This is a genomic window from Tessaracoccus pujii (assembly GCF_054483895.1).
In genome coordinates this window covers 2,999,625-3,056,831 of sequence record NZ_CM137012.1, presented here as the reverse complement: position 1 = coordinate 3,056,831, position 57,207 = coordinate 2,999,625, and the positions used below count along the sequence as shown (strand labels likewise).

The following is a 57,207-nucleotide window of genomic DNA, read 5'->3' as shown; positions in this document are numbered from 1 at the left end:
AACGCGTTGAAGGCGGCGTCTCTCCCCGGCGGAACGCCGATCCGCACCTCATGGAGCACCCTGAGCAACCGCCGATGGACGACGGCGAGTGCCTCGGCGTCACGGGGTGCGCACTGGCTGATCGGGTTTCTCATGCTGATGGCCCTTACCGAACCGTCGCCGTGAGGACTCTGGCTCGGGAGCGACAGCTACGTTGCGGGAAGACGATGACCTGGGGGGTCCTCCTCGTGGTGGGTGGTTACCTGCCACGTACCCACAAACCGTCGGCCCAAACACGGGGCCCCTCGCGTGGACCCCGGCGGGGCTCAGTACAGCAGCGCCAGCGCGGGTTCCTGCAGGATCGACGCCACGTCGTGCAGGAACCGCGATCCCTGCTCGCCGTCGATGACCCGATGGTCGAACGCCACCGCGAGCGTGCTCACCCATCGGGGCTCGACGCGCTCGTCGGCGCCCTCGCCGACCACCCACGGGCGGCGCTGGATGGCACCCATGCAGAAGATGGCCGACTCGTCGCCGTTGATGATGGGGGTGCCCGCGTCGATGCCGAAGACGCCGACGTTGGTGATGGTGAACGTCCCCTTCGCGTAGTCACCGGGCTGAAGCTTTCCGTCCTTGGCCACCTGCACCAGCTGGTTGACCGCCTGGCACAGCTGCAGCAGGCTCAACCGTTGCGCGGACTTGATGTTGGGCACCATGAGCCCGCGGGGCGTGGCCGCGGCGATGCCGAGGTTCACCTCGCCGTAGTAGACGATCTCGTGGCTCTCCTCGTCCCACGACGAGTTGAGCTCCGGGTTGCGGCCGAGCGCCAGGCAGATCGCCTTGGCGTAGACCAGCAGCGGCGACACCCTCAGCCCCGTGAACTCGCGGCGGCCCTTGAGCGTCTCGACGAAGTCCATCATGCCCGTGACGTCCACGGTGATCCACTCGGTGACGTGCACATGCGTCTGGATGGAACGCACCATGTTCTCGGCGGTCACCTTGCGCACACCCTTGATCGGGACGCGACGCTCGGAGCGGCCCTGGTGGGGGTCGAAACCGCCGAGACCCTCCGTCGGCCCGAAACCGCCGCCGAACGTGGAGCCGCTGAAGGCCGTGCCTGCGTGGGCCTGCCCACCCGCCGGCTGAGCGGAGCCGAAGGCCGGCCCGGCACCGGCGAACGACGCGGATTGGAACGACGCGGACTCGTTGAGGATCCGCCCCTGCTTGGGCTGCTCGTCGAGGTAGCGGAAGGCCGCGGCGGCCTCGACGTCGCGCCGGGTGATGGTGCCGTCGGGCCCGGTGCCGATCACCGAGCCGAGATCCACGCCGAGGTCCTTGGCGTACTTGCGCACCGGCGGCTTGGCCTTCGCCGACCCGGGATCCGAGGCGAGCACCAGCTGGGACTCGGCCGGCGCCTGTCCCGGCGTGGGCAGGGGATCGCCCTGCGCCCGGGCGTGCACGGCGCCCGCCGGCTGCACCTCGTCGGCGCGGCGGCCGGGCGCGTGCTGTTCGTAGGCTGCCGACATCGCCTCCGCGACCGACCCCCTGTCGGCATCCTGCCCGCGACGGCGGCGTCGCGTCGGACCGGAGTCTGAGGACCCGTAGCCCACCAGGTTGGGGCCGCCTTCAGCGGCCGGCGCCGACGGCTGCTCCTCGCCGGCCACGCCGTCGTCGATCTCGACGATGGGGCTGCCCACCTCCACCGTCGTCCCCTCGGCGACGAGCAGCGCGGCCACCGTGCCCGCATAAGGCGACGGCAGCTCGACGAGCGACTTGGCCGTCTCGATCTCCACGAGCACGTCGTTGACCTCGATCACGTCCCCCGCCGCGACCCTCCAGGCCACGATCTCCGCCTCGAGCAGGCCCTCACCCGGATCCGGCAGCAGGAATTGGTGCTTCATCTCTGGCTCCTAGTAGGCGAGCGAACGGTCGACGGTGTCCAGGATTCGGTCCACACCGGGAAGGTACTCCTCTTCCACGCGGGCGGGCGGATACGGCATGTCGTAGCCTGCCACCCGCTGGACGGGCGCCTCCATCACGTAGAACAGATCCTCGTGCAGCCGGGCCGCGATCTCCGCGCCCAGGCCCAGCGTCTTCGGCGCCTCATGGACGACGACGGCGCGCTTCGTCCGCCGCACCGACGCCTCGATGGTGACCCAGTCGATGGGGCTGAGCGTGCGCAGGTCCACCACCTCCAGCGACGTGCCCTCCTCCGCCGCCACGGTCGCGGCGTCCTGGCAGGTCTTCACCATGGGCCCGTAGGCGAGCAGTGTCGCGTCCGTGCCGTAGCGCACGATCTGCGCCTGATGCATCGGCACCGGGCGGGCGGTGAAATTGACGGCACCTTTGACGTGGTAGCGCCGCTTGGGCTCGAAGAAGACCACCGGGTCATCGGACTTGATGGCCTGCTGGATCATCCAGTACGCGTCGTTGGCGTTGGAGCAGGTCACCACCTTGAGGCCGGGGGTGTGGGCGAAGTACGCCTCCGGCGACTCGGAGTGGTGCTCGATGGCCCCGATGCCGCCGCCGTACGGGATCCGGATCACCATGGGCATCCTGGTGTGCCCGCCGGTGCGCATGTGGAGCTTGGCCACCTGGGTGACGATCTGCGAGAAGCCGGGGAAGACGAAGCCGTCGAACTGGATCTCCACCACCGGGCGGTAACCGCGCATGCACAGGCCGACGGCGGTGCCGATGATGCCGGACTCGGCCAGGGGCGAGTCCACCACGCGGTTCTCGCCGAACTCGTCCTGCAACCCCTCGGTGATGCGGAACACCCCGCCGAGCTTGCCGATGTCCTCACCCGCCAGCAGCACCTTCGGATCAGCCTGCAGTGCGCGGCGCAGCCCCCGGTTGAGGGCCTTGGCCATGGTCAGCGTCTCGCTCATGCGTCCTCCCCGAACGTCGCGGCGTACTCGGCGTACTCGCGGCGCTGTGCCTCCAGCGCGACGGTGGGCTCTGCGTAGACCGTGGCGAACAGAGCGTCCATGGTGGTGTTCTCCATGAGCGGGATCGACGCGCGGGCATCGGCACCCAGTTGTCTGGCCTCCTCCTCGACTGCCGAGAACCATGCGTCGTCGACGGCGCCCAGCCCCCGGAGGTAGGTGGTGAGGCGAGCGATGGGGTCTCGGCCCCGCCACTCATCCTCGTCGGCGCGCTCGCGGTACTTGGTGGGGTCGTCGGAGGTGGTGTGGGCCCCCATCCGGTAGGTGAACGCCTCGATGAACGAGGGCCCCTCGCCGGCGCGGGCCCGCGCCATGGCCCAGTCGGTGACGGCCTTGACGGCCAGGACGTCGTTGCCGTCCACCTGCACGCCGGGGAAGCCGAAGCCCTTCGCGCGCTGGAACAACGGGATCCGCGACTGCAGCGCGATGGGCTCCGAGATGGCCCACTGGTTGTTCTGGCAGAAGAACACCACCGGCGCGTTGTAGGAGGCGGCGAACACGTAGGCCTCGTTGACGTCGCCCTGGCTGGCCGCGCCGTCGCCGTGGTAGACGATGACGCCGGCATTCTTCTCATCGTCGTGGTTGCCGACAGCGCCGTCGAGCTGGAGACCCATGGCGTAGCCGGTGGCGTGCAGCGCCTGGCAGCCGATCACGATCTGGTAGTTCTTGAAGGTGTCCAGCTTCTCCCAGTAGCCGCCGTTGGTACCGCGGAAGAGGGACAGCATGTTGGTCAGCGGCACGCCCAGGACCATCGCGACGGCGTGCTCGCGGTAGGAGGGAAACACCACGTCCACGGACCGCAACGCGTGGGCCGAGCCCACCTGCGCCGCCTCCTGGCCGATCAGCGGGGTCCACAGTCCCAGTTCGCCGTGCCGCTGGAGTGCGGTGGCCTCCGCGTCGAAGCGTCTGGCGAGGATCATGTCCCGCAGGTACTCGACGAGGTCCTCCGTGGTGCCTGTGAAGTGGAACTCCTCGTGCTCCACGCGCTGACCGTCGGGGGTCAGCAGCTGCACCATGTCCTGGCTCTGGCCGCGCACTCGCGCTCCTCTCAGCTAACTTACGTATCCGTAGCTTACGCGAGCGTAGCTTACGGCTTTCCGCCTGTCCCGGCACATTGTCGCGGGTCCGGGGGATGTTCCGCCCGAGCCCCGCACACCACAGTGGACCACGTGCCGGGCGGGCGCCACGCCCAATTGGTCGGATCCGATGACCGTCGGGTGACGGCACGGTGAACGACACGAGAAGGGCTTGACGCGGGCGCCGAGCCCCTTCAGAGTGGGGCGTGAATCATTTTGTTTCGCGGTGACCGCCCCCGCCGCCTCACGCATCGGAGAGACATGATCAACCTGACCAGGAGGGCCACGGCGACGATTGCCGCGACGGCCCTGGTGGCGAGCGGCCTCGCCGCCACCACGTTCACCCCCCAGGCCCACGCCGCCATCGGCGAGTGTGTCGCGGGCAGCCCCACAGAGACCGTCACCATCTTCGCGTTCAACGACTTCCACGGCCGGATCATCGACGATTCGAAGTCCCTCACCGACCCCTCCGCCTACCTGGCCGGCCGCCTCTTCACGCCGGTCGAGCAGGCCCGCGCAGCGCGGGGCGACGACAACGTCGCGCTGATCTCCTCTGGCGACAACATCGGCGCCTCCACGTTCGTGTCGATGATCGCCGACGACGCCCCCACGCTCGACGTACTCAACGCGGCCGGCCTCGAGGCCTCCACCGTCGGCAACCACGAGTTCGACAAGGGCTGGAACGACCTGGCCGGGCGCGTCGTGCCCGCGGCTCAGGGCTTCGAGTACCTGGGCGCCAACGTCTACACCAAGGGCACCACGACCGTCGCCGCGCCGATGGAGGAGTACACCGTCCTCGAGAAGGCCGGCATCCGGATCGCGGTGGTGGGCGCGGTGACCAGCGACCTGCCGTCGCTCGTGTCCCCCGCCGGGATCGCGGACCTCACCATCGGCAACCCGGTCGAGGCCATCAACCGCGTGACGGACGACCTGCTCGACGGCGACGAGGCCAACGGCGAGGCCGACGTGGTGCTCGCGTCGCTCCACGAGGGCGCCGCCCTGGCCACCCAGAGCGCGGCGACCAACGCCGACAACAGCGCCGCGTTCGACGAGATCTACCGCGACATCGACCCGCGCGTCGCCGCCATCTTCAACGGTCACACCCACCAGCGCTACACGTTCGACAGCGCCGACGGCCGGCCGATCGTCCAGGCCGGCTCCTACGCCGAGCGGCTCGGGAAGCTGGACCTCGTCGTCGACACCTCGGGCAAGGGCGTGTGTTCGGCCACCGACTCGCTGGTGACCCCGCCCGGAACCTCCGACGAGACGCTGCCCGCGATCCAGGCGATCAACGACATCGCGCGGGCCGCCTACGGCGTCGCGATGGTCCACGGCGCAGAGGTGGTGGGCGAGACCTCCGCCGCCATCTCCACCGCCGGCACGGGCAACGCCGACACCCGCAACACCGAGTCCCCGATGTCCAACCTGGTGGCGGAGATGTTCCACGAGGTGCTGGGCGGCGGCGACGCCGAGTTCATCGGCATCCAGAACCCCGGCGGCACCCGCGACTCGTTCGACGCGGGAGACGTGACGCTGCGGGAGGCCGCGCTCACCCTGCCGTTCGCGAACTCGCTCTTCACCACGCAGGTGACCGGGGCACAGTTCACGAAGGTGCTGGAGCAGCAGTGGCAGCGCAACGCTGCCGGGTCGGTCCCGTCGCGGCCGTTCTTGCAGTTGGGCCTGTCGAAGAACGTCACCTACACCTACGACGAGTCACTCCCCGAGGGATCGCGGATCACGTCGGTCAGCATCAACGGTGCACCGATCGACCCCGCCGGGCTGTACACCGTCGGTGGCGGCTCGTTCCTCATCACCGGCGGCGACAACTTCCACGAACTCGGCAAGGGCGTCAACACCCGCGATACCGGCAAGACCGACCTCGCGTCCTGGACGACGTGGATCGGCGAGCAGGGCGTGCTATCGCCTGACTACTCCAAGCGCGGCGTGTCGGCCAAGCTCGCGGCCGGCCCACTCGTCGCCGGCCCAACCCCGCTCACCTTCACCTTCGGTCAGCCCCTGGCCGACGGCGTCGCCCCGCAGACCCTCGACATGTTCCTTCTCGGGGGCGACAAGGTCTCCCCCCAGCTGGCCAACACGTCGATCACGGCGTTCATCGGCGACGTCCAGGTGGGCAGCGCGCCCGTGACCGACGGCGTGGCGACCGTCGAGGTGTCGCTGAAGAAGGGCAGCCGCTTCCCCATCACGACGGGGGCGTACACGCTCCGGTTCGAGGTAGCGGAGTCCGGCACCCAGATCTACGTCCCCATCGACGTCGAGTCGAAGCGGCCCGAGAAGAAGCCGCACCCCCTCGGGAAGTGACCCGGCGCTGAGCAGATGGAAGGGGGGCCCGTATTCGTCGGGCCCCCCTTATTCGTCACTCCTGGCACTCCCGAGGTCCGTGCGCCGACGGGCTTCGCGGATTCTGTTCCTCCAGCGCGACCTCCGGGCCCTCTGGGCCGCATCAGCACCGCCTGGAGGAACTCCTGCCGCATGACGGCCGACGCATCAGCCGGCCAGCGTGGAGACCAGCACCGCCTTGATGGTGTGCATCCGGTTCTCGGCCTGGTCGAACACCACGCTGGCCTCCGACTCGAACACCTCGTCGGTCACCTCCACGCCCTCGATGCCGAACGCGTCCCTCAGTTCTCGCCCCACCGTCGTGTTGAGGTCGTGGAAGGCGGGCAGGCAGTGCATGAACTTCACGTCCGGTTTGCCGGTGGCGCGCATCAGTTCGGCGTTGACCTGGTACGGCCGCAACAGTTCGATCCGCTCGGCCCACACCTGCTTCGGCTCGCCGAGCGACACCCACACGTCGGTGTAGACGAAGTCCACACCCGCCACCCCGGCGGCGACGTCGTCGGTGACGGTGATCCTGGCCCCCGTGGTTTCGGCGAGGCGGCGGGCCTCCGCGACGATCCCGTCGGCGTTCTGCTGGGATGCGGGGGCCACCATCCGCACGTCCATGCCCATGAGTGCGCCGCTGATGAGCAGCGAGTTGCCCACGTTGTTGCGGGCATCGCCGAGGAACGCGAACGCGATCTCCTCGAGGGGCTTGCCGCTGTGCTCGATCATGGTGAGCTGGTCCGCGAGCATCTGAGTGGGGTGCCACTCGTCGGTCAGCCCGTTGTAGACGGGGACGCCCGCATGCGCCGCGAGCGTCTCGACGACCTCCTGCCCGGCTCCCCGGTATTCGATGCCGTCGTACCACCGCCCCAGGACCCGGGCGGTATCGGCGGCGGACTCCTTGTGCCCGATCTGCGACCCGGCGGGATCCAGATAGGTCGTCATACCCCCCTGCTCGGCCACGGCCACCTCGAACGCGCACCGGGTGCGGGTGGAGGTCTTCTCGAAGAGCAGGGCCACCTTCCTGCCGGCGAGGCGCTGCTCCTCGCGACCCTCGCGCCGCTGCAGCTTGAGTTCCGCGGACAGGTCGAGCAGGCTGCGCCACTCGTCCGGTGTGAAGTCCAACTCCTTGAGGAAGCTGCGTCCGGTCAGGCTCATCGTCGTGGCCTCTCGCTCGTGGTTCAAGAGACCACAGGGTACCCGGGGCGCACGGGTCAGCGTCGGGCGACCGCCATCAGCACGCCGTCGACGGCGGCCTCGATGTCGGCCAGTGTCCGTTCGAAGCCCTCCTCGGGGCCGTACCACGGGTCACCCAACGGCTCCCCCTTCGGCTTGTCCACGTTGAAGTCGTTGAGGAGAGCGATGTTGGAGGCCCCCGGGGCGATCCGCTGCAGCCTCGCCACGTGCAGGGGCTCGGCAGCCACCACCAGGGTGGCGCCCTTCACGTCGGCCGCCCCGATCTTGCGCGCACGATGACCGGCGGCGTCGTATCCCGCCCGCTCCAGGGTGCGGGCGGCGCGACGGTCGATGGGGTTGCCCTCCTCCTCGCTGGACACCCCGAAGCTCTCGATGCGGACATCGAGCCCGCGCTCCTCAGCCTTGGCGCGCGCGACGCGCTCAGCCATGGGGGAGCGGCAGATGTTGCCCCAGCACACGAAAAGAAGCGTAGCCATGTGCCTCACCATACCCACGCGGGTCGGGAACGCCGAGCCGTGCCGGGGTGGGTAGGATGAAGCCCTGTAGCAGGGCGAGTGACGGGGGACGACGGTGCAGATCCTGGTGGTTGACGACGATCAAGCGGTGCGCGATTCGCTCGCCCGCTCGCTCACCTACTCCGGCGACGAGGTGCAGACCGCTGCGGACGGCGTCGAGGCCCTCGCCAAGCTGGTCAGCTACACCCCAGACGCGATCATCATGGACGTGATGATGCCGCGCCTGGACGGGCTGGAAACCACCAAGATGCTCCGCGACGGCGGCAACGACACCCCCATCCTCATCCTCACCGCGCGCGACGCTGTAGGTGACCGCGTGGACGGCCTCGACGCCGGCGCGGACGACTACATGGTCAAGCCGTTCGCCCTCGACGAGCTCCTGGCGCGGCTGCGCGCCCTCACCCGTCGCTCGAAGGCGGCTCCCGAGGCGGAATCGCGGGTCCTCACCTTCCAGGACGTCACCCTCGACACGCAGCACCGTGAGGTCACCCGTGGCGGCCAGCACATCTCGCTGACCCGCACGGAGTTCGCGCTGCTGCAGGTGTTCATGGAGAACCCGCGCCGGGTCATGGAGCGCAACACCCTGCTCAACGAGGTGTGGGGCTTCGAGTTCCCGACGACGGCGAACTCGCTCGAGGTCTATATCGGCTACCTGCGCCGCAAGACGGAGACCGGTGGCCGCCCCCGGCTGATCCACACCGTCCGGGGCATCGGCTACGTCCTGCGTGAAACGCCCCCGTGATCGGGAGCTGGTGGATCCGGCTCAGACGCGGCATCGGCCGCCTTGTCAGTGGACAATCTCTGCAGTGGCGGCTGGCCCTTCTGACCGGGGTCAGCGTGGCGTTGTCGGTGCTGGTCGTCGGCGCCACGTCCTACGGGGTCACCAGATGGTCGATCCTCGAGCAGCTCGACCGCGAGCTCATCGGAGTGGCCCAGACGGCCTCCGGGACCATCGCCTCCAATCTGTTCGACCTGTCCGTCCTCTCGGCGGATCTGCTCGGCTCGTCGAACGGCATCCTCGCGCTCGTCTCCGCTGACGGGGCGCTCAGCCAGGTGCCCGGTCAGACCGTCGTGGTCCCCGCGAGCGCAGAGGAGATCGCGGTGGCGCGGATCCAATCGGGATCCTCGGCACGCACCATCGATGTGGAGGGCACCTCGTACCGGCTGGTGTCCGTGCCGATGTCAACGGGAGGCAACTTCTACGCGGTGATGTACGGCCGGCCGACAGAATCGCTGGAGTCGACGCTGGGGTCGCTGTGGCTGGCGCTGCTGCTGGCGGGCGCCGCGGGAGTCCTGACCACGACGGTCGCGGCATTGTGGGCGGCACAGGCCGTGCTGGCCCCGGTCCGACGGCTGTCGCAGGCCGTGAAGTCCGTCACCCAGACCGACCAGCTCAACCCCATCCGCATCTACGGCCGCGATGACCTGGGCGAGCTCACCAAGTCCTTCAACCTGATGCTGCGATCCCTGCAGACCTCTCGGGAACAGCAGCGCCAACTGATCGCCGACGCCGGGCACGAGCTCCGCACCCCGCTCACGTCCATGCGCACCAACATCGAGCTGCTGCTCGCCGACGACACCTCAGGGATGCTGCCGGAGGGTGCCCGCTCCGTCATCCTGGGTGACGTGGCCGCGCAGCTCGGCGAGTTCTCCGCCCTCGTCGGGGACCTCGTGGCCCTGACCCGCGACGACCACCTTCAGCGTCCTCACGAGCCCCTCGACATGGCGGAGGTCACGGAGTCCGCCATCGAGCGCGCCCGCCGTCGCGGGCCGACCATCCGGTTCGACGTGACGCTGGAGCCCACCCCGGTGATGGGCGACCCGTCGACGCTGGAGCGGGCCATCACCAACCTGCTGGACAATGCCGTCAAGTTCTCCCCCGCCAACGGCACCATCAGCGTCACCCTGGAGGACGGCACGCTCACCATCGTCGACGAGGGCCCGGGCATCGCCGACGAGGACCTCCCGCTCATCTTCGACCGGTTCTACCGCTCGGACCGCGCCCGGAACACGCCCGGCACCGGGCTGGGCCTCTCCATCGTCGACCACACGGTACGCGTGCACGGTGGGTCCGTCCGCGCCGCCAACGACCCCGAACGCGGAGCGAAGTTCGTCATGCGTCTGCCGATGATCGCCGAGCCGAACGAGGTGCTCCAGTGAGGCTCGCGGCGTGAGGACGGGGTTGACCCCCGCGCAGAGGCGCGGGGTTTCGGTCGGCGTGGCGACAGGGCTGTACGGCCTCTCCTTCGGCGCCCTCGCCGTGGCAGCCGGACTGTCAGTACCGCAGGCCAGCGCGGTGAGCCTGCTCATGTTCACCGGCGGGTCGCAGTTCGCGTTCATCGGGGTGGTCGCGGGCGGGGGCGCGCTGGCATCCGCCACCGCGGCGGCGTCGTTGCTGGGGGTCCGCAACGCCATCTATGGCGTCACCGCCAACGCCCTGCTCAGGCCGCACGGGTGGCGCCGGTTCCTGGCGGCCCACCTCACCATCGACGAGTCCATCGCGACGGCATCCGCGGCGGAGGATCCGGACGAGGAGCGTCGCGGGTTCTGGGCCGCTGGTGTCGCGGTGTTCGTGCTGTGGAATCTCTTCACGCTGGTGGGTGCGGTCGTGGGCAACGCGCTGGGCGATCCGGCGGCCTGGGGACTCGACGGCGCGGCCGTCGCCGCCTTCCTCGGCCTACTGTGGCCGCGGCTGAAGGGGCGCGACCCGATCGCGATCGCGGTGGTGGCCGCCGTCGTCACCGTTGCCGTGGCACCCCTGGTCCCGGCCGGGATCCCGATCATCGTGGCCGCGGGCGTCGCGGTGGGGCTGACCGTGGTTCAGCAGCGGCGCCGGACCTCCCACTCGCCTGCTGCGCGGGGAGGACACCGATGACGCTCTGGCTGTGGATCCTCGCCGCGTGCGCCATCGCGTACGCCACCAAGCTGATCGGTTACCTCGTTCCCGAGCGCTGGCTGGAGAACCCCTGGGTGTCCACCCTCTCGCACGGTGTCACAGTCGGACTCCTCGCCTCGCTGGTTGCGCTCAACACGTTCGTGTCCGGGACGGCCATCACCCTCGATGCCCGCATCGTCGCGCTGGCGGCCGCGGCCGTCGCACTCGTGTTCAAGGCGCCGTACCTCCTGGTGGTGATCGTCGGCGCGGCCGCCGCCGCCCTGGCGCGCCTGGGCGGGCTTGCGTGAACCAGCCCCTTGTCGAGGCACGGTCTGCAGGGAGGGCAAATGGCGGCCGGTGGAGCGGTTCCGCTGGGGTGGAGTCGTCGCTGTCGGCGTAGAGGGTGCCCGCGGAAGCGGGACGCGAGTGCGAAGGTCCACGCTCAGCGCGTGGACCAAAGGGTGCCACTGCGGGCATGTTTCCGCGCCGCGTGGTTCGGCACCTGAAGGTGGCAGGGGCCCGATGCGCGGGAACGTGCCGGCAGTGGCGGTGGCCTATGGCCGCGTTTGAGCGTGGGGCGGCACTGGGGGCCCGTCTCCGCGGTGGAGGGTGGGGTTCACCACCTCACAGTTCAGCAAGCAAGCAGTTCGTTCTGCTCGCAGTTCGTCTCCGGCTGAGAATTACACCCGAGTAACTTGTTCACACCTGTGGATAACACTGTGGACGCGAGTGATGGCAGGGCTCGATGACCCCTGCGAGTTCTTGACCTCCGGGAGTCCCCCGCTGTGAGAGAGGGAGTTGACAGCTGCCCATCTGGCACAGTGGTCGAATGGCGCTACCTCCCCTGCCCCACCCGCACCTCATCACGCTCCGCACCCTGGCCACCCTCGTGCTCAGCTGCCTGATCGGCCAGGCCGGATGGGCATCGGCCTTCCTGGGGGGCCAGAGCGGCTACCGGACCCATCACGAAGTCGGCGCCCTTGTCACGCTCGTGGTCACCGTCGTGGCTGCCGTCGTCTACGTCGTGCTGCGCCGTTCCGCAGGCGTGGTGAATGTGGTGCTCGCCGTGGCGATGGCACTCCTGGTCAGCATCCAGTACCTGCTGGGCAGCGCAGGCACCACCTCGGCCCACATCTTCGTGGGGGTTCTGTCGGTCATGCTCGCCACGGCTCTGACCTCGTGGACGTATCGGCACGCCATGCCACGTGCCTCCTCCTGACCGGGGCCGGAACCGCCGCCCGGCTCCAACCGGAATGCCCGGGGACGCCTGCGTTCGGCGCTGCGGCGGTACGCTGCAGATGTCCAACGAAGGACGCAGTACACCAGTCGAGGAGCTGAATGATGGCATCCGTCGAGAACGATCTCGCCCGGATCAAGGGAATCGGCCCCAAGTACGCCGAACTGCTCAAGAGCATCGGGGTGGACTCGGTCAAGGAACTGAGGCATCGCAACCCTGAGCATCTCAAGGAGATGATCGAGACCCGGCACGGTCCCGTCATCGGGCTGTCGGTGGCCGAGTGCACGGACTGGGTCACCCAGGCAAAGGCGCTCGACGTCTGAGGCTCCCCAGGCGGCGGGTCACGGCAGCCGCGGAGCGCGGCCCGGGAGCGTCAGCGTCGCACTGAGGCCGCCGAGTTCGGAGTCACCCAGGACGACGTCGCCGCCGTGATCACGCGCGATCTCGCGGGCGATGGCGAGCCCGAGTCCGCTGCCCCCCGCCTCGCGCTCGCGGGCCTCATCCAGGCGGACGAACCGCTCGAACACCCGCTCGCGGTCCCCTGCCGCGACCCCCGCGCCGTCATCCTCGACCACCACGCTCCCCTCCGTGACCGTGACCCGGACCGCGCTCTGCGCGTGCCGCACGGCGTTGTCCACCAGGTTGCGAACCACGCGACCCACGGCTGCCGCATCCACGCGCGCCGCACCGCTGCCGCGGATTTCGACGGCCACATCCGGGCGAGCCACGCCGACGGCATCGGCGGCGATGCCCGCCAGGTCCTCCTCGGAACGCCGCGCAGGCGCGGCACCGACCCGTGCCAGCAGGAGCAGGTCATCCACCAGTGCCTGCATCCGCAGCACCTCGGGCCCCAGGTCCGCCGCCAGCTCCGCACTGGAGATGGCCTCAGGATGCGACCGCGCCACCTCGACGCTGGCCCGCAGCGACGAGATGGGCGACCTCAGCTCGTGCGCCGCGTCCTCGACGAAGGCGCGCTGCCTGGCCGACGCCCGTTCGAGCCGGTCCAGCATCTCGTTCAGCGTCCGGGCGAGCGCGCCCAACTCGTCGTCGGCCGACGGCACGGGCAGGGCCCCTGGCCCACCCTCGCGTGCGACGCGGGCCGCCGCGCTCCGCAGCTCCTCGACCGGCCGCAGCGCCCGCCCCAGCGCCAACCAGATCACGCCGGCCAGCAGCAGGGTCAGCGTCGGCACCACGCCGACCAGCGACACCCGCAGCGCGTTCAGCACGCCCTCGACGTCGCGCAGCGGCAGCGCCACCACCACCGAGACGGGCTCACCCCTCCAGGTGGCCGGGAGGACGGCCAGCCGCGCCCGCTCGTCGTAGGCCGTCCGCAGGGTGCCGCGGCCCTGACCCAGGAGCCGTTCCAGATCGCCGGCGCCGATCACCGGGAGAGTCCGGCTCGCGGAGGCCGAACTCGCCACCACCAGACCCGATCCGTCGAGCACCTGCGCGATCTCCCCCGCCTCGGTCACCGGCAGCGGATCAGGCAGCCTGTCGTCGAGGGCGAGCCGCGCGACCGTCTCCGCCCGGGCCATGGCCACGTCGTCGAGAGCCGCGACCCTGCTCGCCGAGACCACCCCCGACAGGACGACGGCGCCCAACGCCAACCCCACGCCCAGCAGGCCCGCCGTGACGAGCGTGAGCCGGAGCCGCAGGGACAGCCCGCCCCACCGTCGGCCGGCCACAGTCACCCCGCCACGCGATAGCCCGCGCCCCGCACGGTCACGACAGCGTCGCGCCCCAGCTTCCGGCGCAGGTAGCCGACGTAGACCTCGACGACGTTGAGGTCCTCACCCGTCCCGTCCCAGACGTGATCACGCAGCTCGACCTTCCCGACGACGCGATCCCCGTGCCGCATGAGGTACTCCAGCAGCGCGAGCTCCCGGGTGGTGAGGTCGACGGGCTCCCCGCCCAGCCGCACCGCCCGCGCCGCGGGATCCAGCTCCAGGGAGCCGATGCTGAGCACAGCGGGCCGCGCTTCGGCGGGCCGCCGGACAAGTGCCCGCAGCCGCGCCACGAGCACCACGAAAGAGAAGGGCTTGGTGAGGTAGTCGTCGGCACCGAGGTCGAGGGCGTCCGCGACGTCGTGCTCGCCGTCCTTGGCGCTCAGCATGAGCACGGGCGTCCACACCTTCCGCTCCCGGAGGGCGGCCACCACCGCGTAGCCGTTGCGCCGCGGAAGCATCACGTCGAGGACGATGGCGTCGTAGTCGCCGTGCGTGGCCAGCGACAGGCCCGTGTCGCCGTCGTGGGCCGTGTCGACGGCGAACCCCTCTGCCGCCAGGCCGCGCTGGAGCGTGCGCGTGAGTCCGCGCTCGTCGTCGACCACCAGTACCCGCACTCCCCCATCCTGCCACCGGCCCCCACAACCCCGACGACGCTCTCAGCGTCCTCTCAGCGGGGCTCGTCTACCGTGGACGCATGACCGAACGACGCTCCCTTCTCCGCTCCCCGTGGGTCGCCCCGATCGCGGTGACCTCCGCGGTCGCCGTGGGCATCCTGGCGCAACCGCTGTTCGCCGCCGGCGAAGCCAGCGACCTGCCCGAGTTGTCCGCCGAGGAGCTCGTGGCCCGGGTCCTGGAGTCCGAGCCGCAGGCCATGTCCGGCACCGTCGTGCACACGGCGCGGCTGGGGCTCCCGGACCTCCTCTTCACCGAGGCCAGCGGCGCGGACCCCATGAGCCTGCTGGGCGGAAGCTCCACCCTCCGGCTCTGGACGGACGGAGAGCAGCGCTCGCGCGTCGCCCTCCTCGGCACCATGTCCGAGTGGTCCGTCGTCACCGACGGCCCAGAGGTATGGACCTATTCGAGCACCGACGACGAGGTCGTCCACTACAGCGTCAGCGACGCGGACCGCGCGCGCCTCGAAGCGATGAGTGAGCAGGCCCGCGAGGAGGCGCTCGCCCGCAAGGCCGAGCTGCCCACCCCCCAGGAGGCGGCCGCTGAGGCGCTGGCCAAGATCGACGAGTCCTCCAGCGTGCGCGTCGACGCTCAGACCACCATCGCCGGGCGCGACGCCTACCAGCTCATCGTGACCCCGGACACCGACGGCACCCTCGTGGACCGCGTCGTGCTCGCCGTCGACGGCGAGACCGTGACGCCGCTGCGCGTGCAGACCTGGAGCACCCTGGACGAAACCGCCCCCGCCCTCGAGGTGTCCTTCACCGACATCGACTTCACCGCACCCAACGATTCGGTCTTCGCCTTCTCACCGCCCGCGGGTGCCACCACGCGCGACGTCGTCGTACCCATCCCCGCCGAGGGAACGGGGATGCCCGCCCACGAGATGGCAGAGGGCGCGCACGAGAAGCCCACGGTGCACGGCACCGGCTGGGAGACCGTCATCGAGCTCACCGGCGTCGACATGGCCGCCCTGCTCGCCGAGGACCCCACGGCCGTCAGCGGCCTGCCGGAGGACTTCACCGGCTCCGAGGAGGCGAAGGACCTCATGGAGGAGTTCAAGCCCGAGCACGGCGGCGGCATGGATCTGGACACCGGTGCGCTCTTCGAGCAGCTCACCACCGAGGTTCCCGAGGGTCGCCTGCTCAGCTCCACGCTGCTCAGCGTCCTGGTGACCGACGACGGGCGCGTCCTCGTGGGCGCCGTTCCCGCCGAGACCCTGCGCGCGATGGCGTGAGCGCCCCTGCGATCCGCACCGAGGGACTGACGAAGCGGTTCCGGTCCGGGCAGGTCGCGGTCGACGGGATCGACCTCGTCGTGCCCACCGGGTCCGTCTACGGTTTCCTCGGCCCCAACGGTTCCGGGAAGACCACCACCATTCGCATGCTGCTCGGGCTGGTGCGGCCCACCGCCGGCGCGGCCTGGCTCCTGGACCAGCCCATGCCCGATGCCGGCGGCACCGTCCTCCCGCAGGTCGGTGCACTGGTCGAGGGCCCGGCCTTCCACCCCTATCTCAGCGGCAGGGCCAACCTGGTGCGGCTGGACGCCTGCGACGCGACGGCGGATCCCGCCACATCCCGGGCCCGCATCGACACGGCCCTGGACCGCGTCGGCCTCACCAATGCCTCCCGCAAGCTCTACCGGCAGTACTCCCTGGGGATGAAGCAGCGGCTCGGGCTCGCCGCCGCCCTGCTTCGCCCGCGCAGGCTCCTGGTCCTCGACGAGCCCACCAACGGCCTCGACCCCCAGGGCACCCGCGAGGTGCGCCACCTCATCCGGGAACTCGCCGGGGAGGGTGCCACGGTGCTGGTCTCCTCTCACCTTCTGGCGGAGATCGAGCAGGTGTGCACCCACATCGGCATCATGGGCCAGGGCAGGCTGCTGGCCCAGGCCGAACGCAGCGAGCTCGCCGCCGACGACGACTCCCGCCTCGTCGTCACCACCACGGCGGACAGCATGACCGCTGCAGCTGAGGTGCTGGCATCGCTCGGCCTCGAGGAGGTCCGGGCCGACGGCGTGGAGGTGCGGGCCCGCCTGGGAGCCGTACCCCCGGGGCGCGTCTCGGCGGCCCTCGTGCACGCCGGCATCGACCTGGTGGGCCTCGAGGTCCGCCGTCGCAGCCTGGAACAGCTGTTCGTTGAACTGACCGGGGAGGGCTTCGATGTCGCGCGCTGAGGGCTCCTTCGGCCGGCTGCTGCGCAGCGAGCTCCGCCTCCTCTTCGGCAGACGGCGCACGCTGGCCCTCCTCGCCGGGCTCGGCGCAGTACCACTACTGCTCTCCGTCGTCCTGTTCATCGCCCAGGGATCGGGCCTGGAGGGACAGGGGCCCGGCTTCATCGGCCGCGTGACCGGCAACGGGCTGTTCCTCGTCATCGCGGCACTGTTCATGTGCCTGCCGTTCCTGCTCCCCCTCACCATCGGGATCACCGCCGGCGACTCGATCGCCGGCGAGGCTCAGGCCGGCACACTGCGCTACCTGCTGACCCTTCCCGTGGCACGGACCCGCCTCCTGGTGGCGAAGGCGCTCGTGGCACTGGCCTTCGCGCTGGCGGCGGTGCTGGTGATCGCCGTCATGGCGCTCGCGGCAGGCGGGGCCTTCTTCGGGCTGACCGAGATGACGCTCCTGTCCGGCTCCACCGTCTCGCTCGGTGATGGGATGGCGCGGATGCTGGGTGTCGCGGCGTACGTGGCGTTGTCGCTGACGGGGCTGGTGGCGGTGGGGGTGTTCTTCTCCACGCTCACCGAGGTCCCCGTCGGGGCGATGGCGGCCACGACCGTGGTGGCCGTGGTGTCCACGGTGCTGGACTCCCTGCCCCAGCTCGCGGCCATCCACCCGTACCTGTTGACCCATCACTGGTTCGACTTCGCGGAGTTCCTCCGGATCGAAGTGGACTGGGGCGTCCTCAGGTCTGGACTCCTCGTGCAGCTGGGCTGGGTTGCGGTGTTCGCGTCGCTGGCGTGGGCACGGTTCCGGTCCGCCGACGTGACCTCGTGACCTCGTTCTGCGGTGATCGTTCCTCCAGGCTGACTCTCGGGCCCTCATCGCCCCTGAGCCCCTGACTGGAGGAACATTGTCCGCAGGGTGCGGTCCGGGCCATCGCATAAGGTCTAGGTGTCCGCTCGCAAGGAGGCCCCATGGCGCACGTTCCCCTCACTGCCGTGACCCTCGGCGCCTCGCGCCTCGGTGAGCGCCCCGACGGCCAGTCGCTGGCCGACGCACTGCTCTCGTCCCCGCTGGGCAACGTCGACACCAGTAACAACTACGCCGGCGGCCGCAGCGAGCAGATACTCGGCGCCGCCATCCAGCGCGCCGGAGGGCTCCCCGAGGGCAAGCTCGTGTTCTCCAAGGCGGACCGTCACCCCGACACCGGGGTGTTCGATGCCGACCGCGTGCGCCGCTCGCTGGAGGAGTCGCTGACGCGGCTCGGGCTGGACCGGCTGCCGCTCTACCAGTTCCACGATCCGTTCACGGTCACCGTCGACGAGGCGCTCGCCGCGGACGGACCCGTCGAGGCGCTGGTGCAATTGCGGCACGAGGGCGTGATCGGGGCGATCGGCGTCGCCTACGGTCCGCTGGCCGAGACACGGGCCTACGTCGAGACCGGCCTGTTCGACGTGGTGCTCAACCACAACCGCTACACGCTCGTCGACCGCTCGGCCGAGCCGGTGTTCGAACGGGCGCGGGAGTTGGGCATGCAGGTGTTCAACGCAGCGCCGTTCGGCGGCGGGACGCTGGCCAACGGCGAGCGCACCTACGGTTACCGCACCATGCCTGGCGATTTCGCCGCTCACATCGACCGGGTCCGCGGCCTGGCCCAGGGCGCGGGCGTTGACCTCGCGGCGGCCGCGCTGCAGTTCTCGCTTCGAAGCCGGCTGGTGGACACGACGGTGGTGGGCATCCCGTCCCTCGAGCGCCTCGACGCGTTGGCGGGCCTCATCGCGGCAGAGGTGCCGGAGGAGTTCTTCGCCGCCGTCGAGGCGCTCGGTCCGCCGCCCGCGAGCGGCCAGGACTGAGGGCTCGGGTCAGGCGGCCAGATCAGAGGCGTCGACGGCGCCGGCCAGCTCGTCGGACAGGCTCAGGAGTTCCGCGATCTTCTCGGCGCCGGCGGTCACTTCACCGGACATCGTGAGGTCCGTGTTGAACACCAGGCCGGTGGTACCGACCACGTTGGCCTTGAGGTTCTGCATCAGCTGGGTCAGCGCGGTCGTGGCGCGCTGACCGCCGCCGAAGCCGTAACCGACGAGCGCCATCGGCTTGGCCTCCCACTCGGCGAAAAGGTAGTCGACGGCGTTCTTCAGCGGGGCGGGGAAGAAGCCGTTGTATTCGGGCGTGACGACGACGATCGCGTCGGCGGCGTCGACGGCGGCCTTCCATGCCAGCGTGTGCGGCTGGGTGTAGACGCCGGAGCCCGCGGGGGCATCCTCGTCGATGAAGGGCAGGTTGATCTCGGCGAGGTCGAGGGTGGTGACGGACCAGTCTGAGCTGAGGGCTTCTGCCACCCATGAGCTGACGTGCCCACCGATGCGCTGCGGACGGGTGGACGAGACGATGATCGAGAGATTCTTCACGGTTCAACTATGACATATTTAACTTGACGTTTCAACTACATGCCGGGCGCGAGATTCAACCGCCCGGCTGACGGAGCACCCGAGCAGGCTCCCCAGATCCAGGCCGTCGGCACTCTTCACGACGCGCTCGCTCGTCAATGCCCAGCAAGCTCCGCCATCAGATCTGAAACCGTCGGCTCGCCCATCACGGCCCTGCCTGTTCTTCCGATTTGCGCCAGCCTACGCACCCCCGCGACACGACGGTGGGACGGACACCGCAGTGCCCGCCCCACCTGTCCTGAGGGACTACCGCACGATCACGGCACCGGGGTGCCGTCGACCGTCAGGGTCCAGTTCTGGTCGAAGAAGTCGACTGGGTCGATCGTGCCCTTGTCGACCGCCCAGTCGATCAGCAGCTGGCGGATCTCTCGCATCTCGTTGTACACCACCGGCGCCGTCGCGATGTGCGGGAAGTTGCCGCCACCGCTGCGTCGGTAGTTGTTCACCGCCACGACGAATTGCTCGTCCGGGGCCACAGGCGTGCCGTCGGCATGGGTGAGGTTCTCGATCCGCGAGCCGACGGGCTGGCTGAGGTCGATCTCGTAGTCGACTCCGGCGATGATGTCGTAGTTGTAGTCCCACACCTGCTGGCCGTTGTGGACCACCGAGGTGTGTTCGTCGGCGTCGAATGTCGCGCCGGGGGCGACGGTGCCGAAGTACTTCGCCGAGTACTCGAGGAAGTCCCTCACCTGGGCTCCGGTCATCACGACCGCCTCGAGCGTGTTGTCGTAGATGTAGAGGCCCGCCATGTCGCGGATGGTCACGTCGCCTTCGGGGAACACTGCCGTGCGGCTGAAGGGGGCGGCGATGGACAGCACCGGGAGATCCGCATACGCGCCGCCTGCCAAGGCTCCTTGGACGGTCTCGGTCTGCACCATCTGGATGTAGTCGATGATGGCGGTGTCGCGGTAGCGGGACTCGGTGGCGGGCAACTCCGTCACCGACTGGGCGATGACGGTGTTGACGTAGCCGACGGTCGTCTCGTGCGCGTCGGAGACGGCCTCGACGACGACAGGGTCCTCGCCGACGGAGCGGCTGAGGATCGCCTCGGCCTCGGCACCCACCACGTCCCACTGGCCGCGGACCTTCTGCAGGTCGATGGTGACGTCGGAGACGCTCTGACCCCAGAACATGGGCTGGGTCAGGAGCACTCGCTCGCCGGTCACCTCGTTGGTGACGAACTTCTCGGCGGCATCGACGCGGTGGGTGTGGCCGACCACCATGACGTCGATGCCGGGCACCTGCTGGGCGATCTGGTCGGAGGGGTTCTCCTCCCCCAGGCCGGTGGAGGTGTCGTAGCTGGACTGTCCGATGCCCGCGTGGCTGAGCACCACCACGACGTCGGCGCCGGCGGCCTTGACCTCCGGAACCCACTTCTCAGCGGAGGTGACCATGTCCTCGATGGTCACCCTGCCCTCAAGGTGTCCCTTGTTCCAGATCATGGAGCCGGGGGTGGTGAGGCCGAGGATGCCGACCTTGACGGGCTTGTTCCCCAGCTTCTTCGTGATGATGGTGTAGGGCTGCAGCAGCGGCTCGCCGGTGGCCGTGTCGATGACGTTGGCGGCCAGAACGGGGAACTCGGCGTCGTCGACGTAGGCGTCGAGCAGGTCCAGGCCGTAGTCGAACTCGTGGTTTCCTGGCACCTGGGCGTCGTAGCCGATGGCGTTGTAAGCGGTCGCCATGGGGTGCTCGGCGCCCGTCTCTGTCACCGGCTCCTGCTTGGCGAAGTAGGTGGTGAGCGGGGTGCCCTGCAGCGCGTCGCCGTTGTCGACGACGATGACGGTCTCGCTGCCACGCTCGTCGCGCACGTCGCCGACGATGGTGCTGACGGCACTCAGCCCGACCTTGCCCCCCTGGGCGTCCCTGTACGGCGCGTCGGTGAAGTAGTCCCAGTTCTGGACCCGGCCGTGCATGTCCGTGGTGGCCAGCAGCGTGAGCTGGGCGGTCTGCTCGCTGCGCCGGCCGGGTGCCGCGTCCGCGGGCACCGTGGTGACGAGAAGTCCGCCGGCCAGCGCCAGAGAGGCAGCCGCGGCCACCGCGCTCCGGAGGGGATGGTTTCGCATGATCACTCCTTGTGGATGTGGGTTCACAAGGACGCTAGCCCGCGATGGTTACGAGCGGGTGACCTGGGGATGACCTGCGGGTGGCGCGCAGGCAGCCGCCGTGGGTCAGGGGGTGCCGCCGCGGAGGCCGCTGAGCAGCTCGGCCCAGGAGGCCGCGAGGTCGCCGTCGGGGGTCCACGCGCCCTCGTAGACCCAGGAGCCCGCCGCGATCCGGATCCGCAGGTCCTGGTCGACGGGGTAGGTGACGGGATCTCCGTACTGGTTGTACAGCACCAGGTAGGGGGACCCTTCCGGGATGGACCATGAATCCTCCGGCACGGCGGTGGCCTGCGAGAGGGCAAGCACCAGATCACCGGGAAGTTCGCGCTGGATCCACCCGTCACCGTCCGCCGCGTCCGACGGTAGTCCGCAGACGAAGCCCCGGTAGAGGGAGCCGCGCTCGACGGTGGCGACGGAGTTGAGACCGACGACGGCGGCCGCATCGGTGCAGAGGTCGACGTCGTCGGTGAACGGCATGGGCTTCTCGTCGCGCTGGGCCGTCCACATGGGCAACAGGTCCTGCAGCAGCTGGGCGCCGCCCGTGCGGGATCCCCATCCGCCGACCCATTCACAGTTGACCGTCTCGGCCGACACGACGCGCCTGGTGCCGTCGGGGTAGTCGAGCGCCAAGTGGAAGGTGAGCCCGCCCATCTCGGTGCAGGCGTCGAAGTTGGCGGCGGGGAGGCTGTTGACGGCCTCGACGACCCGGTCCGGCTCCGTGGTCAGAGGTTCGATGGGGCCCACCCCGCCGAACGTCTCCCACTTGTCACCGCACAGCCAGACGCGGGCAACGCCGTCGGGAAGATCCTCGGTGGCGGGCAGGTCCTGCGGCGTGAGGTCCCCGGACTGGATGGCGTCGCAGACCGTGGACACGAGGCCCTCGCCGCGTTCGTCGGGCAGGGGCGCGACGGGGCTGGGCGTGGTGGGGGTGGGGCCGCCGTCGGGGCCCTGCGCCTCGACGATCCTGGCCTCCAGGGCGGGGGCCAGCGGACCCCAGAACCGACGCTGGGTGCCGTCGTCCCACCAGTAGAGGCCGGCTCCCCGGCCGGCGTCGCGGTGCAGCGAGACGGGGTCTCCGCCAGGAGTGAGCAGGACGAGGTCCGGAAGCGGGATCTCGCCGCGCTCGTCTGTGCCGGACAGCCCGCTGCCGCCGCGGATCGCGTCCAGGAGATCAGCCGTCAGGTCGGCGTCGAGGTCGACGACGGTCCCATCGGCCCGGCACGTGACCGCGCGGGTGAGGTCGGCCGGATCGAGCGGCCGATACACCGATGCGGGCGCGGTGCTGCATAGCGAATCGGTGCCGGTATAGGTGAAGCTGGTCTGCTCGCGCTCGGCCTTCCACAGCTCGCGTAGCTGCGCCAGGTAGCCGGCACCGTCCCCCCGGAAGGTCTCGAACATGTTCGTGGTGTCACGCAGGTCCCCGCAGCCGGCGATCCGGATGGACCGGTGGGCGCCGTCGGGATACTCGACGACGACGGTGTAGTCCAAGGGATTGGGCATGCAGTCCAGGACCCCCTCGGACTTGTCCAGGGCGTTGAACGCGGCCACCGCCTCAGCGGCGTGCGCGACGAGGGGGTCCGGCGCGCCGACGAGGACCTGGGACGCGCCGGTGTCCGAGCGTCCGCACAGCCAGAGGCTGGTGGCGCCGTCGGGGAGGTCGCCGTCGACGAGCGGGAGTGCGCCGGTGAGGGGGTCGTCACACGCGTCGGGAACGAGCGGGACCGCGACCGAGGGCTGCGGGCTGGGCGTGGCGAGGACCACCGAGGGCGGCGAGATGAATTGGAGCGCCAGCGGTGCGGCGAGGGCGGCGACCGCAACGACGGCGGCCGCCGCGACCCCCGCGCGGCGCGTCCGCGCACGGCTCCGCGCGGTGGCGGCCCACCCGCGGGTGCTGGGCCGGGGTGGCACTGCGGCGCGCAGGGCGTCGGGCAGCTCGTTCTCGTTCATGACAGGTCCTCCGGATCGAGGTAGGGAGAGGTGCGCAGGGCGGCGAGCCCGCGGCTGACGTGGGAGGTGACGGTGCCCTCGGGGATGCCCAGCAACTCCGCCACCTCACGGGTGGGCCGGTCCTCGAAATACCGCAGCACCAGGACGGTGCGCTGGAGTCGCGGGAGGCGGGCCAGGGCGCGGCGGAGGTCGGCGGCCGGGGCAGGGTCGCGAAGGGGCGACGGCGTGTCGGGCGGGCTGTCCGACGGCACCTCGGAGCGCCACTGCAGGCGGCGCCACCACGACACGAAGGTGCGGTACATCGTCGTGCGGACGTAGGCCTCGAAGTGGTGGTCGTTGTCGAAGGAGTCGTAGCGCCCGTAGGTCTTCGACAGCGCCGTCTGGACGAGGTCCTCCGCGTGTTGAGCGTCGCCGGTGAGCAGCCAGGCGGCTGCCCAGAGCTCACCGCCGCGGGCCGCGACATACCTGTCGAAGCCGCCGGCCGTCACCTCGACCGCGTGGTCCATCACTGCCTCCATGCTCTGTAGACGCGGTGGGGGGTGGGTTTCACTGCATCTGGGATCAGGGAACCAGACCTCACCGGTCACCGGGCTGAATCACGCCCGAAGTGCCCCGTCCACTGTCCCGCCGGCGGACCGGCGGATGGTTGAGCCGGACACGGCTCTCGAGGGACGGCGACGAGCCGGACACGGCTCTCGACGAACTGCCACGAGCCGGATCTGAGCCTCGACACCGAAACAGCCCAGTTTGAACGATCCCTTGCTCTGCGAGACCCAGATCCGGCTCAACGCATCAGCGGGCCGCGAGGCGGTCCCGGACCTGCTTGCGCAGCACCTTCCCCAACATGGACTTGGGCAACTCGCCGACCACCACGACCTCGCGCGGCACCTTGTACGCCGCCAGGCGGTCGCGACACCAGGTCCGCACCGCCTCCGGGTCGACGGTGGCGCCGGGCCGCGCGACGACCTCCGCCACCACGCGTTCACCCCCACCCGCCAACGCCAGGCCGATGACGGCGGCGTCGTCGATGTCCTCGTGCGATCGCAGCACCGCCTCCACCTCCGTCGGCGACACGTTGAACCCGCCGGTGATGATCAACTCCTTGACCCGGTCCACGATGGTGGTGAAGCCGTCCGCGTCGACCGTGACGAGGTCGCCTGTGCGCAGCCAGCCGCCGGGGAGGAGCACCGCGTCGGTCTCCTCCGGCGCGTTCCAGTAGCCCTGGAACACCTGCGGGCCGGCTAGCAGCAACTCGCCGCGCTCGCCGGGTGCGACCTCGCGGGTCGGGTCCTCCGGTTCCACCACGCGCATCAGCGTGCTCGGGAACGGGACACCGATCGTGCCGGTGCGGCGCGACGGGTGGAACGGGTTGCCCAGCGCCACCGGCGCGGTCTCGGTCAGGCCGTACCCCTCGACGAGGAGGCCGCCGGCCACGCCCTCCCAGAGGTCGACGATGTCGTCGGTCAGGTTCATCGCTCCGGAGATGCAGAACCTGGCCGACTTCAGGCTGACGCCGCGTTCGAGCGCCCGCCGCGCCGTCTTCTCGTAGATCGGCGGGACGGCGCAGTACACTGTCGGCGGTGTGCTGCGGGCGGCGTCGAGCACCATGTCCGCGTCGAAGGTGGGAAACAGCACGATCCGGGCACACTTGAGGATGCCGAAGGTCAGGTACAGCGTCATGCCGAACGCGTGGAACATGGGCAGGACGGCGTAGATGACCTCGCGGCCGTCGACGGCGTCATGCATCCACGCGGCCCCCTGGAGCGCGTTGGCGTACAGGTTGCGGTGGGTGAGAACGGCACCCTTGGCCCGGCCCGTGGTGCCGCTCGTGTACTGGATGACGGCCACGTCGTCGAGGGTCGGTCTGGGGTGGTCGCGGGAGATCGGTGTCGCGGCGAGGAGGTCCTCCCAGGGCGTGGTCCCGGGCGCGCGCTGGTGGAGCCTGTCGCGCGTGGCGCGCAGCTTCGGCACCGGCAACTGCAGGGCAATCCGCTTGACGAGGGGAAACGCGCGCAGCAGGTTGACCGCGACGATGTGCTCCACCTCGATGTCTGCCGGCTGCTCCTGGATCTTCGCCACTGCCGCGTCCCACGCGATGACGACGCGGGCACCGTGGTCCTCGAAGAGGTGCCTGAGCTCACGAGCGGTGTACAGCGGATTGTGTTCGACGACGATCGCGCCCAACCGGAGCACCGCGTAGAACGCGACGACGTGCTGCGGGCAGTTGGGCAGGATGAGAGCCACCCTGTCTCCTGCCCGCACGCCGAGCCGGCGCAGGCCCTCCGCGGCGCGGCGGATCTGCTCTCCCAACGCCCGGTAAGTGGTCTCGCGCCCGAAGAACTGCAGCGCCACGTCGTCGCCGCCGCGCTCCACCGCGTCCTCGCACATCTCCACCAGCGAGGTGGCCGGAAGGTCGATGGAGGCCGGGACCCCCGGCTGGTAATGCTTCACCCAGGGGCGTTCGTCGGTCATGGCCTCATCCTGTCACTGCCCGCGACAGGTCCACCGCCGCCCCCCGGCCGGCGGTTCAGCCAGGCCCGGCTCAGGCGGTGTGGCCGTCCAGGCGGAACCCGATCTTCAGTCCCACCTGGTAGTGGGCCACCTTGCCGTCGGCGATGTGTCCGCGGATCTCGGTGACTTCGAACCAGTCGAGGTGCTTGAGCGTCTCGGACGCTCGCGAAACGGCGCCGTCGATGGCCTGCTGCAGGCCCTCGCTCGAGGTGCCGACGATCTCGGTCACCTTGTAGGTGTGGTCACTCATGAGAGAACTCCCTTGTTCGCCGGATGCCCCACGCACCCGTCGTCCCACAATAAGCGACCTGCTCCGCGGCTGCTGGTCAGCCGTCGAGGTCCATGTCCCCGGCGAAGTGCCGGTACTGGCTCTTCTCGGTGTGCATCGCCCACAGCCGCTCGGCCAGGACGAGCGGGTCCTTCCGAGGGTGCCCCACAATGATGCCGCCGGGGATGATCAGCTGGGCCACATGGATCTTGTCCGGCGCCAGGGCGTCGTGCAGCATCTGGCCCAGCGCCGACTCCCCCGCGAACGCCACCGACGTGCCGGCGAACTTCGCCACCGGCCGGACGGCGCTGCCGCCGTTGACCAGCAGCACTGTGCCGCCGCCCCGGAACCGCATGTGCTGCATCACGTGGTGGACCGCGACGAGCGGCCCGTAGACGGAGAACTCGATGGCGGGCTGAAGGTCCTCCACGGTGGTCTCGAGCACCGGGCGCAGGAATTCCTTCGCCGGGAGCGGGCTGTACTGCAGCACGTCGATGGGGCCGAGGTCTGCCGCGGCGTCGTCGAGCGCGGAGCGAAGGGCGTCGTGGTCGCGGACGTTGGCCGCGTAGCCGCGGGCCGTGATCCCCTCTGTCGCCAGCTCTTCGGCCACGGCGTGAACGCGCTCGGCGGTGCGGGAGATGAGCGCCACGGAGAAGCCCTCCTTCGCGAACCGACGGGCTACTGCCGCACCAAGGCCGGAACCGGCACCGATGATGGCCAGTGTGGGCATGGTCTCCTCCTGGGGTCGAGGGTCATCGCTGACCTATACCCCCCACCCTATCCACACGGTGGCGCTGGCGGCACCACTGACGCCTGAGCGGAGTCACGCGTCACGGGATCCCGCTCAAGCCGGGTAACCTGGCACTTCTATGGATCTCCGCGGCGTTGACTGGGTCCGGGGATTCCCCGACGACGAACTCAAGCGCGTTTTCGGCGCCGCCACATTCTTCCGTGGGAAGAGCTACCAGGAGTTCAACCGCGTCAAGGACCTCGAGGCCGACGACGAGGTCCTCAGTGCCCTGGTCACCGGCTCCGCCAACCAGGTGTACGCCGTCGAGATCCGTCGGGGGACCCGCGGGCTCGTCACGTGGTGTTCCTGCCCGATGCGCGCGGGCTGCAAGCACGTCGTCGCGACCATACGGTCCGCGAGATCCAGCCTCAAGGAAGTAGCCGCGACCCCCTCGTGGGAGCGCCAGCTCGGCCAACTGGTGCACCTCGAGAGCGGCAGCGAGGCCACCGGCCGGGCGATGGCGCTCGAGTTCTCACTGCCCAGCACGCAGTACGGTCCCCTGCCGTCGCGGGTCCGCCTGGCACCGCTGCGCGAAGGCGCGCGTGCACCGTGGGTGAAGACGGGCGCCTCCTGGACCGACCTGGTGCAGGCCTGGCGTTCGACCGAGCTGAACCCCCCGCAACGCGCCGTCCTGGCGCAGCTGTTCCGCCTGTCACCCGATGCGCAGTTCGCCTACGGCTCCACCGCAACCCTCGATCTCGCGGATCTGGGCCCGCTCGCCTGGCCGATGCTGCGCCGGATCGTCGCGGCCGGCATCGAGCTGGTCCCGGGCGAGGGTCTGCGGTCACTCACCCTGGCAGACGAATCCGCGACCGTCTCGCTGGACCTCACCCGCTCCCCCGACGGAGGCATCCACGCCCAAGCCCGGGCGACGGTGATCGACCCGGAGGCCGGCGGGCGAGTCTTCCTCATCGGCAATCCCGCGCACGGCTTCGCCCATCTCAACGCCGGGGAGCTCACGCTGTGGCCGCTGGCGGCTCCGCCACCGGAAGGGCTCGAGGGGCTGCTCACTGAGGGCACCGGCGTCGAGATCCCCGCCGACGACGTCAACCGCTTCCTCACCCTCTACTACCCTGCACTGGCCCGCTCGGGGGCCGTCACCACCTCCGACGGCAGCATCGAGCCGCCCGATCTCAGCCCTCCCCGGCTGCGCCTCGGCGTGACGCACCTCTCCGGACACGTGGCCGAGCTGCGCTGGGGATTCGCCTACCCGTCGCCCCTGCCCGGCGGGGAACCCACCGTCGTCCCGCTGGTGGCCACACCCGGCGGCCCGCCGCGCGAGCATCACGTCGAGCAGCGTCTCGCCGCGCACGCCGCGACCCTGCTCTCCCGGCACCCCACCCTTCTTGGCGCGAAACGCCACCCCCTGGCAGAGGAGGCCGAGCTGCGCGGCATGGCGGTGGCCCCGTTCCTCTCCGAGACGCTGCCGGCCTTGCGCGAGGCAGGCGTGGTCGTCGACGAGGTGGGCGACGCCGTGGATTACGCGGAGGCGGACGAGGCGCCCGTCATCCACCTCACCTCGGACGACACCGAGGACCGCGACTGGTTCAACCTGCACGTCACGGTGACGGTCGACGGCCAGGCTGTCCCGTTCGACCAGCTGTTCCACGCGCTGGCCGCGGGCGACGACGCGCTGTTGCTGGACTCGGGCACCTGGTTCAGCCTCGACATCCCTGAGCTGCACGATCTCCGCCGCCTCATCGAGGAGGCGCGCGACCTCACCGACGACGCCACCTCCGGCTCGCTGCGCCTCAGTCCGTACCAGGCGGGTTTGTGGGAGGAGCTGGTGGGGCTGGGCGTGGTGGCCCGCCAGAGCCAGCGCTGGACGGCGGCCGTCGAGCGCCTACTGCCGGACGCCGACCGCAGCGATGTACCCCTGCCCGAGGGGCTCAACGCGACGCTGCGGCCCTACCAGGTCCACGGCTACCAATGGCTGACCACGCTGTGGGACGCCCGCCTCGGCGGCGTCCTGGCCGACGACATGGGCCTGGGCAAGACCCTTCAGACCCTCGCCCTGTTCGAGCGGGCACGGGAGGCCGGCCAGCTCGACGGATCCCCCGTGCTCGTCGTGGCGCCGGCGAGCGTGGTGGGGACGTGGGTCGACGAGGCGGCCAAGTTCGCTCCGGGCCTGAAGGTCGTGGCCATCACGGCCACGGGGAAGAAGCGGGGCGACGACGTGGCCGCGGCTGTCGCGGGTGCGCACGTCGTGGTCACCTCGTACACGCTGATGCGGCTGGAGGATGCCGAATACCGGGCGCTGCCGTGGAGCGGGCTGATCCTCGACGAGGCGCAGTTCGTGAAGAACCACCGGTCCCGCACCTATCAGGCCGCCCGACGGCTGGGGGCACCGTTCACGCTCGCGATCACCGGCACGCCGCTGGAGAACTCGCTGATGGATCTGTGGGCGATGCTGTCGCTCGCCGCCCCCGGCCTGTTCCCACGCCCCGAGCACTTCATCGAGCGGTTCCGCAAGCCCATCGAGGCGGAGCGCGACCTTCTGGCCCTCGAGACCCTCCGACGGCGGATCAAGCCCTTCGTCCTCCGCCGCACCAAGCGGGAGGTGGTGCAGGAACTCCCGGAGAAGATCGAGCAGGTGCAGCGCGTCGAGCTGACGCCGGCCCACCGCAAGGTCTACGACAAGTACCTCCAGCGGGAGCGCCAGCGGGTCCTGGGGATGCTGGACGACATCGACCGCAACCGGGTGGCGATCTTCCGGGCGCTGACGATGCTCCGCCAGCTGGCGTTGGACCCCGTCCTGGTGGACCCGGGGCACAGTTCCGCGTCGTCGGCGAAGGTCACCGCCCTGGTGGAGCAGGTGACTGAACTGGCCGCCGAGGGCCACAGGGCGCTGGTGTTCAGCAGCTTCACCGGGTATCTCAAGCTGGTGCGGGAGGCGCTCGACGACGCGGGCATCAGCTACGCCTACCTCGACGGGCGGACGAGGGACCGGCCCGCGCGGATCGCGCAGTTCCGGGAGGGCACGGACCCGGTGTTCCTCATCTCACTCAAGGCAGGCGGCTTCGGGTTGACGCTGACCGAGGCGGACTACGTCTTCGTCCTCGACCCGTGGTGGAACCCGGCGGCGGAGAACCAGGCTATCGACCGGACGCACCGCATCGGGCAGACGCGGTCCGTCAACGTCTACCGGATGGTCTCCGAGGACACCATCGAGGAGAAGGTGGTGGCGTTGCAGGAGCGCAAGCGTGACCTGTTCACCTCCGTGATCGATTCCGGCTCGTTCTCGTCAGGCGCTATCACGGCCGCCGACATCCGCGGCCTCTTCGACGAGTAGCTGGCGCGGCCTCTCCCCCGCCTCGTCGCGTTGACCCTTGATGTGCGAGAGTTCCTGCTCCAGCTCCTCCACGCGGCGGCGCAGCTCCAACACGTGCCGCACCGCTGCCAACGTCAGACCCTCGTTGGTCAGTGAGATCACCTCGCGGAGCAGTTCGAGTTCCCGCGCTGAATACCGCCGCTGGCCGCCCCGCGACCTGCCGGGCGACACGACGCTCTCCTCGTCGAACCGCCGCAGGGTGGCCGGCTGGAGGCTCAGCACCGCCGCGACCTGCCCGATCGTGTAGAACGGCGTGTCCCGATCCACCGGATGCGCGGGAATCGGCAGGTGGTTCTCCTGCGTCATCGCGCACCGGGCCCGCTTGTGCCGGCCGCAGGGATGTCGCCTGGGCGGCCGGGTATCCCGACTCCGTCCTGAGCCGCGGCGGGGGTGATCCGGACCTCATCGCAGTCAGCCACGACGTCGAAACTGCGGCGCCCGACCCTGATGCCCGTGACGGCCGCCGCACCCACGAATGCGGGAACCGGCCCCGCCGCCACGCCGCCGTCGCCCCCGTCTGCGTGCAGTGCCAGCAGGATCCGCAGCATCTCGAACGGAGTCGCGGCCGCCCAGGCCTGGGGGGAGCATGACGTCGGGTACGGCACGGGCACGGCGTGCTCGGCACGGCTGAAGCCGCCGAGCAGCTCGGGCAGGCGCCCGTCGAACGCCTCGGCCGCATCAAGAAGGCCGCGCAGCAGCCGGAGCGCCTCGTCACGGCGGCCGTACCGCTGCATGCCGGCCGCGGCCAGCACGGTGTCATGAGGCCACACGGACCCGTTGTGGTAGCTGATCGGGTTGTACCGTGCCTCCTCCGAGGAGAGCGTGCGGAGGCCGAATCCCGTGAACATGTCGTCGGCCAGGAGCCGGGCGACGACGCGGTCAGCATGGTCATCGTCGATGATCCCGGTCCACAGGCAGTGCCCGATGTTGGAGGAGACCACCTCGAGGGGGAGCTTGTCGCGGTCCAGCGCCATGGCGTAGAACCCGATCTCGGGGCACCAGAATGCCTGGTGGAACCGCTGTTTGAGGTCTGCCGCCCGGCGGCGCAGACCTGCCGCCTTGGCTCCGCCGGCCAGCGCGTCGTCCAGGTCCGCCGCGGCCAGCAGCGCCGCGTAGCAGTAGCCCTGCACCTCCGCCAGCGCCATCGGCGGGCACGCCTCCGCCCCTGAGCGGTGGTTCATCGAGTCGCTGCTGTCCTTCCAGCCCTGATTCCACAGGCCGCGATCGCTGGTGCGCCGGTATTCGACGAAGCCGTCGGAGTCAAGGTCGCCGTGGTGGAGGATCCACCCGACGGCGGCCTCCACCGCGGGCATCAACTCCAGGAGCGCGGCGCGATCCACATCCCAGCGCAACGCCTCGCCTGCCAGCATGACGAACAGCGGCGTGGAGTCGACCGAGCCGTAGTACACCCGGCTCGACCCGAGCGCGAGAGAGGCATCGGCACCGAGGCGCACCTCGTGCAGGATGCGGCCCGGCTGCTCCTCCGTCATGGGGTGGGCGCTAGCCCCCTGTCTCCTGGCCAGTGTCCGTAACGTGCCGAGCGCCAGGTCCGGAGCGAACGGCATCATCATGTGCCCGGTCAGCAGGGAATCGCGTCCGAAGAGCGCCATGAACCACGGCGCCCCGGCCGCGACGACGTCGTCCTCCGGGTTATCGGGATCGATGATGCGCAGCGCTCCGAGGTCGCGCTGACTCGTGCGGAGGGCGGCCGCGAGGACCGCGTTGTCCACCGAGACCTTCGCGGTGGCGTGCCGCCACCGACGCATCCGCTGAGCCGGCCGGGCACCATCCAACGGCTGATCCAGCGGGAACGATGCGCCCTCCCCGAGAACCCCCGAGGTGCTGGTGACCTCGACGCTGACCTGCCATGCACCTTTCGCGGGAATGACCGTCTGGAACAGGAGCGCACCCGGGACGGCTCTGGCCCCCGATGCCGTGATCCGCACCCCCCGGGCATCGGCGCCTCCGTCGTCCAGGCTGAAGGTGAGCGCGTCGAGGGTCGCGGCGGTGGTCACGGCCAGGGGGCGCACCGGTCTGCGCTCCTTGACCTCGAACAGGTCGGCGAAGTCCACATCGATGTGCAGCGAGACGTCCACGCCGGCGGGCTCCATGCCGTAATTCGTGACGGTGACGTCCTCCCGCATTCCGTGCCCCACCATGCGGTGGCGCTCGACCACGAGGGTGGCCTCGACCTGGCCCGGCCTGGCCGGGACCCGGCCGACGAAGCGGCACTCGTAGGGCTCGGACGGCTGCACCCCGAGGGACTCGATCTCGTCGCCGTCGATGCGCAGCTGCCACCTCGACAGCACGCGGGTGTCTCGGACGAACAGGCCATCCGCCAGGTGCGGCTGCATGTCCCCGTTCGTCCGCGACGTACTGAACGACGAACCCTCGACCAATGTGACCGTCTCGGACGGCGGATGGACCGGGCCGAGTCCGAGCGGACGCGTGGGGTCCGATTCGATCGTCGAGGCGGTAGTCCGGGCCAAGTCAGCCGACGTGACGTCCATCTCAGTTCTCCTCATGGCCATCTGGCGCTCTTGACTCTCTGAACTTCTCATCCTATATATAGGTTTGTTGGATTGTGAAGATCAACTTCACCGCTCCGTCGGCTCACCCCGACCGAGGTGAAGAAGGAGGTGACATGTCTCTCAAGATCGGACAAGCCCAGGAGACTGCCGGCACGGCCCGCAAGCTCCGGATCGGCATGGTCGCGCCCCCCTGGTTCCAGATCCCCCCGAGGGGATACGGCGGCACCGAAGAGGTGGTGGCCTCGCTGGTGGACCAGCTCGTGGACCGAGGGCACCATGTGACCCTCGTCGCCTCCGGAGAAGCCGGCACCCGCGCACAGCGGTTCGTGCAGGTCTACGACGAGCCCCCCTCGCACCTGCTCGGCTCGAGCGTGCTCCCCGAACTCATCCAGGCTGCCGAGGCGCAGCGGGCGCTGGCCGACAGCGATCTCGACCTGATCCATGATCATTCGGCGGCCGGGCCACTCACCGCGGTGGGAAGACGCTGCCCCACCGTCGTCACCATGCACGGTCCGGTAGCCAACGACAACGGCGACTACTACCGCAGGCTCGGAACGCGGATCGGCCTCGTGGCCATCTCCGACGCCCAACGCATGCTCGCTCCGGATCTCAACTGGGTAGGCACCGTGCACAACGCGGTGGACGTGGCCAGCTTCCCGTACAACGCCGACAAGGGCGACGACCTCCTGTGGATCGGCCGGTTCAGTCCGGACAAGGGCGCACACCTCGCCATCAGGGCGGCCCAGCGTGCCGGGCGTCGCATCATCCTCGCGGGGAAACTCAATGAGACGGCTGAGAAGTCCTACTTCGACGAGGCCGTACGCCCGCTGCTGGGCAGCGGCGTCCACTACGTGGGCGAGGCGGACGCCGCGATGAAGCGCGAGCTGTTCGCGCAGGCCGCCTGCCTGCTGTTCCCCATCCAGTGGGACGAGCCCTTCGGCATGGTGATGGCGGAATCGCTGGCGTGTGGCACGCCGGTGATCGCGACGCCCCGTGGATCCGTGCCGGAGATCGTCCGGCACGGCCAGACGGGGTTCGTCTGCGCGTCCTTCGACCACCTGGTGGCCGCGATCCGAGCACTGCACACCATCGACCCGGCCGCGTGCCGTAGGGACGCCGAGCTGCGCTTCGACCTCCCGGTGATGGGGGCGGGCTACGAGCGCGTGTACCGCCAGGTCATCGGCGGGACGGGCCCTGAGGAGAGGACCCGCCCACTCGTGGCAGTCGCGTAGGCGTTCCCAATGGCGCTCGGCGCCATTGGGCCGTGACCCGGAACTCGCCAGGCGATACCCAGCCGGGTATAGCCTCTCCCCAGGAGGCACCGTGTCACCCACCATCCTCGTCGTCGACGACGCTGCGGAGATCCGCACCCTTCTCCGGACCTATCTCGAGGCCGAAGGTATGGCCGTCCACACGGCCGGGACCGGGGAGGAAGCCGTCCGCATCGCCGCCGCGGAGAAGCCCGACGTCGTGCTCCTGGACCTCGGGCTCCCGGACATCTCCGGGCTCGACGTACTGGGCCGGATCCGCGCCACGTCGTCGGTCTACGTCATCGTCGTCACCGCCCGCGCGGAGGAGGTGGACAAGATCGTCAGCCTCAGCCTCGGCGCCGATGACTACATCGTCAAACCGTTCAGCCCTCGCGAGGTCGTGGCGCGCGTGCACGCCATGATGCGGCGCCCCCGCTCAGAGGGCACCGACGAGCCCACCGACGACACCCTGCGGTTCGACGGTCTCACGCTCGACCCCGCAGCCCGCGAGGTCGCCGTCGACGGGGGGTCCGTCGCCCTCAGCGCCCTGGACTTCGACCTCCTCCACGCGCTGGCCAGAAAGCCCGGTCGGGTGTTCTCCCGCGCCCAGCTGCTCGAACATGTGTGGGGGTACGCCTTCTACGGCGACGAGCGGGTGGTGGACGTCCACATCCGCACCATCCGCGCCGCCCTCGGCGACGACGGCACGACATTCGTCGGCACCGTGCGCGGCGTGGGCTACCGGTTCCTCAAGACCCCGGCCGGCAAGCCGTGAAGCGCCTGGCCGTCCGCCTGGCGCTCAGCCACGTCGCCGTCGTCGCGATCGGCGCCTTGGTGACCTTCCTCCTGTCCCGCGCCCTCGCGCCGGCGCTGTACGACCGCATGCAACAGCGCGGCCCCCACGGCGGGCAGGCGGAGAGCTTCCGCCAGGAGATCATCGAGTCCATGGACCTGGCGCTGCTCATCGGCACAGCGGCCGGAGTGCTCGTCGCCGCGACCCTCGGGCTGGTCGTCGCCCGGCAGTTCATGCGTCCCATCCGCGACCTCCAGGACGCCGCGCGGCAGATGGCGGCCGGGCACTACGACGTGGAGGTCCCTGCGGCCGCCGAGCAGGAGCTCAACGATCTCGGCGCGGACCTCCAGACCCTCGGCGAGTCCCTCGCCAGCACCGAGGCGCGGCGGGTCCAGCTATTGGGCGACGTGGCCCACGAGCTGCGCACACCCCTCACCGTCGTCGGGGGGTACGTCGAGGCGATGACCGACGGCATGGTCCCCGCCGATGCGGACCACCTCGACCTCATCGGGCGCGAGGTCCAACGCATGCGAAGGCTCGCCGACGATCTCGGCGCCCTCTCCAAGTCCCAGGAGGCGGGGCAGGAGATGCGGTTGACCCGGATCGACGTGGGAGCGGCCGTCGCCGAGGCGGCCGAGCGGCTGCGGCCCCAGGCTGCGGACGCCGGGGTCAGCCTCACAGTCGACTGCCACCCGGCGCTCGCCGACGCGGACCCCGAGCGCATCGGCCAGGTGGTGACCAACCTGGTGGGCAACGCATTGAGGGCGGTGACTCGGGGCGGGAGTGTCGCGGTGAGATGCCGAGCCGATGCGGGCACCGTCAGGATCAGCGTCGACGACGACGGGGTGGGCCTGGCACCGGAGGACCTCGAGCGGGTCTTCGAGCGCTTCTACCGCGTAGACCGCCGCCAGGCCGACCAGCGGGGCGGCGGATCGGGCATCGGCCTGACCATCGCGCGTCAGATCGCCCGCGCGCACGGGGGGAGCCTGACGGCGTCCTCACCCGGCCTCGGGCGGGGCGCCACCTTCTCCCTGACGCTGCCACGTCCCCACGCCTGAGCGCGAGGGCGCAGCGACGAGCCTCGGAGGGAATGAAGAACGGCGCCACTCCCGTGAGTGACGCCGCTCTTCCGGTTGATCAGGCGTTGCCGCGGTTCATTCCGCGCCGCGGCGCGTCCTCGCTGCCGGAGCCGTCACGCATCCGGTCGCCCGAGCCGTCGCGCGGGGCGTCGGCGTTGCCGCGGTCGGCGTCGGTCATGCCCGTGCCGTCGCACACTGCGGTGCCGGTCCCGCGACGCGCGGTGTTCGCCGGCCCGACTCCCGTGCCTTCCTCGCCGTTCAACCAGCGGGTGAATCCGGCCAGGTGGTTCTCCGATCCGGCGAGCAGACGCTCGTAGACGGCCTTGATGTCGTCGTTGTCGGTGGCCACGATCTGCTTCTCGAGATCCGCGATGTCGCGCTTCTCCAGTTCGATGGCGGCCTTGAAGGCGGCGTCCTCGGACTCCTGACCGTCGTCGAGCCAACCGTTGTACAGCCCCTGAAGGGTGGCGTCGTCGTACTTGCCGGCATCATCGCCCTCGGTCGGGTCGGTGACGCCGAACTGGTCGAGCAGCCGGTCGACGGCGTCGAAGTGGCGTTGCTCGCTGGTGGCGATGCGATCCCAGATCGCGCTGTCGTACTTGGCGCCGAACGCGGTGTAGAGGTCGTGGGCCAGCTTCTCCTCCTGGCGGCTGAACACCAGGGACGACTGCTCTGCGTCGTCCGGGGCGACCGTGTCGGCCGACGCGAGCGAGGCGCCGCCGAGGCTGACGGCGGTCACCGCCAGACCCGCTGTGATGAGGGTGAGTGTGCGCTTCATGATGAGCTCCTTTGGTGCTGTGATCACTGATGGTGATGAAACCAGTTCACCGCTCCGGCATGAAGCTCCCGCCGAGGAAGTGTGAAGCTTGCGTGAAATCAGGTCGCAGGGGGCGGGGTGAGGCGGAGGTGTTCGCGGTCCCCCAGCAACTCGAGTCGTCGCCACAGCACGCTGCCGGGCACGGCCTGGCTGACGTGCAGACGCGCGGCCGTGAGCTGCCGGCTCCGGTCCACGGTGACGACGATGGGCAGTGCTTCGTCGTCGTGACCGGTGAATCCTCCCCCGAATTCGTCCCTCAGCGTGGCGGCCACGTGATCGGGCAACCCCCACTCCAGGACCGGGAGACCCCGTCCCGCGGCCACCGAGACAGCCGCCCGGCTGGCCGCCTCGTGGTCCGGGTGACCCGTGACGCCACCCCCGAGCGCGAAGACGAGCAGACCCTCCGGCGTCCAGGCGTCGACGGCGCGCTCGATGTCGGCGACCACGTCGGCCTCGCGTCCGGCCACGGCACCGTCGGGATGGTGCAGCAGCGCGGTGCTGCTGCACCCCAGGACCTCGGCTGCGGCCTCGAGCTCCATGGCGCGGGTGTGGGCCAGGTCCGGGGCGGCACCAAGAGTCGACGCCTCCCCGGCGGTCAGGCACAGCACCTGCACGTCGGCGCCGTCGTCGACGAGGCGCCCGATCACCCCTCCCAGGCCGAAGGATTCGTCGTCCGGATGTGCCACCACGACGAGCACGCGGGTCCAGCTGGGCAGTTGGGTGTCCATGACGTTCATTGTATACCCCTAGGGGTATTACCTCGGTGGCTTCGATGTGCGACCGGCGATCGGGGTAGGTTGGACCGGGACCGCGATCTACGCCGGCCCGGCTCACCGCCCGGCCGGCAGGCACGAGATGAGGACGGGCTGCTTTGTTCATCGAAGAGTGGGCGTGGGACGATGCACGCGTGAACGCAGAGCTGTGGGAGGGCCAGGCCACTTACCGCCGCTCCCTGGAGCAGGTCGCCAACGACGTCCTGGACGCTGCGGGCGCCGGCCTCGATGTGCGGGCCTTCGTCGTGGGCCTGCCCATCGAACGCGACGCCGACGTCGTCGTCGAGCCAGCACGCGGCCACTTCGATCGCAGCATCGTCGCCCAGTCCACCTACCTCGGCACCCGGCGCTTCAACAAGCTTCTGCGCGACGACGAGGCCTTGGACAACTCCCCCGTCTACCTCGCCGCGCTCGAGGCGCGGACCCGGCGTCGCGCCGTCGCCGACAAGCTCGACGCGGCCGCCCGGGCCACCGGCCGGATCCACTTCGTCGGTGTCGGCGTCACCATCGGTGACCACACGGTCTTCCCCGTCCTCGCGTTGCAGGAGGACCAGTGGAAGGAACTCCCCCAGCTCCCGGATGATGCGGGCGACGATTTCCTCACCGCCCGCTCGTTCCAGGAGGCTGTGGTCACCACTGTGCTCGACGTGGCCTCCCGAGAACTCGACCGGCAGATCCCGGGCTCGGTGGTGCGGGTCGACCCCGAATCGGTGCTGCGCTCCGCTGCCGACCTCTTCGTGTCCGCCGTCGTCGCCAGGACCGGCCAGGAGTTGGCGTTCGGCGCGCTGCAGGCATTCGACGCCGTCTCGGCCCAGCCGTACGAGGGCCGGGCGGGCAAGGGTTCGATCCTCCTGGCACCGCGCGGCGACGCCGGCATCAGCACGGTGATGTCGCTGGAACACCCCGTGCCGATCGGCCGGGCCCGGTCACTGCGCAAGGTCCTGGAGCTCTCCGTCGGCGACCTCCGCCTCCTGTGCGACGGCCGCGAGGTCTACGGCCTGGGCAAGGTGGATCCGACGGCGTCGCGTCCGCACGCCTTCGAGGCCCGCATCGCCGGGAACGGCTCCTGGGAGCTGTGGGACGGCGACGTGCCCTATCTGCGCGTGGACAACGGGGTGGCGGCCATGCCGCGCGAGCTGCTGGACGAGGACGAGTTCGCGGTCACCGTCGACCGGGTGTTCCCGGACGTGTCGGCGCGCAACGCCCGCTATCTGTGGCAGATCGCGCGGGCCGCGTCGCAGCAACCGCACGGCACCATGCTCGTGGTGCACCCTGAGGCGGAATCCGAGGCTGGGCGGCTGCTGCCCCAGGCGTACGCCATCACCCCCGCACGCCTGGGCCCGGAGGCTCTGACCGCGGCCACCGGCATCGACGGCGCCGTCCTGGTGTCGCCGGCCGGCAAGTGCCACGCCGTCGGCGTCATCCTCGACGGCCTCGCCACCGGCACCGGGGATCCGTCGCGGGGGTCGAGGTTCAGCTCCGCCATCCGCTACCTCGCCGGGGCCGGACGGGGCGCGATGGTGATCATCGTGTCCGAGGACGGCAAGATCGACCTGTTGCCCAAGACGAAGCGACGGGTCCGCCGCGCCACGGTGCAGCGCGCCGTCGACCGGCTCGTCGCCGCCGCATCCGAAGGCGAGGACGGGGACCGGTTCCTGCGCGCCGACAAGGCGGTGGAGGCCATCGAGTTCTACCTCAACCAGGAGCAGTGCGACGCGGTCAACGCGGCGCGCGAAGAGGTGGAGGGGCGGCAGTGGGACCAGGCGCGCGTGCGGCGCCAGTACATCCCCATCGCCCCGGACCCGGCGATGGACGACTCCTACTTCGTCGACCGCGCCCAGGACCCCTCCCCCGTCGCCTGACCCTCGGCCCCAGCCGCCGTCGAGCCGACGCGGCCCTGCATGCCGATCCCGCTCACGGCGGGCCGGGCGCCGGTAGATTCGGCCCATGGACCCGTCGGAGCGGACGCCCGCCGCGTGGGAGCGCTACCTCCCTGGGGTCGCGGTGCTGCGGCGCTACGACCGCCGCTGGTTGCGCGGCGATGTGGTGGCGGGCGTGACCGTCGCGGCGTACCTCATTCCCCAGGTCATGGCCTATGCCGTCATCGCCGGCTTGGCACCCGTCATCGGCCTGTGGGCCATGCTCGCCCCCCTGCTGCTCTACGCCGCGCTGGGATCGTCGCGGCAGATGTCGGTGGGGCCGGAGTCGACGACGGCGCTCATGACCGCGGCCGGTGTCGGTGCGCTCGTGGCCGCGGCAGGGGGCCCGGAGCGGTACGCGGAGGTGGCGGCGCTGCTCGCGATCGCCGTCGGCCTGGTGTGCCTGGTGGGATGGCTCGCGCGGTTGTCCTTCCTGGCGACGCTGCTGTCGCGGCCAGTGCTGGTCGGATACATGGTGGGGATCGCGGTGCTGATGATCGTCAGCCAGTTCGGCAAGGTGGCCAAGCTCGAGATCGAGTCCGACTCCACGCTGGGAGCCACCTGGGAGTTCCTCACGCGCCTGGGAGAGGCCCACCTGCCCACCGTCGCGGCTAGCATCGCGGTGCTGGTGCTGCTGTTGCTGGCGAAATGGTTGGCGCCGAAGGCGCCCAGCCCGCTCATCGTGCTGCTCATGGCGGCCGGAGTGGTCGCGGTCTTCGGGCTGGAGCGCTACGGCCTCGACATCGTCGGCGACGTACCCTCAGGTCTCCCGTCGCCGCGGCTCCCTGCCATCGACAGCCTGCCGCTGCTGGCCCTGCTCCCGTACGCCGCGGGCATCGCCGTGGTGGCCTACTCGGACAACGTCCTCACCGCCCGCGCGTTCGCGGCGAGGCGGCGGCAGAACATCGATGCGGGACAGGAACTGTTCGCCCTGGGCGCCGTCAACGTCGCGACCGGACTGCTCCAGGGTTTCCCCGTCTCGTCCAGCGGGTCACGCACGGTGCTGGGCGACGCTGTGGGGTCCAGGACGCAGCTGCACTCGCTGGTGGCGCTGGGCGCCGTCGTCGCGACACTGCTGTTCGCCGGACCAGTGCTGTCGACCTTCCCGATGGCCGCGCTGGGCGCGCTGGTGATCTATGCCGCGACCAGGCTGGTCGACATCGCCGAGATTCGTCGCATCGCCCGCTTCAGGTGGAGCGAGCTGGTGCTGACCGCCCTCACCACCGTCGCGGTGGTGGTGTTCGGCGTGCTGGGGGGCATCGGGATCGCCATCGGGCTGTCGCTGTTGGATCTCATCCGCCGGATGGCGCACGCCCACGACGGGGTGCTCGGGTATGCGCCGGGGGTCGCGGGGATGCACGATATCGACGACTATCCCGACGCCACCCAGGTCCCGGGCCTGGTGGTGTACCGGTACGACTCCCCGCTGTTCTTCGCCAACTCCGACGACTTCCTCGCCCGGGCGGAGGCCGCCGTGGACCGGGCGCCGCAACCGGTGCGCTGGTTCCTGCTCAACGCGGAGGCCAACGTCGAGGTGGACCTCACTGCGGTGGACACACTCGAACTGCTCCGTGAGCGGCTCGAGACCCGGGATGTGATCTTCACCATGGCCAGGGTCAAGCAGGACCTCCACGATCAGCTGGAGGCCGCGGGCTTCGTCGAACGCATGGGCGTGGACCGGATCTTCGCCACGCTCCCGACGGCGGTGCGGGCCTACGCGGAGTGGCACCGTCGTGAGGTGGGCGGGACACCCGACGGGCTACCGCCCGAGATCCTCCGCCACCCGGAGTCTCCGGCGACCTGAGGGTCAGCGGTCGCGCAGGCGGTCGAGGTCGCGGCGTTCGCGCTTGGTGGGCCGCCCGCTGCCCGGATCACGGACCGCGACGCGCCCTCGCATTCCCGCGATGGGCGGCGGCAGTTCGGGCGTCCGATCGAGGTACGCGGCCTGCGCCAGGGGGGCGGAGACCCGCTTGTCGAGTGCGGGGTCCACCACCTCGATGAGGCGTTCCAGCTGGTCGCGGCGGACGCGGACCACCTGCCCCGGAACCACCTGCTGCGACGCCTTGGGCAGCTTGTCGTCGACCCTGACGTGGCCGCCGCGGACCGCCACTGTCGCGGCGGAGCGCGTCTTGTACATCCGCACCGCCCACAGCCAGGAGTCGAGTCGAGCCATGCGCCGATCCTACGCCGCCGGGTTGTCCACAACGCTGTCCACAGCTGGGGAAAACTACCGTCGTGTAATTCCGGGCGCCGCCGACAGGTGGCCTCGGAGTGGTCGAGCTGCTCTGCCTTGTGTCTGTGCAGACATGCCCCCGAGCAACAGTGGGGGCACGCCTTCGCGGACAGCGCCGCACGCCACCGCCAAGTGCCGAAGCCTAGGGCGCGGAATCGTGCCCCCAGTGGCACCCGCTGCTCTGCCTCCTGAGCGTGGGGGTCGGCACTGGCGACCCGCCTCCGCGGACGCTCGGATGACCAACGCAGTGGCTTCTCCACCGCGGCAAGAACGCAGCTGCGGCATCGCTCTGCGGTCCATACGCGCGGCGGCCAGAACAGGAAGCCCGCGCTGTACGGCCAGCCGCGGCTCGACAGAATTCGGGTGGGTACGCTGACGGCACGGCGCGAGCCCCCGAGAAGGAGACCCACATGATTGACCGGCAGACGATCCTCATCACCGGCGCCAGCGACGGCATCGGGGCGGCAGCGGCCCGCGCCTGATCAACTCAGGAACGTGGGCGGCGTGCACGCTGGTGCCGGGCGGTGGATTCTGGGGCGGCGCGAGCGTGGACCTACGATGGGCCGGTGACCCCTCGCCCGACGACGCGCTCCGCCACCGCATGGCTCGGCGTCCTCATGATCGTCGCTGCCGCGGCGATCTCCGCCTACGCCGTCGTGTACGGGCGCTGGGACGAGCAGCCGTTCCTCCCGGAGCGGTTCAAGCTCACCCCTCCCTATCGCATCGACCTGGATGTCTACCGGCTCGGCGCCGAGACCTTCCTGCGCGGGCGTGACCTGTACGCAACCCTGCCCGACACCGAGATCGGCGCCAATCTCCCCTTCACCTACCCACCCTTGGCCGCGATGCTGTTCGCGCCGCTGGCGCTGCTCACGATGCGCGATGCCAATCTCCTCGTCTCGTTCGGCACCCTCGGCCTGGTGGTCCTGGTCATGGTCCTCGTCATCCGGGAGTTGACCCAGGTCAGGGGCCGCACGCTGATCCTGGCAGGGCTGGCGGCAGGAGCGGCCGCCTTCTGGCTCGGGCCGGTGCGGGAGTCGGTGGAGTTCGGCCAGATCAACGTGGTGCTGATGGCGCTGGTGGTCTTCGACGTGGTGGCCGGGCGAGGCAAGAGGTGGCAGGGTGCGCTCACCGGGCTCGCGATGGCCATCAAACTGACCCCGGCGGTCTTCCTGGCCTACTTCCTGGTCAGGCGGGAGTGGCGGGCGCTGGCGACGGCCGCCGTCTCGGCGCTGCTGTTCACGCTGCTGGGATTCGCCGTCGCATGGGGGGACTCGGTGACCTACTGGACCGGGACCATCACCGACCCGGACCGGATCGGCCAACTGGCCTACCTCTCCAACCAGTCGCTGAACGGCGTGCTGCTCCGCCTGGGGCTCACCGGTGGGACCGCGACGCTCGCGTGGTTCGTAGCCTCAGCGGTGCTGGGCCTCTCCCTCCTCGCGCTGATGGCCCACCTCTTCCGCCTCGGACACGACCTCGCCGCGGCCCTGACGATGGGCTTCTACGCCCTCCTGGCCTCCCCCGTCTCCTGGTCCCACCACTGGGTCTGGGCCGGCCCTGCCCTCGTGTTGCTGGCGGTGTGGTCGCGGCGGAGCGGGAACGTCCTGGGCTGGGGGCTGGTGGCGAGCGGCCTGGCGATCTTCGCCGGGCGAACGATCTGGGATCTCCCGGACGATGCCCACGAGGGCCTCACCTGGACCTGGCAGCAGCATGTCGTCGGCAACGCGCAGGTCGTCTGGGGGTTGGCGTTCCTGGCCTACCTCGCTCTGGGTGCTCCCCGCAGGGACGTGGACACCCCCGTCAGTGCTTGAACACCCGCACGGGGCCCACCACGCGGAGGCCCACGCGGGCACCCAGCACCGGGGTCTCGTTGCCGTGGACGCGCGCCCGGACGGACAAGGGGCCGCCGCCCCAGCCGGGCACGTCACCGGCCACGTCGAGGTCCACGACGGCGTCGTGGCCGAAGAATCGCACCGTCGTCACCGTCCCCGTGACCGCGCCCTGAGCCGGAGGGGTGAGCCGGATCTGCTCCGGACGTAACAGCACGTCCACCGGCCCACGCGGCACGAAGCCCACCACGCTGAGCATGCCCAGCCCGGAGCGGACCGCCGGACCGACTCCCTCGCCGCGCACCATCACCGCGTCGCCCATGAACGCGGCCACCTGAGGGTCGATGGGCTCGCCGTAGATGATCCTCGGGGCGGCCACCTGGCGGACGTGTCCGCCACGAAGCACGGCAACCTCGTCGGCGAACGACAATGCCTCCCCCTGGTCGTGCGTCACCAGCAGGACGGTCGCGCCCGCTGCCCTCAGCGCCCGCGCCGTCGCCTCACGGGTGGCGTGCCGCAGCGCCGTGTCGAGCGACGAGAACGGCTCGTCCAGCAGCACCACGCTCGGCCTCGGCGCCAGCGCCCGCGCCAGGGCGACGCGCTGCTGCTGCCCGCCGGACAACTGCGCGGGAAAGCGCCCGGCGAGATCCTCGGGCAGTTCGACGAGGTCGAGCAGCTCCAGCACCCGCTCGCGGTAGGTGCGCTCGCGCGGGACCACGCCCCGTCGGGGGAGCCCGAAGGCGATGTTGCCGGCCACCGACAGGTGCGGGAAGAGGGCGCCCTCCTGCCGCACGTAGCCCACACCCCGCCGCTCCGGCGCCACCCACGCCTTCGGTCCTGTGACCACCCGGCCACCCACCTCCACCTCGCCGCCGGTGGGACGGATGAAGCCGGCTATCGCGCGCAGGAGAGTCGTCTTTCCGGAGCCCGAGTCCCCCAGGATCGCGGTCGTCGATCCCTCGGGCACCGTGAGGCTGACCCCGTGCAGAATCTCGCTGTCGCCGTAGCCGGCGCGCAGCTCGCGGACCAGTACCTCGCTCATCCCGCCACCCGCCTCTCCTGCGTGATCTGGCGCCGCAGCACGACCGTCAGCGGGATCGACAACACGATCATCACCGCGGCGTACGGCGCCGCCGCCGCATAGTCCAGCTCGTCGCTGGCCGCCCAGAACGATAGCGCGAGCGTGTCCGTGCCGGTGGGCGCGAGCAGCAGGGTCGCGGTGAGCTCGGTGGAGATCGCCAGGGCCACCAGCACGAACCCGGCCAGCACCGACGGCGCCGCCAGCGGGAGGACCACCCGCCGCAGCACCGCGAACCCGCCGTGTCCCAGCGAGCGGGCCGCCTCCGCCAGCTCGGGTGGCGCCGCGGCCAGGCCGGAGCGCAGCGACACCATCGCCCTCGGCAGGAACAGCACCGAGTAGGCAACCACCACCAGCCACACCGTCTGATACAGCCACGGCGCCCAACCCACCGCCAGACCGACCAGGGCCAGCGCGACAACGACGCCCGGCAGCGCGCTCCCCACGAACGTCGCCCGCTCCAGGACGGTGGCCAGCCATCCGCCACGGCGGTTGAGCAGCAGCGCCCCCGGAAGCGCCAGAACCACTGCGGCCAGGCCACCCAGCACCGCCAGCCCCAGCGTCGACGCGGTGACCCGCAGCAGGTCGTCGGCCACCGCGCCGGACTGGCTCGTGCCCGCCACGAGCCAACGCACGACCAGGGCGACCGGCACCACCGTCGAGAGTCCCACGAGGACCGTGAGTCCGGCCACCGACGGCCAGGTCCAACGGCCCAGGGGCACGCTGGACGGGCTCTGGGTGCTGCCGGACCCTATCCGCGACACCCGCCGCCGCCCCCTGGCCACCACCTCCAGCGTCAACACGCCCAGGCACAGCACCAGCAGCACCGATGCCAGCAGCGAGCCACGGGCATCGCTGAACCCGACGGCGTACTGCTGAAGGATCGCGGTGGTGAAGGTCTGGTAGCGCATCATCGACAGCACCCCGTATTCGGCCAGGATGTGCAGCGCCACCAGCAGCGCTCCGCCGGTGACGGCCGGACGCAGGCGCGGCAGGACGGTGCGCCAGAACGCGGCGACGGGGCCCAGCCCCAGCGAGCGTCCCACCTCCTCCTCGCCGGAGTCCAGCGCACGCAGCATCGCGGCCACCGGCAGGAACACGAACGGGAAGTAGGCCAGCGTCGTCACCAACGCCGCACCCCCCAGCCCGACCAGGCCCGGTTGCCACGACACCCACGCATAGCTGGCCACGAACGCCGGCACTGCCAGCGGGGCGAGCATCAGGGCCCGCCAGACCGGGGCGCCGGGGAGATCGGTGCGCTCCACCAGCCAGGCGGCGGTCACGCCCAGCGCAGCCGAGAGCGGCACCGTGATGGCCATCAGCAGGGCGGTGTTGCCCAGCAGCATCGCGATCCGGGGACGCACCACATAGGCCACGGCCGCGTCCCAGCCCACCCCGAAGGCCGAGACCACGGTGACCACGATCGGCACCAGCACCAACACCGCGACGCCGGCGGCGAGGACCTGGAGCCAGACGCGGCTAGAGGAGCCCGGCATCCGTCATCAATCTGGCCACGTCGTCGGAGTTGAGCGTGAACGGGTCGACGGGCGGATTGTCCAGGGTGTCGAGCGGGGGCAGCGCCGGATCAGATGCCACGCCGTTGCCCACCGCGTATTCCATGGACTTCGAGTCCACCAGCACCTGCTGGCCCTCCGGCGAGGTGACGTAGGCGAGGAACTGCTGCGCCTGCTCGGCCTTGTCGCTGCTCGCCAGGACGCCGCCGGCCGACAGCGACACGAACGCCCCCGGATCCTGGTTGCCGAAGTAGTGCAGCTTCGTGTTCCCAGACCCTTCCTTGGTGCCGGCCTGGTCTCGGTACCAGTAGTAGTGGTACATGATCCCCACGGGGACCTCGCCCGCGTTGACGGCCTTCATCGTCGCGATGTTGTTCTGATAGGCGTTGGCACCTTCCTGGAGCGCGGTCAGCCAGGCCGCGGTCTCGGCCTCGCCGCGGTCCGCGAGCATGCCTGCGACGATCGCCTGGAAGTCCGCCCCGCCGGGCGCGCAACCCCACCGCCCGTTCCACGACGAGTCGGCGAGGTCCATCATCGAGACCGGCAGCTCCGCCTCGGAGATCTCGGAGGTGTTCCAGCACAGCACGGTGGAGCGGGCTGCGATCGCGATCCAGTCCTTGCTGGAGGGCGCCATGTCTTCGGGCACCTGCGCCAGCGTCGCCGACTCGACGGGGGCCAGCAGCCCGGCGCGCTCCACCACCGTCATGGCGGGGGAGTTCTCCGTGAGGAACACGTCGGCCGGGCTCTGGTCGCCCTCCTGGACGATCTGGTGGCCCATCGACGAGTCGCTGCCCCGCCGGATCTGGGTCCGGACACCGGTGGCCGCGGTGAACGCCTGCGCCCAGGCAGCGGTCACGTTCTCGTGCTGGCTGGAGTAGATGAGCAGCGCCTCGGGGTCGGCGACGAACTCCTCCTCGCCCTCTCCCCCTGCGCTGCAGGCGGTGGCGGCGAGCGGCGCGACGGCCAGTCCGGTGAGCAGGAGACGTCGGCTGAGGGTTGGGTTCACAGGGGGGTCCTCTCGGAGGTGGTGCGGGTGGGGACGAGGGTGTCCTGGAGCCGGCGCACGGGACCCGCCGTGAGCCGCCACAGCAGCACGCCGGCCGCCAGGGCGGCGAGCGTCCCCGTGAGCGGGTCGTCGATGAGTTCGAGCACGTGGAACTGGACCACGTAGATGTGCAGGCTGGCCGCGGCCAGCAGGGTCACCGCGGGAACCACCACGGCCGGCACGGGAACGGTCCGGGCGAGCGCGAGCACCACGATGCCGGTGGCGATGACGACATTGCGCCAGGGGTCGTCGGGGAAGAATCCGGCCGCTCCGGCGAGCGTCAGCGCGAGCGTCACGGCAAGACGGCCGGGGGTGCGCGCCACCGCGGCGGCCATGCCCGCTGCGAACAGCCAGAACACCGTCGGCATGATGCCCCGCATCGGCCCCTCCGTGGCGAGGCCCAGGATCACGAACCTCGATACCAGGCCTGCCACCAGGAGCCCGACGGCCACCTGCCACGGGTCCGCCGCCCACCGTCGCGCCAACCACGGCACGGACAGCAGCGCGGTCACGAGCAGCACGCAGAGAATCAGCGCATCGACGAACCACAACTCGTTGCGGCGCAGGGTGGCGATGTGGCCGGTGGCCCAGTTGACGAGGAAGACGTTGCCCCACCCGTAGCGGCCGTAGCTCAGCCCCACGAGGGCCGTCACCACCGTGGGCACTCCGACGCCGATGAGCAGGCGGGTGCCGGCGCGCCATCGACCCACGGCGGCCGGCGCCGCCAAGCCGAACAAGGCCGCGCTGTATCCCGCCACGGCCATGAGGAGGTGCGCGCCGCCCAGGATCCTGAACAGCTCCGCGTGCGAGCCGCAGATGATGACGGCCGCCAGCGCGCGCAGCACCACGGGGGCCTCGAGCCGGCGCCACCGTAGCCACGAGCGAGGCGCGGCGGTCGCGGCGGGCTGCTCCTCCGCGGCGTCGATCAGGTCGACGAGGGGGCGGTGGTGCCAGTCGGCGGGGAGGTTGCCCAGGATGGCCGAGAGGCGCACCGAGGCCTGCACGTGGGTGAGGGAGTCACCGCCCTGCGCGACGAAGGTGAGGGCGAGGTCGACGTCGTCGCGGCCGAGCACATCCCCCAGGACCGCCGCGACCTTCACCGCCACCCCGGGGGCGTCCATCCGCTGCCTGGTGTCTGCGCACTCCTCGGGGTCCGTGGCGCGCACCAGCGCGTCGCACCCCGGGCGGTCCACCTTGCCGTTACCGAGCCGCGCGAGCGGGAACACCCCCACGCGGACGTGCCCGACGCCGAGTCCGGCGGCGCGGGCCGCGAGACGCCGCGCGCTGGAGCCCGTCTCCGCCCCCGGCTCGCCGTCGACCGGCTCGACGGCGACCCGCAGGCCCGTGTCGTCGCCCGTCACGCACACCAGGAACCCGTCGCGCTCCAGCGCCGCCTCGACCCGCGCCAGGTCGATCCGCAGGCCCAGCACCTTGACGAACCCGGAGCGCCGGCCGACGATCCGCAGCACCCCGTCGTCGAGGACGCCCAGGTCACCGGTGCGCAGCTCGGTGACCATCCGGCCGAGGGCCAGGTCGTCGGGGTGTTCCGCGTAGCCGAGCATGACGCCGGGGCCGCGCACCACGATCTCGCCGCTGTCCCCATCGGACTCCCGGACGGTGCGGTCCAGGTGGAGTCTGGTGCCGGGCACGGCGCGCCCGACCGTCTCCGGCGACACCAGCGCCATCGCCGGGTCCTGCACGGTGATGCGCGCCGTCGCCTCGCTCTGTCCGTACATCACGGCAAGCCCCCAGCCGTGCCGCGACCCGAGCTCCGCCGTGCGCCGCACGCGCTCGGGCGCCATCCGGCCACCGGCCTGGGTGACGAGCCGCAGCGCAGGGTGCGGACGCTCGAGGATGCCGGTGGTCTCCATCAGCTCGACCATGTGGGGCACGACGGCCAGCGTCGTGACCCCGTCGTCGACTGCCTCCCAGAAGCGGTCGTCGAGCACCGACGCGTCCGTGAGTGCCACCGAGGCTCCGACGGCGAGATGGCTGTGCAGCACGGAGAGGCCGAAGCAGTAGTGCAGCGGGAGGCTGGTGACGCCGCGATCCGACGCGGTGAGCCCCAGCGCAGCGGCGATGGCGTGGGCGTTGCTGACCAGGTTGGCGTGCGAGAGGCGCACGAGCTTGGGCGAGCCGGTGCTCCCCGAGGTACTCATCAGGAGGGCGAGGTCCGGATGGAGGAGGTGCCGAGGGGTGGGCTCGTCGTGGAGCGCCGTGACCGCGCCCGCCTCCACGGCCAGGTCCGCCGGCCAGGCCCGGCGCACGTGCTCGCCCGCCCGCCCCTCGGGGACGAGGAGCGCGACGTGACCGGCCTGCAGGAGGGCGAGGTAGGCCACCACGTCGTCGAGTGTGGGCCTGAGCCGCACGTGCGCGAGCCTGCGATCGCCGACGGGGAGGGTCGCGGCGAGCGCGTCGACGCGGTGGCGCAGTGTCCCGTGGTCCATCACCTCGCCGTCCGGTGCCACGAGGGCGGGTCGCGACGGGGCGGTCCGGCCGGCGGCCCGGAGCAGGCTCAGCGACCGGGTCGTCGGCGGCGTCAGCAGATCGTGCACTGGCTTAGGGTAGCCTTATGGGGGTATTTCGACAAAGCTGGAGTTGCCAATATCCAAGTCAGTGGTGAACCTGTGGTGGGCGGACCTCCGCTCGGCTGACATGCGCCTGGCCGAGACCCTCCCCGTCGCGGAGCGTGCCCGGCTGGACGTCGTGGCGGCGGATGCGGACCGGGCCCGCCGCCTGGTCGGCCAGCTGCTCCTGCAGCGGGCCCTGCGCTACGCGCGCGGACTGCCGGACGATGCCGCCGTCGAGATCGACCGGACCTGCCAGAGTTGCGGGGAGCAGCACGGCCGTCCTGTCGCGGCCGACGGCCACGGCCCGCACCTCTCGGTGAGCCATTCGGGGCTCCTGGTCGCGGTGGCCAGTTGTCTTCACGCACCTGTGGGCGTCGACGTGCAGCGGATCGGTCAGGCCACGGATCCGGAGGCCTGGGTGACCCAGGAGGCGCGCACCAAGGCAGGGCTCGGCGCACAGGGCGGCAGCGTGGTTGCCCTCGCGACCCCGCTGCCCGGCTACGCAGCAGCCCTCGCCGTCGCCTGGCCCGGTCCCGTGAGGGTGGTCGGGCGGGACTGACCAGCCCAGCCGGTCCATCTGTCCTCTCCTCACCATATCTTCGCGCCCAGACGGCGGCGTCGCCGCAGCGATGGTTGAACCGAGTGCCTCGCGGGCTTCGTCCGGACCGCGAAAGACGAGTTTTCCACAGAGGACACAATTGTTATCGAACTGCAACTAAATGTTGTCCTCCTCGCCTTGACAGCACCAGAGGTGCCGCAGCAGTATTTTGTACGGGAGAAAGACAAAGTTGTCGGGCATGAGACTCGGGACCCTCGAGCTGCCCATTCGCATCTCACGCTTCACAGACACACAGTGCTTGGGCGCAGCCCAGGTATCCCTTGACGTTCTCAGGAGGAACGAATGAAGATGAACACCCTCATGACCGCAGCCGCGGGCATCGTCCTGACCTTCGCCCTCACCGCATGCGGTGGCGGCGGCGCCGGCACCACCACCGCCCCTGCCACCTCCGGTGGCGCCTCAGCGACCACCAGCGCACCCGCGGGCGAAGCCGCCGGCTCCGTCGGCGTGTCGATGCCCACCCAGACCACCGAGCGTTGGATCGCCGACGGCGAGGCCGTCAAGTCCCAGCTCGAAGAGGCCGGCTTCGAGGTGGACCTCCAGTTCGCCAACGACGACATCCCCACCCAGAGCCAGCAGATCGACCAGATGATCACCCAGGGCGTCAAGGTCCTGATCATCGCCGCCATCGACGGCACCGCTCTGGCCCCCCAGCTGGAGAACGCCGCCGACCAGGGCATCAAGATCATCTCCTACGACCGCCTGATCCGCGACAGCGGCAACGTGGACTTCTACGTCTCGTTCGACAACTTCAAGGTCGGCGTCGCGCAGGGCCAATCCCTCATCGACGGCCTCAAGGCCCGCGGCGAAGGCCCGTTCAACATCGAACTGTTCGCCGGCTCGCTCGACGACAACAACGCCCACTTCTTCTTCAACGGCGCCATGAGCGTCATCCAGCCCGAGATCGACAACGGCACCATGACCGTCGTCTCCGGCCAGACGAAGATCGAACAGGCCGCCACGCTCGGCTGGCAGCAGGAGACCGCGCAGAAGCGCATGGAAGACCTCCTCACCGCCAACTACCAGGGCGACGCCAAGGTCGACGGCGTGCTGTCGGCCAACGATGGCCTTGCACGAGGCATCATCACCGCCCTGCAGAACAACGGCTACTCCGGCACCGTCGCCGACAGCTTCCCGATCATCACGGGGCAGGACGCCGAGATCGCCTCCACGAAGCTGATCCAGGACGGCGTGCAGTACTCGACGATCTTCAAGGACACCCGCCTGCTGGCCGAGCAGGCCGTCACCGCCGCCCAGGACCTCCTGGCCGGCAATGAGCCCGAGGCGAACAACACCAAGGATTACGACAACGGCGTGAAGGTCGTCCCGTCCTACCTCCTCGATGTGGTCACCGTCACGCAGGACAACCTCACGGAGGCGCTCGTCGACACCGGCTACTGGACCCAGGCGGAGATCGACGCGGGCGTCATCTCCTGATTCATGCCCCCAGAGGTGGCCCGGCTCCCCACGGGGCCGGGCCATTTCACACGCCCGAGGGCCAGTGAAGAAGGGCCGGCGGTGGTCGACGTCGTGGTCGGTCCTCGGACGCGCTGGCAGGCGTGCTCAACTGCACGAGTCTCACGCGGTGACCAACCCGAGCCGCGACATCACCCGGACCGTTGCGCCCACCCCATCCTCACCGCGGACCGTCACCCCCACCTCGCGGGCGCGGTCTCGGAAGCCGGGGGCCTCGGGGCCGTCGACGAGGTCGTGGATGAGACGCGCCAGCCTTGGGGCATCGACTCGGCGGAACGGCACGGGCGGCGGCCCCACCCCGAGGGTCGCGAGGCGGGCGCCGTGATACGGCTGATCCACACCGAACGGGACGGCCGCCGACGGCCTGCCGGACCACAGCCCCGTGTGGGTGCTCCCCGCGCCGCCGTGGTGAATCACTCCGGCCGTGCGCGGGAACAGCGCCTCGAAGGAGACATCCGAGACCGCGAACACCTCCCCCGGCCCAGGGCCGACGTGAGCCGGCGTCGGCGCGAGGGTGACGATGCGTCGACCGGACAGCCGTCCCGCCTCCGCGAGAAGCCCCAGACCTTCGGCACCCGTCGACTCTGCCAGGCTGCCGGCGCCGACGAACACCGGCGGGGCGCCCGCCGCCAGGAACTCCAGCAGGTCGTCCGGGAGCGGGTTGTCGTCGTCGGGGGGCGCCAGGAATCCGGTGTGGTGCACGCTCGGCGGCCGATCGGGGGGCGGCGGGACCAGGGTGGGGCTGGCCGCCACGAGAACCGGGTGCCTGTCCAGAGCCTTCGACACGGGGCCCATCCGGGACCTCACACCCAGCCGCGTGCGTGCCTCCCGCGCCAGCGGCGCGCCGAGCGCCGCCGCGACACTCCAGCTCAGCGCGGTCCCCCACCGGTTGTAGGCGTCCCAGGGCAAGAACCAGCGGGCGAAGCAGTGGCTCTCGGGATGGACAGTGGGCAGCTGGCCGGTGAGGAGCACCGTCGCCGCGCGACCCCCCAGCGCCTCGGCCGCGACCATCGCAGCCCCGGCGCCCAACACGCCACCGAGCACAGCGTCACCCGGCCGCACCGCGCGCACCAGAGCCTCGACGAGCGGCCCGGAGACCTCCGAGACCCACCTGCGCAGCAGCCAGCCCTGGCCGGCCGCAGTGCTCGCCACCCGAGGATGCCGCCGCGCCGCCTCCAACGCTGACCGCAGCCCTGCCTGAACGGGCGCCACACCGGCCCCGTATCGCCCCGCGAGACCCGCGTACTCGGCCAGTGCCACCACGGTGGTCTCGACGCCTCGACGAGCCAGGGCGCCGCCCAGGACCGCCATGGGCTGGACGTCGCCCCTGGACCCCAGCCCGATCAATACCACCGCCATCGCAGCCTCCTCTCCTCACCGTATGCGCGCGCGTAGCGTTGGCACCATGCCAGCAGACGACGATGCCCTTCGCGATCTGGTCCACTCCCCACTACGGACGCACCGCCTGCGCCTCACCCCGCTCACCGTCGACGACGCGGCCGCCATGGCCGAGGTGCTCGCCGATCCGTCGATCCACCGCTACACCGGCGACAGCCCGCCCACCGTCGAGGAGCTTCAGCGGCGGTACCGGGCGCAGGGGACCGGACCGCCGCCTCCGTCGACGGAGGTGTGGGGCAACTGGGCCGTCCGGCTGCCCGTCGGCGCCGCCATCGGGTTCGCCCAGGCCACCGTCGACCCGCCGGCCTCCACCGCGACACTGGCCTGGGTGATCGGCGCCCCGCACCAGGGCAACGGCTACGCCACCGAGGCGATGCGCGAACTCGTCTCCGGGCTGCGCCGGGCCGGAATCCGCCGCCTCGTCGCCTTCGTCCACCCCCGCAACGTCGCATCGCGGCGGGTGGCGCAGAAGCTCGGCCTCGCGATGCCGGCGCCGCACCGGGCCTTCGACGGGGAGGACGAGTGGGTCTGGGACGCGGACGCCCCGCTCCCCATGACGGACCGGCTCGTCTTCCGCCGGATGGACGACGGCGACCTGGACAGCATGGCAGCCCTGCTCGGCGACCCCTCGGTCATGAGGTACTACCCCCACCCGAAGACGCGCGACGAGGCGGTCGAGTGGATCGACTGGAACCGCCGCAACTACGCCCGCGACGGACTCGGCCTCTGGATCATCGCCACCCCCGACGGCGACTTCGTCGGCGACTGCGGCCTTACCTGGCAGCTCATCGACGGCCGGGAGGAGCTCGAGGTGGGCTACCACGTGTTACCGCGACACCAGGGCAGAGGGCTCGCGACCGATGCCGCCGCGGCCTGCCGCGACCTCGCCCGCTCACTGGGCCACCGTCGCCTCATCGCGATCATCCATCCGGACAACGTCGCCTCCCAGCGGGTCGCGGAGAAGACCGGGCTCGCTCTCGACAGGGAGACGATCAGCCGCACCGGCGCCCGCGTGCGCGTGTACGCGGCCGATCTCTGAGGCACGAAGGCCTGGCGATCTCCCGGTCGCTCTTGACAACCTATAACCAAACGGTTGAACATAGTGCTATGCCAGTGATCGACGAGGAACGAGCCGACGCACTGTTCCACGCGCTCTCGGACCGCACCCGGCGCGACATCCTGCGCCGCGTGCTGGCGGGCGAGCAGTCCATCACGGCGCTGGCGGCGCACTACGACATGAGCTTCGCCGCCGTGCACAAGCACATCACGGTGCTCGAAGGATCAGCGCTGGTCTCGAGGCGGCGGCAGGGGCGCGAGTCCCTGGCCAGCGGCAACGTCGAGGCGGTGCGCTCAGTGGGCAGCATGCTCGCCGAACTGGAAGGCATCTGGCGCGGACGAGTGTCGCGCATCGAGGAACTCATCACCACAACACCCCAGGAGGGTTGACCATGCCAGTGATCGACGTCCAGAAGGACCTGGACAATCGTCGTCTGACCATGACCGCGCAGTTCGCGGCCCCCGTGGAGCGCCTCTGGCAGCTCTACGCCGATCCCCGCCAGCTGGAGAAGGTGTGGGGGCCACCCACACACCCCGCCACCTTCGTGGACCACAGCCTCACCCCGGGCGGCCGGATGAACTACTACATGACCGCCCCCGACGGCCAGCGGTACTACGGCTTCTGGGCGGTCACGGAGGTCGAGGAACCCACCCGGTTCAGCTTCGACGACGGGTTCGCCGACGAGCACTTCAACGAGGATCCGGCGCTCCCCGTGGGGCACAACGTCTATTCGTTCTCCACCCACGACGGAGGGACGCGCGCGGTCTTCGAGTCCGAGTACCCCACCGTCGAGGCCCTGCAACAGGTGCTGGACATGGGCGTGATCGAGGGCGCCACGGCGGCCATCAACCAGATCGACGAGTTCCTCACCGCCGACCGCTCGGCAGCCGCATCCCGCTGAGGCAGCCATCGCGACCGGCTCCCTAGGCCCGATCGGCGACGTACAGGCCCCGCCTCTGGCAATTGTCGCGGCGGGGTGGCACGGTAGCGCGGTGAGCACCGCACCCAATCCCGCAGACAGTCACGACATGATCCGCGTCCAGGGGGCGCGCGAGAACAACCTCAAAGGCATCGACGTCGAGCTCCCGAAGCGGCGGCTCACGGTGTTCACCGGCGTCTCCGGGTCCGGGAAGAGCTCGCTGGTCTTCAGCACCATCGCCGCCGAATCCCAGCGGATGATCAACGAGACCTACAGCGCGTTCGTGCAGGGCTTCATGCCCACGCTGTCGCGCCCGGACGTGGACCACCTCGACGGGCTGACCACGGCCATCATCGTGGACCAGGAGCGCCTGGGCGCCAACGTGCGCTCCACCGTCGGCACCGTCACCGACGCCAACGCGCTGCTGCGGCTCCTGTTCAGCAAGCTGGGGCAGCCACACATCGGCTCCCCGCAGGCCTACTCGTTCAACGTGCCGTCGGTGACCGGCTCAGGGATGCTCAAGACGGAGAAGGCCGGGCGGGTCCAGAAGGAGGCCAAGACCTACACCCTCGTCGGGGGCATGTGCCCCCGCTGCGAGGGCAAGGGCAACATCTCGGACATCGACCTCACCCAGCTCTACGACGACACCAGATCGCTCAACGACGGCGCCCTCACCGTGCCCGGCTACACCGGCGACGGCTGGTACGTGCGGATCTTCACCGGCTCCGGCTTCCTGGACCCGGACAAGCCCATCCGGGACTATTCGAAGCGCGAGCTCGACGATCTCCTCTACAAGCCGCCCACGAAGATCAAGGTCGACAACATCAACCTCACCTACGAGGGGTTGGTGCCCAAGATCCAGAAGTCGTTCCTGGCCAAGGATCCCGACGCGATGCAGCCGCACATCCGCGCCTTCGTCGAGCGTGCGGTGAAGTTCGACACGTGCCCCGAGTGTCGCGGCACCCGGTTGTCCGAGGGGGCCCGCGCGTCGAAGATCGACGGCGTCAACATCGCCGACGCGTGTGCGATGCAGTTGACGGACCTGGCCGCCTGGATCCGGGGTCTGGACAGGCCGGCGGCCGCCCCCCTCCTGGCGAACCTGCAGCACCTGCTGGATTCGTTCGTCGAGATCGGCCTGGGCTACCTCTCCCTGGAGCGCCCCTCCGGCACGCTGTCGGGCGGCGAGGCGCAGCGGGTGAAGATGATCCGGCACCTGGGGTCGTCGCTGACGGACGTCACCTACGTCTTCGACGAGCCCACCATCGGCCTCCACCCGCACGACATCCAGCGCATGAACACCCTGCTCCTCTCACTGCGCGACAAGGGCAACACGGTGCTCGTGGTGGAACACAAGCCGGAGACCATCGCCATCGCGGACCACGTCGTCGACCTCGGGCCAGGGGCGGGCACGAAGGGTGGCGAGATCTGCTTCGAGGGGACCCTGGCCGGCCTCCGCGCCAGCGACACCCTCACCGGCAGGCACCTCGACGACCGGGCCACCCTCAAACCCACCACGCGCACGCCCAAGGGTGCCCTGGAGATCCGCGGCGCGTCGACCAACAACCTCCGCGACGTGGACGTCGACATCCCGCTGGGCGTGCTGACCGTGCTCACGGGGGTCGCGGGGTCGGGCAAGAGCTCGCTGATCCACGGCTCGATGCCGTCCGACGCCGGGGTGATCTCCATCGACCAGACGGCCATCAAGGGGTCGCGGCGCAGCAACCCGGCCACCTACACCGGCCTGCTGGAGCCCATCCGCAAGGCGTTCGCCAGGGCCACCGGCACCAAGCCGGCCCTGTTCAGCGCCAACTCGGAGGGCGCCTGCCCCGCGTGCAACGGCGCCGGCGTCATCTACACCGAGCTGGGCTTCATGGACACCGTCGCCACCCCCTGCGAGGAGTGCGAGGGCAAGCGGTTCCAGGCCGCGGTGTTGGAGTACCGCTGGGGCGGGAAGAACATCGCCGACGTGCTGGCCATGCCGGTGACGGAGGCCCTGGAGTTCTTCGGGTCGGGAGAGACGAAGACGCCCGCCGCGCACGCCATCCTCGAGCGGCTGGGCGACGTGGGCCTCGGCTACCTCAGCCTGGGCCAGCCGCTCACCACCCTGTCCGGCGGCGAGCGGCAGCGGCTCAAGCTGGCCGTCGCGATGGCGGACAAGGGCAGCATCTACGTGCTCGACGA

At 70.4% G+C, this 57,207-nt stretch carries 50 protein-coding genes (2 of these 50 running past the window's edge); 25 read left to right on the top strand and 25 right to left on the bottom strand.

From position 1 onward, the window contains the following. The 4 genes from ACX1D0_RS14235 to pdhA form a co-directional block, all read right to left on the bottom strand. On the bottom strand, positions 1–134 hold the 5' end (the start) of the coding sequence (locus ACX1D0_RS14235) for a hypothetical protein (RefSeq protein ID WP_459018657.1). The gene continues 412 nt to the left of window position 1, outside the view; the window shows 134 of its 546 coding nt (coding positions 1–134); the start codon lies at positions 132–134; its stop codon lies beyond the left edge, outside the window. A gap of 171 nt (positions 135–305) precedes the next feature. Beyond that, positions 306–1,880: a dihydrolipoamide acetyltransferase family protein gene (locus ACX1D0_RS14230; RefSeq protein ID WP_459018656.1), complete on the bottom strand. Its 1,575-nt coding sequence runs from the start codon at positions 1,878–1,880 to the stop codon at positions 306–308. A 9-nt stretch (positions 1,881–1,889) separates the two neighbouring features. Continuing rightward, complete coding sequence (locus ACX1D0_RS14225) at positions 1,890–2,867, bottom strand: alpha-ketoacid dehydrogenase subunit beta (RefSeq protein WP_459018655.1); 978 nt, start codon at positions 2,865–2,867, stop codon at positions 1,890–1,892. Beyond that, the gene (gene pdhA, locus ACX1D0_RS14220; protein WP_459018654.1) at positions 2,864–3,961 is read right to left on the bottom strand and encodes a pyruvate dehydrogenase (acetyl-transferring) E1 component subunit alpha; all 1,098 of its coding nucleotides are present in this window, start codon (positions 3,959–3,961) and stop codon (positions 2,864–2,866) included. The genes ACX1D0_RS14225 and pdhA overlap by 4 nt, the downstream gene beginning before the upstream one ends. Before the next feature lie 300 nt (positions 3,962–4,261). On the opposite strand from pdhA, the gene ACX1D0_RS14215 reads away from it, so the two are divergent. After that, positions 4,262–6,319 carry a bifunctional metallophosphatase/5'-nucleotidase gene (locus ACX1D0_RS14215; protein WP_459018653.1) on the top strand — a complete coding sequence of 686 codons (2,058 nt, stop codon included), beginning with the start codon at positions 4,262–4,264 and terminating at the stop codon, positions 6,317–6,319. 186 nt (positions 6,320–6,505) lie between these two features. Here ACX1D0_RS14215 and argF read toward each other — a convergent pair whose 3' ends face one another. Together argF and ACX1D0_RS14205 are read right to left on the bottom strand one after the other, a co-directional pair. Next, positions 6,506–7,501 (bottom strand): ornithine carbamoyltransferase, encoded by a 996-nt coding sequence (gene argF, locus ACX1D0_RS14210; RefSeq protein WP_459020458.1) that lies wholly within the window; start codon positions 7,499–7,501, stop codon positions 6,506–6,508. A gap of 56 nt (positions 7,502–7,557) precedes the next feature. Next, positions 7,558–8,016, bottom strand: a complete 459-nt coding sequence (locus ACX1D0_RS14205) for a low molecular weight protein-tyrosine-phosphatase (RefSeq protein WP_459018652.1) — start codon at positions 8,014–8,016, stop codon at positions 7,558–7,560. Between the two features lie 94 nt (positions 8,017–8,110). Between ACX1D0_RS14205 and ACX1D0_RS14200 the strand changes: the two genes are divergently transcribed. The 6 genes from ACX1D0_RS14200 to ACX1D0_RS14175 all read left to right on the top strand — a co-directional run bounded on the left by ACX1D0_RS14200 (position 8,111) and on the right by ACX1D0_RS14175 (position 12,490). Next, positions 8,111–8,797 (top strand): response regulator transcription factor, encoded by a 687-nt coding sequence (locus ACX1D0_RS14200; RefSeq protein ID WP_459018651.1) that lies wholly within the window; start codon positions 8,111–8,113, stop codon positions 8,795–8,797. Continuing rightward, complete coding sequence (locus ACX1D0_RS14195) at positions 8,794–10,215, top strand: sensor histidine kinase (RefSeq protein WP_459018650.1); 1,422 nt, start codon at positions 8,794–8,796, stop codon at positions 10,213–10,215. The genes ACX1D0_RS14200 and ACX1D0_RS14195 overlap by 4 nt, the downstream gene beginning before the upstream one ends. 10 nt (positions 10,216–10,225) lie before the next feature. Continuing rightward, on the top strand, positions 10,226–10,930 hold the full coding sequence (locus ACX1D0_RS14190) for an AzlC family ABC transporter permease (RefSeq protein WP_459018649.1): 705 nt from the start codon (positions 10,226–10,228) through the stop codon (positions 10,928–10,930). Next, on the top strand, positions 10,927–11,238 hold the full coding sequence (locus ACX1D0_RS14185; RefSeq protein WP_459018648.1) for an AzlD domain-containing protein: 312 nt from the start codon (positions 10,927–10,929) through the stop codon (positions 11,236–11,238). The genes ACX1D0_RS14190 and ACX1D0_RS14185 overlap by 4 nt, the downstream gene beginning before the upstream one ends. Before the next feature lie 521 nt (positions 11,239–11,759). Then, complete coding sequence (locus ACX1D0_RS14180; RefSeq protein WP_459018647.1) at positions 11,760–12,149, top strand: hypothetical protein; 390 nt, start codon at positions 11,760–11,762, stop codon at positions 12,147–12,149. Between the two features lie 119 nt (positions 12,150–12,268). Then, the gene (locus tag ACX1D0_RS14175) at positions 12,269–12,490 is read left to right on the top strand and encodes a DUF4332 domain-containing protein (protein ID WP_459018646.1); all 222 of its coding nucleotides are present in this window, start codon (positions 12,269–12,271) and stop codon (positions 12,488–12,490) included. A gap of 18 nt (positions 12,491–12,508) precedes the next feature. Here ACX1D0_RS14175 and ACX1D0_RS14170 read toward each other — a convergent pair whose 3' ends face one another. Next, entirely contained in the window at positions 12,509–13,858 is a 1,350-nt protein-coding gene (locus ACX1D0_RS14170; protein WP_459018645.1) for an ATP-binding protein, read from the bottom strand. Next, on the bottom strand, positions 13,855–14,508 hold the full coding sequence (locus ACX1D0_RS14165) for a response regulator transcription factor (RefSeq protein WP_459018644.1): 654 nt from the start codon (positions 14,506–14,508) through the stop codon (positions 13,855–13,857). Before ACX1D0_RS14165 ends, ACX1D0_RS14170 begins: the two co-directional genes overlap by 4 nt. Before the next feature lie 80 nt (positions 14,509–14,588). Here ACX1D0_RS14165 and ACX1D0_RS14160 point away from each other — a divergent pair, with 80 nt between their 5' ends. The 4 genes from ACX1D0_RS14160 to ACX1D0_RS14145 all read left to right on the top strand — a co-directional run bounded on the left by ACX1D0_RS14160 (position 14,589) and on the right by ACX1D0_RS14145 (position 18,580). Further along, entirely contained in the window at positions 14,589–15,803 is a 1,215-nt protein-coding gene (locus ACX1D0_RS14160; protein WP_459018643.1) for a LolA family protein, read from the top strand. Continuing rightward, positions 15,800–16,741: an ABC transporter ATP-binding protein gene (locus ACX1D0_RS14155; RefSeq protein WP_459018642.1), complete on the top strand. Its 942-nt coding sequence runs from the start codon at positions 15,800–15,802 to the stop codon at positions 16,739–16,741. The genes ACX1D0_RS14160 and ACX1D0_RS14155 overlap by 4 nt, the downstream gene beginning before the upstream one ends. Next, the gene (locus tag ACX1D0_RS14150) at positions 16,728–17,561 is read left to right on the top strand and encodes an ABC transporter permease (protein WP_459018641.1); all 834 of its coding nucleotides are present in this window, start codon (positions 16,728–16,730) and stop codon (positions 17,559–17,561) included. The genes ACX1D0_RS14155 and ACX1D0_RS14150 overlap by 14 nt, the downstream gene beginning before the upstream one ends. Positions 17,562–17,701: 140 nt before the next feature. Further along, positions 17,702–18,580: an aldo/keto reductase gene (locus ACX1D0_RS14145; protein ID WP_459018640.1), complete on the top strand. Its 879-nt coding sequence runs from the start codon at positions 17,702–17,704 to the stop codon at positions 18,578–18,580. A gap of 9 nt (positions 18,581–18,589) precedes the next feature. Here ACX1D0_RS14145 and ACX1D0_RS14140 read toward each other — a convergent pair whose 3' ends face one another. The 7 genes from ACX1D0_RS14140 to ACX1D0_RS14110 all read right to left on the bottom strand — a co-directional run bounded on the left by ACX1D0_RS14140 (position 18,590) and on the right by ACX1D0_RS14110 (position 26,732). Beyond that, entirely contained in the window at positions 18,590–19,135 is a 546-nt protein-coding gene (locus tag ACX1D0_RS14140; RefSeq protein WP_459018639.1) for an NADPH-dependent FMN reductase, read from the bottom strand. A gap of 296 nt (positions 19,136–19,431) precedes the next feature. Next, positions 19,432–21,237: a bifunctional metallophosphatase/5'-nucleotidase gene (locus tag ACX1D0_RS14135; protein WP_459018638.1), complete on the bottom strand. Its 1,806-nt coding sequence runs from the start codon at positions 21,235–21,237 to the stop codon at positions 19,432–19,434. 105 nt (positions 21,238–21,342) lie between these two features. Next, positions 21,343–23,223 (bottom strand): hypothetical protein, encoded by a 1,881-nt coding sequence (locus tag ACX1D0_RS14130; RefSeq protein ID WP_459018637.1) that lies wholly within the window; start codon positions 23,221–23,223, stop codon positions 21,343–21,345. Next, entirely contained in the window at positions 23,220–23,729 is a 510-nt protein-coding gene (locus tag ACX1D0_RS14125) for a SigE family RNA polymerase sigma factor (RefSeq protein WP_459018636.1), read from the bottom strand. Before ACX1D0_RS14125 ends, ACX1D0_RS14130 begins: the two co-directional genes overlap by 4 nt. A 286-nt stretch (positions 23,730–24,015) precedes the next feature. Next, on the bottom strand, positions 24,016–25,695 hold the full coding sequence (locus ACX1D0_RS14120; RefSeq protein ID WP_459018635.1) for a long-chain-fatty-acid--CoA ligase: 1,680 nt from the start codon (positions 25,693–25,695) through the stop codon (positions 24,016–24,018). Between the two features lie 70 nt (positions 25,696–25,765). Then, positions 25,766–25,984, bottom strand: coding sequence for a dodecin (locus ACX1D0_RS14115; protein WP_459018634.1), 219 nt, complete (start codon positions 25,982–25,984; stop codon positions 25,766–25,768). 76 nt (positions 25,985–26,060) lie between these two features. Next, on the bottom strand, positions 26,061–26,732 hold the full coding sequence (locus tag ACX1D0_RS14110) for an SDR family NAD(P)-dependent oxidoreductase (protein WP_459018633.1): 672 nt from the start codon (positions 26,730–26,732) through the stop codon (positions 26,061–26,063). Positions 26,733–26,871: 139 nt separating this feature from the next. Between ACX1D0_RS14110 and ACX1D0_RS14105 the strand changes: the two genes are divergently transcribed. After that, positions 26,872–30,084 (top strand): DEAD/DEAH box helicase, encoded by a 3,213-nt coding sequence (locus tag ACX1D0_RS14105; RefSeq protein ID WP_459018632.1) that lies wholly within the window; start codon positions 26,872–26,874, stop codon positions 30,082–30,084. On the opposite strand, the gene ACX1D0_RS14100 is transcribed toward ACX1D0_RS14105, so the two are convergent. Both ACX1D0_RS14100 and ACX1D0_RS14095 read right to left on the bottom strand, forming a co-directional pair. Beyond that, positions 30,037–30,429 (bottom strand): MerR family transcriptional regulator, encoded by a 393-nt coding sequence (locus ACX1D0_RS14100; RefSeq protein WP_459018631.1) that lies wholly within the window; start codon positions 30,427–30,429, stop codon positions 30,037–30,039. The genes ACX1D0_RS14105 and ACX1D0_RS14100 overlap by 48 nt on opposite strands. Further along, the gene (locus ACX1D0_RS14095) at positions 30,426–32,477 is read right to left on the bottom strand and encodes an amylo-alpha-1,6-glucosidase (RefSeq protein WP_459018630.1); all 2,052 of its coding nucleotides are present in this window, start codon (positions 32,475–32,477) and stop codon (positions 30,426–30,428) included. The genes ACX1D0_RS14100 and ACX1D0_RS14095 overlap by 4 nt, the downstream gene beginning before the upstream one ends. On the opposite strand from ACX1D0_RS14095, the gene ACX1D0_RS14090 reads away from it, so the two are divergent. From ACX1D0_RS14090 to ACX1D0_RS14075, 4 genes are all read left to right on the top strand, one after another. Next, entirely contained in the window at positions 32,476–32,667 is a 192-nt protein-coding gene (locus ACX1D0_RS14090) for a hypothetical protein (protein WP_459018629.1), read from the top strand. The genes ACX1D0_RS14095 and ACX1D0_RS14090 overlap by 2 nt on opposite strands. Before the next feature lie 100 nt (positions 32,668–32,767). Further along, positions 32,768–33,886, top strand: coding sequence for a glycosyltransferase family 4 protein (locus tag ACX1D0_RS14085; RefSeq protein ID WP_459018628.1), 1,119 nt, complete (start codon positions 32,768–32,770; stop codon positions 33,884–33,886). A gap of 91 nt (positions 33,887–33,977) precedes the next feature. Further along, a complete protein-coding gene (locus ACX1D0_RS14080; protein ID WP_459018627.1) occupies positions 33,978–34,679 on the top strand; it encodes a response regulator transcription factor in 702 nt (233 codons plus the stop codon). After that, positions 34,676–35,755, top strand: a complete 1,080-nt coding sequence (locus tag ACX1D0_RS14075; protein ID WP_459018626.1) for a sensor histidine kinase — start codon at positions 34,676–34,678, stop codon at positions 35,753–35,755. The genes ACX1D0_RS14080 and ACX1D0_RS14075 overlap by 4 nt, the downstream gene beginning before the upstream one ends. Before the next feature lie 79 nt (positions 35,756–35,834). On the opposite strand, the gene ACX1D0_RS14070 is transcribed toward ACX1D0_RS14075, so the two are convergent. After that, positions 35,835–36,554, bottom strand: a complete 720-nt coding sequence (locus ACX1D0_RS14070) for a DUF2202 domain-containing protein (RefSeq protein WP_459018625.1) — start codon at positions 36,552–36,554, stop codon at positions 35,835–35,837. Between the two features lie 98 nt (positions 36,555–36,652). Further along, positions 36,653–37,321, bottom strand: a complete 669-nt coding sequence (locus tag ACX1D0_RS14065; protein ID WP_459018624.1) for a PIG-L deacetylase family protein — start codon at positions 37,319–37,321, stop codon at positions 36,653–36,655. A 179-nt stretch (positions 37,322–37,500) separates the two neighbouring features. Here ACX1D0_RS14065 and ACX1D0_RS14060 point away from each other — a divergent pair, with 179 nt between their 5' ends. After that, the gene (locus ACX1D0_RS14060) at positions 37,501–39,228 is read left to right on the top strand and encodes a hypothetical protein (protein ID WP_459018623.1); all 1,728 of its coding nucleotides are present in this window, start codon (positions 37,501–37,503) and stop codon (positions 39,226–39,228) included. 85 nt (positions 39,229–39,313) lie between these two features. Next, the gene (gene sulP, locus ACX1D0_RS14055) at positions 39,314–41,089 is read left to right on the top strand and encodes a SulP family inorganic anion transporter (RefSeq protein ID WP_459018622.1); all 1,776 of its coding nucleotides are present in this window, start codon (positions 39,314–39,316) and stop codon (positions 41,087–41,089) included. 3 nt (positions 41,090–41,092) lie between these two features. Here sulP and hslR read toward each other — a convergent pair whose 3' ends face one another. Further along, entirely contained in the window at positions 41,093–41,458 is a 366-nt protein-coding gene (gene hslR, locus ACX1D0_RS14050; protein WP_459018621.1) for an Hsp15 family ribosome-associated heat shock protein, read from the bottom strand. 626 nt (positions 41,459–42,084) lie between these two features. Between hslR and ACX1D0_RS14045 the strand changes: the two genes are divergently transcribed. Beyond that, positions 42,085–43,332 (top strand): glycosyltransferase 87 family protein, encoded by a 1,248-nt coding sequence (locus tag ACX1D0_RS14045; RefSeq protein ID WP_459018620.1) that lies wholly within the window; start codon positions 42,085–42,087, stop codon positions 43,330–43,332. On the opposite strand, the gene ACX1D0_RS14040 is transcribed toward ACX1D0_RS14045, so the two are convergent. From ACX1D0_RS14040 to ACX1D0_RS14025, 4 genes are read right to left on the bottom strand one after another with little or no spacing between them, the layout of a single operon-like run. Next, on the bottom strand, positions 43,322–44,392 hold the full coding sequence (locus ACX1D0_RS14040; protein WP_459018619.1) for an ABC transporter ATP-binding protein: 1,071 nt from the start codon (positions 44,390–44,392) through the stop codon (positions 43,322–43,324). The genes ACX1D0_RS14045 and ACX1D0_RS14040 overlap by 11 nt on opposite strands. Beyond that, positions 44,389–45,924 (bottom strand): ABC transporter permease, encoded by a 1,536-nt coding sequence (locus tag ACX1D0_RS14035; RefSeq protein ID WP_459018618.1) that lies wholly within the window; start codon positions 45,922–45,924, stop codon positions 44,389–44,391. Before ACX1D0_RS14035 ends, ACX1D0_RS14040 begins: the two co-directional genes overlap by 4 nt. Then, positions 45,908–46,948 (bottom strand): extracellular solute-binding protein, encoded by a 1,041-nt coding sequence (locus ACX1D0_RS14030; protein ID WP_459018617.1) that lies wholly within the window; start codon positions 46,946–46,948, stop codon positions 45,908–45,910. The genes ACX1D0_RS14035 and ACX1D0_RS14030 overlap by 17 nt, the downstream gene beginning before the upstream one ends. Then, positions 46,945–49,542 carry an AMP-binding protein gene (locus tag ACX1D0_RS14025; protein ID WP_459018616.1) on the bottom strand — a complete coding sequence of 866 codons (2,598 nt, stop codon included), beginning with the start codon at positions 49,540–49,542 and terminating at the stop codon, positions 46,945–46,947. Before ACX1D0_RS14025 ends, ACX1D0_RS14030 begins: the two co-directional genes overlap by 4 nt. Positions 49,543–49,603: 61 nt before the next feature. Here ACX1D0_RS14025 and ACX1D0_RS14020 point away from each other — a divergent pair, with 61 nt between their 5' ends. Both ACX1D0_RS14020 and chvE read left to right on the top strand, forming a co-directional pair. Continuing rightward, positions 49,604–50,116, top strand: coding sequence for a 4'-phosphopantetheinyl transferase family protein (locus ACX1D0_RS14020; protein ID WP_459018615.1), 513 nt, complete (start codon positions 49,604–49,606; stop codon positions 50,114–50,116). Between the two features lie 342 nt (positions 50,117–50,458). Then, a complete protein-coding gene (gene chvE / locus ACX1D0_RS14015; protein WP_459018614.1) occupies positions 50,459–51,613 on the top strand; it encodes a multiple monosaccharide ABC transporter substrate-binding protein in 1,155 nt (384 codons plus the stop codon). 141 nt (positions 51,614–51,754) lie between these two features. Here chvE and ACX1D0_RS14010 read toward each other — a convergent pair whose 3' ends face one another. Then, a complete protein-coding gene (locus ACX1D0_RS14010; protein WP_459018613.1) occupies positions 51,755–53,011 on the bottom strand; it encodes a glycosyltransferase in 1,257 nt (418 codons plus the stop codon). Positions 53,012–53,057: 46 nt separating this feature from the next. Between ACX1D0_RS14010 and ACX1D0_RS14005 the strand changes: the two genes are divergently transcribed. From ACX1D0_RS14005 to ACX1D0_RS13990, 4 genes are all read left to right on the top strand, one after another. Next, positions 53,058–54,089, top strand: a complete 1,032-nt coding sequence (locus ACX1D0_RS14005; RefSeq protein WP_459018612.1) for a GNAT family N-acetyltransferase — start codon at positions 53,058–53,060, stop codon at positions 54,087–54,089. A gap of 68 nt (positions 54,090–54,157) precedes the next feature. Then, positions 54,158–54,496, top strand: coding sequence for an ArsR/SmtB family transcription factor (locus ACX1D0_RS14000; protein WP_459018611.1), 339 nt, complete (start codon positions 54,158–54,160; stop codon positions 54,494–54,496). 2 nt (positions 54,497–54,498) lie between these two features. Beyond that, positions 54,499–55,008, top strand: a complete 510-nt coding sequence (locus ACX1D0_RS13995; protein WP_459018610.1) for an SRPBCC family protein — start codon at positions 54,499–54,501, stop codon at positions 55,006–55,008. A gap of 127 nt (positions 55,009–55,135) precedes the next feature. Next, positions 55,136–57,207, top strand: the 5' portion of a protein-coding gene (locus ACX1D0_RS13990) for an ATP-binding cassette domain-containing protein (RefSeq protein ID WP_459018609.1). It continues 256 nt past the right edge of the window; only the first 2,072 of its 2,328 coding nucleotides appear in the window; its start codon is at positions 55,136–55,138; the stop codon falls past the right edge of the window.

Bases quoted from the DNA above. Each gene is read 5' to 3' on its own strand.
- ACX1D0_RS13995 (WP_459018610.1), top strand. From the start codon at position 54,499: ATGCCAGTGATCGACGTCCAGAAGGACCTGGACAATCGTCGTCTGACC.
- ACX1D0_RS14160 (WP_459018643.1), top strand. From the start codon at position 14,589: ATGACCGAACGACGCTCCCTTCTCCGCTCCCCGTGGGTCGCCCCGATC.
- ACX1D0_RS14035 (WP_459018618.1), bottom strand. From the start codon at position 45,924: ATGCCGGGCTCCTCTAGCCGCGTCTGGCTCCAGGTCCTCGCCGCCGGC.
- ACX1D0_RS14095 (WP_459018630.1), bottom strand. From the start codon at position 32,477: ATGCAGCCGCACCTGGCGGATGGCCTGTTCGTCCGAGACACCCGCGTG.
- chvE (WP_459018614.1), top strand. From the start codon at position 50,459: ATGAAGATGAACACCCTCATGACCGCAGCCGCGGGCATCGTCCTGACC.
- ACX1D0_RS14205 (WP_459018652.1), bottom strand. From the start codon at position 8,016: ATGGCTACGCTTCTTTTCGTGTGCTGGGGCAACATCTGCCGCTCCCCC.
- ACX1D0_RS14070 (WP_459018625.1), bottom strand. From the start codon at position 36,554: ATGAAGCGCACACTCACCCTCATCACAGCGGGTCTGGCGGTGACCGCC.
- hslR (WP_459018621.1), bottom strand. From the start codon at position 41,458: ATGGCTCGACTCGACTCCTGGCTGTGGGCGGTGCGGATGTACAAGACG.
- ACX1D0_RS14145 (WP_459018640.1), top strand. From the start codon at position 17,702: ATGGCGCACGTTCCCCTCACTGCCGTGACCCTCGGCGCCTCGCGCCTC.
- ACX1D0_RS14225 (WP_459018655.1), bottom strand. From the start codon at position 2,867: ATGAGCGAGACGCTGACCATGGCCAAGGCCCTCAACCGGGGGCTGCGC.
- ACX1D0_RS14180 (WP_459018647.1), top strand. From the start codon at position 11,760: ATGGCGCTACCTCCCCTGCCCCACCCGCACCTCATCACGCTCCGCACC.
- argF (WP_459020458.1), bottom strand. From the start codon at position 7,501: ATGAGCCTGACCGGACGCAGCTTCCTCAAGGAGTTGGACTTCACACCG.
- ACX1D0_RS14040 (WP_459018619.1), bottom strand. From the start codon at position 44,392: ATGAGCGAGGTACTGGTCCGCGAGCTGCGCGCCGGCTACGGCGACAGC.
- ACX1D0_RS14115 (WP_459018634.1), bottom strand. From the start codon at position 25,984: ATGAGTGACCACACCTACAAGGTGACCGAGATCGTCGGCACCTCGAGC.
- ACX1D0_RS14175 (WP_459018646.1), top strand. From the start codon at position 12,269: ATGATGGCATCCGTCGAGAACGATCTCGCCCGGATCAAGGGAATCGGC.
- ACX1D0_RS14130 (WP_459018637.1), bottom strand. From the start codon at position 23,223: ATGAACGAGAACGAGCTGCCCGACGCCCTGCGCGCCGCAGTGCCACCC.
- ACX1D0_RS14120 (WP_459018635.1), bottom strand. From the start codon at position 25,695: ATGACCGACGAACGCCCCTGGGTGAAGCATTACCAGCCGGGGGTCCCG.
- ACX1D0_RS14065 (WP_459018624.1), bottom strand. From the start codon at position 37,321: ATGGACACCCAACTGCCCAGCTGGACCCGCGTGCTCGTCGTGGTGGCA.
- ACX1D0_RS14090 (WP_459018629.1), top strand. From the start codon at position 32,476: ATGTCCCCGTTCGTCCGCGACGTACTGAACGACGAACCCTCGACCAAT.
- ACX1D0_RS14110 (WP_459018633.1), bottom strand. From the start codon at position 26,732: ATGCCCACACTGGCCATCATCGGTGCCGGTTCCGGCCTTGGTGCGGCA.
- sulP (WP_459018622.1), top strand. From the start codon at position 39,314: ATGGACCCGTCGGAGCGGACGCCCGCCGCGTGGGAGCGCTACCTCCCT.
- ACX1D0_RS14230 (WP_459018656.1), bottom strand. From the start codon at position 1,880: ATGAAGCACCAATTCCTGCTGCCGGATCCGGGTGAGGGCCTGCTCGAG.
- ACX1D0_RS14150 (WP_459018641.1), top strand. From the start codon at position 16,728: ATGTCGCGCGCTGAGGGCTCCTTCGGCCGGCTGCTGCGCAGCGAGCTC.
- ACX1D0_RS14215 (WP_459018653.1), top strand. From the start codon at position 4,262: ATGATCAACCTGACCAGGAGGGCCACGGCGACGATTGCCGCGACGGCC.
- ACX1D0_RS14010 (WP_459018613.1), bottom strand. From the start codon at position 53,011: ATGGCGGTGGTATTGATCGGGCTGGGGTCCAGGGGCGACGTCCAGCCC.
- ACX1D0_RS14100 (WP_459018631.1), bottom strand. From the start codon at position 30,429: ATGACGCAGGAGAACCACCTGCCGATTCCCGCGCATCCGGTGGATCGG.
- ACX1D0_RS14085 (WP_459018628.1), top strand. From the start codon at position 32,768: ATGTCTCTCAAGATCGGACAAGCCCAGGAGACTGCCGGCACGGCCCGC.
- ACX1D0_RS14185 (WP_459018648.1), top strand. From the start codon at position 10,927: ATGACGCTCTGGCTGTGGATCCTCGCCGCGTGCGCCATCGCGTACGCC.
- ACX1D0_RS14125 (WP_459018636.1), bottom strand. From the start codon at position 23,729: ATGGACCACGCGGTCGAGGTGACGGCCGGCGGCTTCGACAGGTATGTC.
- ACX1D0_RS14005 (WP_459018612.1), top strand. From the start codon at position 53,058: ATGCCAGCAGACGACGATGCCCTTCGCGATCTGGTCCACTCCCCACTA.
- ACX1D0_RS14000 (WP_459018611.1), top strand. From the start codon at position 54,158: ATGCCAGTGATCGACGAGGAACGAGCCGACGCACTGTTCCACGCGCTC.
- ACX1D0_RS14105 (WP_459018632.1), top strand. From the start codon at position 26,872: ATGGATCTCCGCGGCGTTGACTGGGTCCGGGGATTCCCCGACGACGAA.
- ACX1D0_RS14135 (WP_459018638.1), bottom strand. From the start codon at position 21,237: ATGCGAAACCATCCCCTCCGGAGCGCGGTGGCCGCGGCTGCCTCTCTG.